Raw genomic sequence first — 56106 nt, 5'->3', positions numbered from 1 at the left:
CGGCCGGCTCGCAGGCACTGTTGCAGGCGTTGGCCCACGAGCGGCCGCTGGAGGTCCTGCGCAGCCTGGACGACCTGCGCGAGCGGATCGCCCTGCACCTCACGGCGGTGACGCCGGAGCGGGTGCTGCCGTTCGCCCCGGTGCTGCCCGACGTCCGTCCCGTCGTCGACGCCCTGCCCGGCGACCTGGCCGGGCGCAAGGTGCTGGTGGTGGACGACGACGCGCGCAACGTCTTCGCGCTGACCAACATCCTGGAGCTGCACGGGCTCGACGTGGTGTACGCGGAGAACGGCCGGCAGGGCATCGAGACGCTGATGCGCCACGACGACATCGACCTCGTGCTGATGGACGTGATGATGCCGGAGATGGACGGCTACGCCGCGACGGCGGCCATCCGCGCCATGCCCCGCTACGCCGACCTGCCGATCATCGCGGTGACCGCGAAGGCCATGCACGGCGACCGGGAGAAGAGCATCTCCTCCGGCGCCAGCGACTACGTCACGAAGCCGGTCGACGCCGCCGACCTGTTGCAGTGCATCCACCGCTGGCTGCACGGCTGAGGCGTCCCGCCGCACCCCGGGCAGCTCCGCCCCCGCCGCCGACCCCGGCGGCGGGGGCGAGTCGGATTTCGGCCCGTCGCCAATGCGACTTGCCGCATCCGTGCGGTCACGCCGGGTGCTCCCATGTGTCCCACTGGTCCGCACCGGGCGGGCCGACGGAAACGGAGAGTGCGAGTGGGACCCAACCTGCTGCGCCGCGTCGCCACGGCGACCGTGGCGCTCAGCTGCGCCGTCATCGGGACGGTGGTGGCGACGACGGGACCGGCGGCGGCCAGCCCGATCCGCAACAACACCCCCTGGTCGGTGCTGCTCTGCAAGTTCAGCGACAAGCCGGCCGAGCCGAAGACCCCGTCGTTCTTCGCCAACTTCCTCACCGACGCCGGTCTCGGCACCTCCGGGGTGGCGGACTACCTGGCCGACCAGTCCGGTGGCCGGGTCTCGCTGGCCGGCTCGGCGGTCCGGGGCTGGTACACGATGCCGTACACCCTGGCGCAGTTCCAGTCGATCGACCGCGGCACCCGCATCCAGCGCTGCGTCGACACCGCCGCGGCCAACGGCTACACGGTCCCCGCCGGGCACCGCACCGCCGTCATGCTCAACGACTGGGTCGACTCCGGGGCCGCCGGCGGGCGGGTGCTGCTCGACCCGGGCGCCTGGAACGTCGGCTTCGCCGCCCACGAGATGCTGCACGGCTACAACCTGGGGCACTCGTTCTCCAACGACACCACCTACCAGAACGCGCCGTGGTCCCAGCCGGGCGAGTACGACGACCCGTGGGACGAGATGAGCGCGATGCACATCTACGCCTTCGCCACGGCGAACTACGGCACGAGCGCGGTCGGGCTCAACGCGTTCCACCGCGACGAGCTGGGCTGGCTGCCGAAGAACCGGGTGTTCACCATGGCCGCCGACGGGGTGGGCTCGCGGAGCATCACGTTGGCGCCGCTGGAGGTGCCCTCGGCGAGCGGCCCGCAACTGGTCCGGATCCCGTTCGACCCCGCCGACACGTTCCACTACTACACGGTGGAGTTCCGCCGGAAGACCGGCTGGAGCGCCGGCATCCCGGCCGACACGGTCCTGCTGCACGAGGTCCGCAACGGCACGCCCACGCTGCTGCGTACCGGGCCCGGCGGCGGTCCGGCCCAGTCGCTCAACGCCAACGGGGTGCAGATCGGCGTGAACTGGATCTCGGGCAACTCCGCCTCGGTCACCGTCACCACGGACGTGGTGAACCGCTGCCTGCAGGGGTACGTCTGGCGGGAGGCCCGGCCGGGCGACATGGTCTGCGTGACCGGGGCCACCCGCAGCCAGGTGTGGGCGGACAACGCGGCGGCCCCGAGCCGCTGGACCAACGGCGCGTACGGCCCGCACACCTGCATCTCCGGCTACGTGTGGCGGGAGGCGTACTCCGGTGACGACGTCTGCGTGACCGGCGCCCAGCGCACCCAGGCGGCCTCGGACAACGCCGCCGCAGCGAGCCGCCGCAACCCGGCGCGCCTGGTCGCCGGGCCGAACACCTGCGTCAGCGGGTACGTCTGGCGCGACGCCGACCAGTCCGACTACGTCTGCGTCACCGGGACGACCCGCTCCCAGGTGCTCGCGGACAACGCCGTCGCCACGAGCCGCTGGGTCAACGGCCCGTACGGCCCGCACACCTGCGTCGCCGGCTACGTGTGGCGCGAGGCGTTCCTCGGTGACGACGTCTGCGTCACCGGCACCCAGCGCAGCCAGGCCGCGGCGGACAACGTCGCCGGCCCGGGCCGGGTGCTGCGACCGGGCGGCTGAGCCCCCGACGCTCCCCGGGCGGGCGACCGCCCGGGGAGCGTCACGCGTCTCAGGGCCGGCCGGCCTCGAACGTCTCCCGGTCGAGGAAGAGCAGCCGGGCCCGCTTGCCGTTGACGTCGACCAGCGGGCCGGCGACGAAGCCGGTGCGCAGGAGCCGCTCGACCGCCTTGTCGTTGCGCGCGTCCGGCTCCATCACGACGCGCAGGTGTCGCGGGTCGGCGAAGACGAAGTCGAGGAACACGCGCAACAGGGTGCCGGTGAAGCCCCGCTCGACCGCGCCGGGCGGGCCGATCAGCAGGTGGGCCCCATGGTCGCCGGGCTGGACCGGGTAGCACTCGCCGACCGGGTCGGCGGTCGGCTCGTAGGTCTGGAACAGCGCCACCGGTGTGCCGTCGCGGTGGGTCAGCCAGGCGTGGTGGGTGGGGAGCGAGTCCAGGTAGCGGTAGATTTCCTCGACCCGGTCCCGGCCGGCGTCGCGCATGCCCCAGAACCGGGCGCGTTCCTGGCTGACCCAGCCGTGGATCAGGTCGATGTCGGTGTCGGGGTCGACGGGTCGGATCGTCACCCGGCCGAAGCCGTCGACGTCCTGTCGGTAGGTGCTGGCGAGATCACGCATCGTGTGCCACCGTACGGTGATTCCGGTCGATGCGCGAGTAGGTCGATCCGCGGCGCGGCGCGGGCCGGCCGGCGGCCCGGGCCGCCGGCGCGAACGCCCGTCACCCGCCCACCTTCCCGCCGGCGGCGGTGACCGCCGGGGCGCTCGCGGCGGCCCGGCGGCGGGCGGCGGGGACCACCAGCGGGGTGCCGGTCTCCGGGTCGTCGATCACGCGGCAGGGCAGCCCGAAGACCTCCTCGACCAGTTCGGCGGTGACCACCTCCCGGGGCGCGCCGGCGGCGACCACCTCTCCCTCACGCATCGCGATCAGGTGCGTCGCGTAGCGGGCGGCGTGGTTGAGGTCGTGCAGCACCGCCACCAGCGTGCGGCCCTGCTCCTCGTGCAGCCGGGCGCAGAGGTCCAGGATCTCGATCTGGTGGGCGATGTCCAGGTAGGTGGTCGGCTCGTCGAGCAGCAGCAGGGGGGTCTGCTGGGCCAGCGCCATCGCGATCCACACCCGCTGCCGCTGCCCGCCGGAGAGCTCGTCGACGGCCCGGTCGGCCAGGTCGGCGACCCCGGTGGCGGCCATCGACTCGGTGACCACCCGCTCGTCCTCGCGCGACCACTGTCGCAGCAGCCCCTGGTGCGGGTACCGGCCGCGGGCGACGAGTTCGGCCACGCCGATGCCGTCCGGCGCGATGGACGTCTGCGGCAGCAGGCCGAGGGTGCGTGCCACGCTGCGGGCCGGCTGCCGGTGGATGTCCTCGCCGTCGAGCAGGACCGCCCCGGCGGCCGGCTTCAGCAGCCGGGACAGGGCCCGCAGCAGGGTGGACTTGCCGCAGGCGTTGGGACCGATGATGACCGTGAAGGACCGGTCGGGCACGGCGACGCTCAGGTCCTGCGCGATGGTCCGCCGCTCGTAGGCGAGGGTCATCGCGGTGCCGCTCAGCCGGGACTGCATGCTCGGTGCTCCGTTCTCGTCGTGGGTGGCCCGCCGGCCGCGCCCGGTCACAGTCGGCCGGCCCGGCGCTCGGTGGCCAGCAGCCAGACCAGGTAGGCGCCGCCGAGCACGCCGGTGACCACGCCGACCGGCAGCTGGTGCCCGGGGAAGGCCCGTAGCGCGACCTGGTCGGCGGCGACCAGGAGGACCGCGCCGACGGCCGCCGAGGGCAGCAGGTTCGGCCCGGGGGCCCGGGTCAGCCGCCGCGCGAGGTGTGGCGCGGTGAGGGCCACGAAGTTCACCGGCCCGGCGGCGGCCGCCGCGAGGGAGACCAGCAGCACCGCCGCCGCGAGCACGACGAGGCGCAGCCGCTCCACGCGTACGCCGAGGGCGGCGGCGGTGTCGTCGCCCATCTCGACCAGCCGCATCGCCGGCCCGTAGCCGGCCAGCATGAGGGGCACCAGCACGCCCAGCGCGATCAGCAGCGGCAGCGCGTTCGACCAGCCGCGACCGTCGAGGCTGCCGGTGAGCCAGAGCACGGCGCGGGCGGCGTCCATCAGCGGGGCCCGGGTGAGCAGCCAGCCGTTGACGCCGGTGAGGATCGCCATGGTGCCGATGCCGACCAGGATCAGCCGGTACCCGTGCACGCCGCGTCGCCAGGACAGCGCGTAGACCAGCGCGCCGGTGACCAGCCCGCCGACCACCGCCGACGAGGCCAGCGCCGCGCTGCTGCCGCCGAGCACCACCACGACGAGCGCCCCGGTGGCCGCGCCCTGGGTGAAGCCGAGCATGTCGGGGCTGCCGAGCGGGTTGCGTACCAGGGACTGGAAGACCGCGCCGGCCAACGCCAGCGCGGCGCCGACGCAGAGGGCGGTGACCACCCGGGGCAGCCGCAGCTCGGTGACGATGAACTCCTCGGCCGGGGTGCCCCGGCCGGTGAGGGCGCGCAGCACGTCGGCGGGGCTCATCGGGTAGTCGCCGCTGCCGATGGCGAGCACGCCCAGCGCCAGGGCCAGCAGCACGCAGGTGACGCCGACGGCGACGGCGCGGGGACGCAGCCGCAGGGACAGGCCGCGGGTACGCAGGGTGATCACGGGTGGGCCACCCGTCCGCGCTGCACCAGCCAGAGGAAGAGCGGCCCGCCCGCCACGGCGGTCACGAGCCCGACCTGGAGCTCGCCGGGGCGGCTCAGCACCCGCCCGAGCACGTCGGCGCCGAGCAGCAGCACCGGTGCCAGCACCGCGCAGTACGGCAGCAGCCAGCGTAGGTCCGGCCCGGTGAGCGCGCGCACCAGGTGCGGCACCAGCAGCCCGACGAAGACGATCGGCCCGCAGGCGGCGGTGGCGGCGCCGCAGAGCAGCGTGATCGCCAGGATGACCGCGCCCCGGACCAGGGCCGGGCGGGCGCCGAGCGCGCGCGCCGCGTCGTCGCCGAGGGCGAGGGCGTTGAGCGGGCGGGCGACGGCGAGGGCGACCAGCAGGCCCGCCGCCATGAAGGGCGCGACCGTGCGGACGGTCGACGGTTCGGCGCTGGCCAGCGAGCCGACCGTCCAGAACCGCAGCCGCTCCAGCGAGGCCGTGTCCACCAGCATCACCGCGCTGACGTACGAGTAGAGGGTGGCGTTGAGCGCCGCGCCGGCCAGCGCCAGCCGGGCGGGGGTGGCCCCGCGCCCGCCGCCGACGGCGTACACGGCGGCGGTGACGGCGGCCGCGCCGAGCAGCGCGAACCACACCTGCCCGCCGACGCCGCCGATGCCGAACAGCAGCGCCCCGGTGGCCACCGCCGCCGCCGCGCCGGCGTTGATGCCGAGCAGGCCGGGGTCGGCGAGCGGGTTGCGGGTCAGCGCCTGCATGACCGCGCCGGCGACGCCGAGCGCCGCCCCGGCGAGCAGACCGAGCAGCGTACGCGGCAGCCGCATGCGGTGCACGACGGCGTACTCGGCGGCGTCGCGGTCCAGCAGGCCCTGCCACACGTCGGTGAGGGGGAGCTGTTTGGCGCCCACGGCGATGCTGAGCACCGCGACGGCCGCGAGCAGCAGCACCGACGCCGCGAGCCCGGCGGCCCGCAGGGCGGACCGGCCGGGCCGGCGTACGGCCGGCGGTGCCGGCGGCGCGCCGACGCGGGGGGAGAGGGTGGCGGACAGTGTGGGCTCCGATTGGTGCGGAATTCCGAACGGGACTTGACAGCCGTTTAGGTTAGGTTAACCTAACCCCGCTGTCCATGGTCATTCGCCCGACCCTGATCGAAAGACACCGCCATGCCGCATCCCGTGTCCGCCCGCCGCCTCTCCCGCCGGGGCCTGCTCGCCGCCGGTGGCGCCGCCACCCTGGCAGCCCTGCTCGCCGGCTGTGGCGGGGACGAGGACTCCGCCACCCCCGCCGCCAAGGACTCCGGCGGGCCGTGGTCGTTCACGGACGACCGCAACGAGAAGGTCAGCGCCCCCGCCCGGCCGACCCGGGTGGTCGCCTTCACGGGGGTCGCCGCCGCGCTCGTCGACTTCGGGCTCGACAAGCAGATCGTCGGGGTGTTCGGCGAGACCAAGCGCTCCGACGGCAGCAAGGACCCGCAGGCCGGCGACCTCGACGTCGAGTCCGTGGAGATCCTCGGCAACGTCTGGGGCGAGTTCAACCTGGAGAAGTACGCCGCCCTGCGGCCCGAACTGCTCGTCACCCACATGTACGACCCGGGCGCCTTCTGGTACGTGCCGGACGAGAGCAAGAGCAAGATCCTCCCGCTCGCCCCCACCGTCACCGTGACCACCGCGCGGGTGCCGATGACCAAGCCGATCGAGCGGTACGCGCAGCTCGCCGAGTCCCTCGGCGCCGACCTGTCCGCCAAGAAGGTCACCGACGCCAAGGCCCGCTTCGAGGCCGCCGCCGAGTTGGTCCGCCAGGCGGTCAAGGACAACCCGGGCATCAAGGTGCTCGCCTGCTCCGGCAGTCCCGACCTGTTCTACGCCTCCAACCCCAAGGTCAGCACCGACCTGATGTACTTCGCCGAACTGGGCGTCGACATCGTCGTCCCCACCAAGCTGGAGGCCGGCGACTACTTCGAGGCGCTGAGCTGGGAGAACGCGGGCAAGTTCCCGGCCGACCTGCTCCTGCTCGACAACCGCAGCACCGCCCTGCAGCCCAAGGACCTGGCCGCGAAGCCGACCTGGCAGCAGCTGCCGGCGGTCAAGGCCAACCAGGTCGCCGCCTGGGACGCCGTGCCCCGCTTCTCGTACGCGGGCGCCGCGCCGCTGCTGGAGAACCTGGCCACCGCCATCAAGGGCGCGAAGAAGGTCACGTCGTGACCACCGCCGTCGCCGTGCAGTACCGCCTCTTCGCCGCGCAGGTCGTCGGCGCCCGCCGCGTCGGCGCCTCCCTGGTCCGGGTCACCTTCGGCGGGCCGGAGCTGGCCGACTTCGCCGGTGGCGGCAGGGACCAGAGCGTCTCGCTGTTCCTGCCGCACCCCGGTCAGCCCGAGCCGGTGCTCCCCGTCGGGGCGGGGGAGGACTGGTTCGGCGCCTACCGGGCCATGGACCCCGACGTGCGCGCCGTGATGCGCTCGTACACCATCCGGGAGCAGCGCCCCGAGGTGGCCGAGGTGGACATCGACTTCGTCAGCCACGGCGACACCGGCCCCGCCTCCCGCTGGGCCCGGCACGCCCTGCCCGGCGACCGGGTGGTGCTGCTCGGCCCGGCCGTGCACGACAACCGCAGTGTCTGCTTCCGGCCCCCGGTCGGCACGGACTCCGTCCTGCTGGTGGCCGACGAGACCGGGCTGCCGGCCGCCGCCGGGATCCTGGCCTGGCTGCCGCCGGGCACCCCGGTGCGGGCCTGGATCGAGGTCCCCGACGCGGGAGACATCCAGGAACTGCCCACCGAGGCGCGGGCCGAGGTGCGCTGGATCGTGCGCGGCAACACCGCCCCCGGCAGCACCCTGCTGGCGGACGCGGTGCGCGCCGCCCGGCTGCCGGCCGGCAGCCCGTACGCCTGGATCGCCGGCGAGTCCTCGATGGTGCGCTCGGTGCGCCGGCACCTCGTCGGCGAGCGCGGCCTGGACCGCCGCCACGTCACCTTCTCCGGCTACTGGCGCCGGGGCGCCTCCGAGGACAACCTGCGCGCCGAGGCCGTCGCCTCGGCCACCGCCTGACGATGCCCACCACGCGCCGCGTCCCGCCCCGATGGGACGCGGCGCGCGGCGTCCGGCCGGCTGCTCAGAACTCCCGGTACATCACGTGCAGGCCCACCCGTCCGAGGGTGGGATGCCGGAACGCCCCGGGCACCGTGCCCACCACGTCGAACCCCTCCCGCCGGTACAGCTCCACGGCGGTGACGTTGCTCGCCACCACGGCGTTGAACTGCATGCCGGCGTACCCCCGCCCGCGGGCCCAGTCGACCGCGTGCCGGCACAGCGCGGTGCCGACGCCCCGCCCGCGCGCCGCGCGGGCCACCATGAAGCTCGCGGTGGCGACGTGCGCGCCCGGCCCGGGGCGGTTGGTGCCCATCTTCGCGGTGCCCAGCACCGCGTCGCCGTCGACCGCGACCACCGTCCGGCCGGGCGCGGCCTCCACCCACATGTCGTACGCCTGCTCGGCGGTCAGCTCCGGGTCGTAGGGGAAGGTCTCCCACGCCCGGACCACCTCCTGGACGATCGGCCACACCTGGGCCCAGTCGGACTCGTGGAACTCGCGGATCCGCATCCGGCGGATGCTAGGGACGGCCCGGGCGCGGTGGCAAGGCGTTTACCGGCGGGGAGGGGGCGCCCGGCGGCCCGGGGACGGCGGGGCGGACGTCCGCGCACTACCCGTCGACGAGCTGCTCCCGGAGGATGTCGGCGTGCCCGCAGTGCTGGGCGAGCTCGCGCAGCACGTGCAGATACACCCACCGCAGCGGAAGCGGGCCGCGCCGGTTCCCGGGCAGGACGTCGTCCAGGCCCAGGGACGCCGTCGCGCGGCGTGACGCCTCGCAGGCCTCGCGGTGTGCGCGCCGGACGGTGGCGATCGTGTCGTCGTCAGTGAGGATGAACGACTCGTCCGGCGTCGCGGGGATCCCGATCTCCGCGCGCGACCGGCACGTGACGGCCTCGTCGAACCAGACCTTCTCGACGAAGGTCACGTGCTTCACGAGACCCAGCAGCGTGGTCCGGGAGGCCACCAGCGAGCGGCGCGCCTGTTGCTCCGTCAGCCCGTCCAGGCAGCCGTTGAGCGCGTCGCGGTGCTCGTCGAGGAACGCCTCGAACTGGTCCCGGGCCGGCTGGGCGACGACCTGGTCGGCGAAGGTGGGCGGGTAGGAAGGCATGGATGAAGCATCCCAGAGCGCCGCCAGCAACGGCTGACGGACCTCGGCGGAGTCGGTCCGGAGGCCGGGTCGTGGCCGGATCGTCGCCGGCCGGCGGCTGGCAGGCTAGTTTGCTCGGATGAGTTCCCTCGATGACGTCGCGAGGCGTGACGGCTGGCGGTGCTGGGTCTGCGACGAGCCGGTCGACGCCGACATGTCGGTGAACGACCCGCGCGGTCCCAGCGTCGACAGCCGCACCGCCGACAAGAAGGCCAAGGTCGCCGAGCGACTCGCGCACCGGGCCTGCAACACCCGCAAGGGCGCGGTCAAGGTGGTCATCGCCTGGCCGGACCACCTGCACGTGGTGGAGCCCGCGCCACTGATCACCGTCGCCGAGCGACTCGAACGCAAGGGCGGTCGCGAGCTGGTCGCCCGCTGTCCGAGCAGGAAGGACGCCCAGGAGGCGGCGGACTGGCTGGTCGACCGGTTCTCCCGGCTGGTGCCCGGACTGCCGGTGACCGCGAGCGTCGACGCGGGCGGCGGGCAGTACCTCGTCGCCCTGGCCGCCGGCCGCCGCTGACCGGTGGCCCGGGTCGGCGCGCCGCGGTCCCGGGCCCGCGCGATTTCCGGGATGGTGTCGTATCGGGGCGCAGCCGTTCGTGGAACCGGTGTGCGGCGGCCGGCCGGGCCGTCGGACACGAGGAGCCGGGCAGGGCCCTCGTCCGGGACCGGGAGGAGACGACCATGACGGAGTACCTGATCACCTTCAACGACGAGTGGGTGCCACCACACACGGCGGAGGAGATCCGCGAGAAGAGCAAGGCCAGCTGGGCCGTGATGGGGGAGATGCAGGCCGCGGGCGTCCTGCTCTTCAGCAACGGGGGGCTCGACCGGTCCACCGCGGTGTGCAGCGTCGAATCGGTCGACGGCAGGCCCGTCTTCACCGACGGCCCGTACGTCGAGACCAAGGAGCACCTCGGCGGCTTCGCCGTCGTGGACGTGCCCGACGACGAGGCGGCGCGATACTGGGCCGGCAGGCTCGCGACCGCGCTCGACTGGCCACAGGAGGTGCACCGGTTCCGAGGCCCCGGGGCGCGCCCGGCGTAACGGCTCCGGGGAGAAGTGAGCGTGGTGCCCGGATACCTGCTGTCCGTCCACGCGACGCGGCCCTGGCCCTCGCCGTCGAGGGATCGAGAGCGTGTCGCGGTACGGTCGAGGTGCGTCCCTTCCGAACCGGGGAATCCGTCCGAGCGCTGCCGGAGTCATGACCGTTCTCACCGTCCAGCAGGCGATCACCCGTGCCCACCACGAGGAGTGGGCGCGGGTGGTCGCCGGCCTCGCGCGCCGTTTCGGCGATCTCGACGTCGCCGAGGAGGCGACGGCCGAGGCGTTCGTGACGGCCGCGGAGCGGTGGCCGCGCGAGGGCGTACCGTCCAATCCCGGCGGTTGGCTCGCCACCACCGCGACCCGCAAGGCGATCGACCGGCTCCGTCGCGAGTCACAGCGCGACGCCAAGCACCAGGCGGCCCGGCTCATGTACGACGACACGCCCGCTGAGCCGACCGGCCCGGTCGAGGACGACCGGCTGAGACTGATCTTCACCTGCTGCCACCCCGCGCTCGCGTCGGAGGCCCGGGTGGCGCTCACCCTGCGCCTGCTCGGCGGCCTCACCGTGCCCGAGATCGCCCGCGCCTTCCTGGTGCGGGAGACCACCATGGCGCAACGGATCACCCGCGCCAAGGCGAAGATCAAGGCGGCGCGCATCCCCTACCGGGTGCCCTCGGCCGACGACATCCGCGAACGGCTCGCCGGCGTGCTCGCGGTCGTCTACCTCGTCTTCAACGAGGGCTATCTGGCCAGCGAGGGGAACGACCCGGTGCGCGTCGACCTCACCGAGGAGGCGATCCGTCTCGGCCGCCTGCTCCGGGCCCTCCTCCCGGACGACGGCGAGGTGACCGGCCTGCTCGCCCTGATGCTCCTCACCGACGCCCGGCGGCCGGCGCGCGTGTCCCGCACCGGGGAGCTGGTGACCCTCGCCGAGCAGGACCGCGGCGCCTGGGACCCCACCCTCATCGCCGAGGGCAACGCCCTCCTCCGCGAGCGCATCGAGGCGGTGGCGGCCGGCGGCGACCCACCCGGGCGCTACCAGCTGCAGGCCGCGATCAACGCGGTCCACACCGACGCCGCGTCCACCCGGGACACCGACTGGTCCACCATCGTCGCCCTCTACGGGCGCATGTCGCTGCTCGACCCCTCACCGATCGTGCGGCTCAACCGGGCGGTCGCGGTCGCCGAGGTCGACGGCCCCGGCGTCGGGCTCGCCGAGATCGACCGGCTCGCCGAGGCCCTCGACGGCTACCACGCCTTCCACGCCGCGCGCGCCGACCTGCTGCGGCGGCTCGGGCGCGGCGGCGAGTCGCGGACCGCGTACGACCGGGCCATCGGTCTCGCCGGCAACCCCGCGGAGCGGGCCTACCTCACCCGCCGCCGCGACCAGCTCGCCGGCTGACCGCCACGCGGAGCCTGCGTCACTTCGGCGGCTCAGCCGAGGCGCACGTGGGCCGGCCGGTCCAACCGGGCGGTGCCGCCGCCAGTACCGGCACCGGCACCGCCGCCGGCACCGTCGAGCGTCGTGCCGACCGGGACGGCGGGCCGGGCCGGTACGACGGGCGCGTCCCGGCCGGTGCCCCGGTGGCCGTCCCCGTCGTGGCTCGACTCCTCGTGGTAGTCCTGCTCCACGTTGACCGACCACACGTCGTGGCGGGTGCCGCAGGCGATGTTCTCGGCGGTGAGCATCGCCGTCAGCATCGAGTGGTCCTGGTTGTTGTAGCGGTGCATGCCGTTGCGGCCCACCGGGTGGACGTTGGGCACCTCGCGCGCCAGCCAGTCCCGGATCACGTCGACGTTGTGCTGGTAGCGCTCGTCGTAGACCGGGTACGCCTTCGGCATCCGCACCACGTACCCGGCCTCGACCACCCCCGGCCGGACCAGGCCGAGCCGCTCCAACTCGGCCGTCGCGGCGGCGACCAGTTCGGCGTCCGGCGTACGCCAGGTCTCGTCGTCCTCGAACACGAAGTACTCCAGCCCGAGGCAGGTGCGGCCGTCCTTGACCAGGTGCGGCGACCAGGAGCCGAAGTTCTGGATCCGGCCGACCCGCACCGCCGGGTCGTGCACGTAGATCCAGTTGTCCGGGAACGAGAACTCCTCCGGCACCACCAGCGCGACGGTCAGGAAGTCCCGGTACCGCAGGTCGGCCGCGGCGGCCAGCACCTCCGGCGGGGCCGCCGGGCGCAGCGCGGCGACCAGCTCGGAGATCGGCATCGAGGAGACGACGTGCTCCGCCGGCTCGGTACGCTGCCCGCCTGCCCCGTTGACGGTCACGGCGACGGCGCGGCGGCGCTCCGGGTCCCGGTGCACGGCGGTCACCCAGGTGCCGGTGTCCACCCGGCCCCCGCGCCGGCGCACCTCCTCGGCGCAGCGTTCCCACATCATGCCCGGGCCGAGCTTCGGGTACTGGAACTCCTCGATCAGGCTGGTCACGTCCTTGCGGTTGCGTCGGGGCAGCACCGCGTTGCGGACCGCCTTGGCCAGCGACAGGTTCTTGATCCGCTGGGCGGCCCAGTCGGCCTGCAACCGGTCGGCCGGCATCCCCCAGACCTTCTCGGTGTACGTCTTGAAGAACATCGAGTAGAGCCGCCAGCCGAACCGGGCCGAGACCCAGCCCTCGAAGTGCGACTGGTCCTTGGGCGGGCGCAGCCGGGCCCGCGCGTACGAACCCATGCACAGCGCGGCCTCCCGCACGCCGAGGTTACGAAGGGCGTTCGCCGCGCTCAGCGGGTAGTCGAACAGGGCGCCCCGGTAGTAGATCCGGCTCATCCGGGGCCGCAGCAGGAAGTCCTCGTCGGGCAGGATCTCGTGCCAGAACTCCTCGACCCGGGCCACCTTCGTGAAGAACCGGTGCCCGCCGATGTCGAAGCGCCACCCGTCCCGCTCGACGGTACGGCTGATCCCGCCCACCACCTCGTCGGCCTCGAACACCCGGACCGCGCTGTCGCGCCGGAGCAACTCGTACGCCGCCGTCAGGCCCGCCGGCCCAGCGCCGATGACCACCGTGCCGTGCTCTTCGCCCATGCCCGTCGCCCCCTGCTTCCGCCTCCCGGAGGCGGCCCGCTTACCCGGCGCCGGCCCGAACTCACCCCGGATTCCCGTCCGCTCCCGGCACAACCCGACGGGCGGAGCGCCCGGGACGCGCCGCGACGCGCCCGGCGCCCGGTTCCGGGCCGGGATCGCGCCGACGTGTCAACGGTCCCGGAACGGGGATGTGGCTCCGGTCGGGCCGCCGGACCGGGAGACGCGTGATGGACAGTGGGCGGGCCGTCTCGGACCGGCGGTGGCGCGCGCTGCCCGCCCGGCTGGCCGGGCGCGGGCACGACCTGCGGCGGGCGGCGTCGCGGGCCGCCGGCCGGATGCCGGCGCCGTGGCTGTTCGTCCTCGCGGTCTTCTTCGGTACGAAGATCGTGCTCAGCGCCCTCGGGGTGCTCGCGCTGAGCGCCTTCGACGACGTGCCCTGGGCCCCGCCGCCGGACGAGACGACGATGCGCGAGCAGCAGCGGGCGGTCTCCGGGCACCGCGCGCTCGCGCTCTGGTTCGCCTGGGACTCCTTCCTCTACGACCGCCTGGCGCAGCTCCCGCTCGACGAGCCGTGGCCCGACTTCGGTTTTCCCCTGCTCTATCCGTTCCTGGCCCGTCCGCTGGCCCCGCTGCTGGGCGGGGACACCGCGCTGGCGTTGCTGCTCGTCGCGAACGTCGCGTTCCTGCTGATGCTCTTCTACGCCCACCGGCTGGGCGAGCGGCTGCTCGGCGACGACGCCTCCGCCCGCCGGTTCGTCCGCTACCTCGTGCTGCTGCCGGCCGGGTTCCTGTTCCAGGCGGCGCTGACCGAGTCGCTGTTCCTCTGCCTCGCGCTCGCCGCCTTCCACTACGCCGAGCGGCGGCGCTGGCTGCTCGTGGGCGTCGTCGGCTTCTTCCTGGCGACGAGCCGCTCGGTCGGGTTCCTCGTCGTGCTCCCGCTGGCCCTGGTGCTGCTACGGCAGCACGGCTACCGGCTGGGCCCGCGCGCGTGGTGGGCGTACGTGCGCGTCGGCTGGCCGCTGGCGCTGGTGCCCGCCGGCTGGCTGGCGTTCATGGCGTTCTGCCGGTGGCAGAGCGGCGACTGGTTCGCCTACAAGCACGCCCAGGAGACGGGTTGGGGCATCCGGGTGCAGAACCCGTTGGCGGTGCTGTGGCACGGCCTGACCGGCAGCCCGCCGCGCGACGCCCTGCGGGTGTGGGTCGCCGTGCTGGTGCTGGCGGTGCTGCTCGCGGGCGCCCGCCGACTCGGGCTGCCCTATCTCGTGTACGGGCTGACCATGGTCCTGGTGCCGCTGTCGATGGGCCCGCCGGTGTACAAGAGCCTGCTGCGCTATCTGCTGGCCGTCTTCCCGGTCGCCCTCGTGCTGGCCCGCTGGGCCCGGCACGCGGGCGCCGACGCCTGGCTGACCGCCGCCCTGGCCCTGCTGCAGGGCGCGCTCTTCGTCACCTGGCTCGCCTACTGGACCCACTTCATCATCTGAGCCCGTGCACGCCGCGCCGCCGGGGGCGGCCGGCAGAATGTGGACCGTGCACGACGTCATCGACCGCCCCGACCGCCGTACCGGCAGGCGGCTCGCCCGCGCCGCCACCGAGGTCTTCGCCCCGGCGCTGCTGGCCGCGCTGATGCCCGTCGTCGTGGGCCTGCACGCCGCGTCGCCCGTCGAGGTGGGCCTCGCCTGGGCCCTGGTCGGCTCCCTGTTCTGCTCGATCATCCCCAACAGCCTGATCTGGTGGGGCGTCCGCCGGGGCCGGCTGACCGACCACCACATCAGGCGACGGGAACAGCGCCGGCGGCCACTGGCGTACGGGCTGCTGTCCGTGCTGGTGGGCCTCGCCGTGATGATCGGGTTCGGCGCCCCGCGCCCCGTCCTGGCGATGGTCGTCGTCATGTTCGCCCTCGGCCTCGCCGTGACCGTGGTCAACCTGGCGTGGAAGCTCAGCATCCACGCGGCCGTGGCGGCGGGCGCGGCGGCCGTGCTCGTGATCGAGTTCGGACCGGCGCTGCTCGCCTCGGCGCCCGTGGTGGCGCTGGTCGGCTGGTCGCGGGTGCGCCTGCGCGACCACACCGTCGGTCAGGTGGCCGCCGGCACCGTCGTGGGGACGCTCATCGCCGCCCCCACGTTCCTGCTGCTGCGGTGAACGGCGGCGGGAACACGCCCTACGTCCGGCCGCGCCCCGTGGTCCTGTCGCGTGCCTCCCCGCGCCGCGACCTGCTTCACGTCGGCGCGTAGGCCCGCCCTGGGCGCCTCCGGCGGCGGCCGGTCGGCGAAGACGTGGGTCGTCAGCCGGCTGACGCGCCGGATCCCCCCGCCCGTGGGCGGACCGGGGCCGACGGGGCCGGCCCGGTGCTGTCCCGGCGCACCACCTCGGCGGGCAGCACCTCGACGCGGGGCGCCGCGGCCCCCGGGTCGAGCGCCAGCGACATCGCGCGGGCCCCCATCTCGACCAGGGGCAGCCGGACGGTGGTCAGTGCCGGGGTGACGTCCCGGGCGATCGGCATGTCGTCGAAGCCGATGACCGACACCTGCCGGGGCACCGCCACCGACCGGGAGCGCAGCAGCGCCAGCGCGCCGATCGCCATCGAGTCGTTGAGGGCCACGACGGCGGTCAGCTCGGGGTCGGCGTCGAGCAGCGCGGCCGTGGCGGCGACGCCGCCGTCGCGGTCGAACTCGGCGTGCCGGACGCGGTGCTCGGGCAGGCTCAGCCCGTGTGCGGCGAGGGACTCCCGCAGGCCGGTGAGCCGGTCGGTGGTGGTGGTGAGCACCGCCGGCCCGGCCACCACCCCGATCGCCCGGTGACCGAGTTCGTACAGCTCCTCGCCGATCAACCGGCCGCCGGCGCGGTTGTCCGGCATCACCGCGTCGCCGGAGTGCTCGTGCCGGCCGATGACCGCGACCCGTCCGCCGGTCGCCTCGTACGCGGCGAGCTTCTCGTTGAGCAGCCGCGTGAAGGTGGCGTCGTGGTAGCCCGAGCCGGCCAGGATGATCGCGGCGACCTGCTGGCCGCGCAGCAGCTCGACGTACTCCAGCTCGCGGTCCGGGTCGCGGTAGCTGTTGCAGATCATCAGCAGCCGGCCCTGGTCGGTGGCGACCCGTTGCAGGCCCCGGGTGATCTCGGCGAAGTACGGGTCGGAGACGTCGTGCACGATGACGCCCACCGCCACGCGGTGCGAGCGGGCCAGCAGCTGGGCGTGCGCGTTCGGCACGTACTGGAGTTCGGCGACGGCGCGCAGCACGCGCTCGCGGAGCTCCTCGGTGACGGGCTTGCTGCTGCCGTTGATCACCCGGGAGGCGGTCGCGGGCGAGACCCCCGCCCGCCGGGCCACGTCGGACAGGGTCGCCACTGCCGCCCCCTCGGTCGTTTCTCGACGGCCGCGCCCCGGTGCCGGCCATCGTCACCGTACCGCAGCGAAAGCGCTTCCCCGCCCCGGCGCCCGCCCGCGTGGCCCGGCGGGCCGCACCGGCCGCGAGACGGGTCGGACAGCCCCTTGCCTGAGGAGGGAGGCGTTCCCTACGCTGCCCAGGAAAGCGCTTGCCTGAAAATCGTCGCCGGGGGCCTCCCGGCGGCGGCGCAGGCGTGGAACAGGTCGCCGCCCGCCGCCGTCCCGGTCGGAGGCGCCCGCGGAGGGAAGGAACACCATGACCCGCAGGTCGATAGGCATCATCGTCAACGGCGTCACCGGCCGGATGGGCTACCGGCAGCACCTGGTGCGCTCCCTGCTCGCCATCCGCGAGCAGGGCGGCGTGCCCCTGGCCGACGGCACGTCGATCTGGCCCGAGCCCGTCCTGGTCGGGCGCAGCGAGACCAAGCTCCGCGAGATCGCCGAGCGGCACGGGCTGACCGACTGGACCACCGACCTGAGCGCGGCGCTGGCCCGCGACGACGTCGAGATCTACTTCGACGCCCAGGTCACCCAGCAGCGGGAGAAGGCGATCCGCCGGGCGCTGGACGCCGGTAAGCACATCTACACCGAGAAGCCGCTGGCCGAGGACACCGAGGGCGCCCTCGACCTGGCCCGGGCGGCGCGCGCCGCCGGCGTGCGTACCGGGGTGGTGCAGGACAAGCTCTTCCTGCCCGGGCTGCGCAAGCTCAAGCGGCTCATCGACGGCGGCTTCTTCGGCCGGATCCTGTCGGTGCGCGGGGAGTTCGGCTACTGGGTGTTCGAGGGCGACTGGCAGCCGGCCCAGCGCCCGTCCTGGAACTACCGCAGCGAGGACGGCGGCGGCATCGTCGTGGACATGTTCCCGCACTGGCAGTACGTGCTGGAGGAGCTCTTCGGCCGGGTGCGTACGGTCTCCTGCCTCACCGCCACGCACGTGCCGCAGCGGGTCGACGAGGCGGGCCGCACCTACCCGGCGACCGCCGACGACGCCGCGTACGGCATCTTCGAGCTCGACGGTGGCGTGGTCGCGCAGCTCAACTCCTCGTGGTGCGTCCGGGTGCACCGCGACGAGCTGGTCGAGTTCCAGGTCGACGGCACCGAGGGCAGCGCCGTGGCCGGGCTGCGCAGCTGCCGGGTGCAGCACCGGGCGGTCACCCCGAAGCCGGTGTGGAACCCCGACCTGCCGGTCACCGAGCCCTTCCGGTCACAGTGGATGGAGGTGCCGGACAACGAGGAGTTCGACAACGGCTTCAAGGTGCAGTGGGAGGCGTTCCTGCGGCACGTCGTCGCCAACGAGCCGTTCCCGTGGGACTTCCTGGCCGGCGCGCGCGGCGTGCAGCTCGCCGAGCTGGGCCTGCGCTCGGCGCGCGAGGGCGCCCGCCTCGACATCCCGGAGCTGAACCTGTGAGCGCGAGGAGTGAGCCGGGTTTGCGAGCCCCGCAGTCGCGAACGGAGGTGGCGCTGTGAGCGCGAGCAATGAGGTGGTGCTGCCGGGTGGGCGGCGGTACCGGTTGGCCGGGGGCGTCGGCTTCCCACGCCCCGCCGGGCCGCCGAGCAGCCGGATCGCGTACGCCGCCGCGCACGTGGTGGCCGATCCGACGGCCGAGAACGTCCCCGGCGCCCCGGCGGTGCTGGACTGGGACCGGACCCTGGCCTTCCGGCACCACCTGTGGTCGTACGGCTTCGGGGTGGCCGAGGCGATGGACACCGCGCAGCGCGGCATGGGCCTGGACTACCCGGCCACCCGCGAGCTGATCCGGCGCAGCGCGGCCGAGGCCCGCGCGGTCGGCGGGCGGATCGTCGCCGGGGTCGGCACGGACCAGCTCCCGCCCGGCCCGGCCACCCTGGCCGAGGTCGCCCGCGCCTACCGCGAGCAGCTCGACGACGTGCGGGCCGCAGGGGCCCGCCCGGTGCTGATGTGCAGCCGCCACCTGGCCGCCGCCGCCCGCGACCCGGAGGACTACCTGCGGGTGTACGACGAGCTGCTGAGCGCCGCCGACGAGCCGGTGGTGCTGCACTGGCTCGGTCCGATGTTCGACCCGGCGCTGACGGGCTACTGGGGGTCGGCCGACCTCGACGAGGCCGCCGACGCCGTCGTCGAGCTGATCAAGGCCCACGACAGCCGGGTGGACGGCATCAAGGTCTCCCTGCTGGACGCCGGCCGCGAGGTGGCGTTGCGCCGCCGGCTGCCCGCCGGGGTGCGCCTCTACACCGGCGACGACTTCCACTACCCGGAGCTGATCCGGGGCGACGCGAGCGGCCACTCCGACGCGCTGCTCGGGGTGTTCGCCGCGATCGCGCCGGCCGCCGCCGCCGCGCTCGCCGCGCTGGACTCGGGGGACCTGGCGGCGTACGACCGGATCTTCGGCCCGACCGTGCCCCTGGCCCGGCACATCTTCGCGGCGCCCACCTGGCACTACAAGACGGGCATCGTCTTCCTGGCCTGGCTGACCGGGCACCAGGACCACTTCACGATGGTCGGGGGCGCGCAGTCCGGCCGCTCGCCGGCGCACCTGGCGACCCTGCTCACCCTCGCCGACGCCGCCGGGCTGCTGCCCGACGCGGACCTGGCCGCCGCCCGCGCGCGGGCGCTGTTCACGGTGGCGGGGGTCGACCAGTGAGCGCGAGGAGTGAGCCGGGTCTGCGAGCCCCGCAGTCGCGAACGGAAGGCGGACCAGTGAGTGGGCTGGAACGGTTCTCGTTCAACCAGGCCACGTCGCAGCACTGGCCGCTGCCCGAGGTGGTCGCCGGCTGCGTCGCCGCCGGCGTGCCGGGGATCGGGCTCTGGCGGGAGCCGGTGGCCGAGTACGGGCTGGCCCGCGCCGCGAAGCTGGTCCGCGACGCGGGCCTGGAGGTCACGTCGCTCTGCCGGGGCGGCTTCTTCACCGCCGACGGCTGGCGGGAGGAGAACCTGCGCGCCATCGAGGAGGCCGCCACCCTCGGCACCCCGGTCCTGGTGCTGGTCTCCGGCGGGCTGCCCTCGGGCAGCCGGGACATCGACGGCGCCCGCCGGCAGGTCGCCGACGCCGTCGCCGAGCTGGCCCCGCACGCGGCGGCGGCGGGGGTGACGCTGGCGATCGAGCCGCTGCACCCGATGTTCAGCGCCGACCGCTGCGTGGTGTCCACCCTCGGCCAGGCGCTCGACATCGCCGAGCGGTTCGACCCGGGCGTGGTCGGGGTCGTCGTCGACGCGTACCACGTGTGGTGGGACGACACGGTGTACGCGCAGATCGCCCGGGCGGGAGCGCGGATCGCCGCGTTCCAGGTGTGCGACTGGGTCACCCCGCTGCCCGAGGGGGTGCTGCTCGGCCGGGCCCTGCCCGGTGACGGCTGCATCGAGCTGCGCCGGCTGCGGGAGGCCGTCGACGCGGCCGGCTACGCCGGGCCGGTGGAGGTGGAGGTCTTCTCGGCCGAGGTGTGGGCCCGGCCCGGCCGCGAGGTCCTGGACGCGTCGGTCGCGGGCTACCTGCGCCACGTCGCCTGACGACGGGTCCCGGCCGGTCGGGCGGCCGGCCGGGATCCGGGCGAGGATGAGGGGGTGACCGACCGACGGGTGCACCTCGACGACCTCGGCGCGTGGCTGATCAAGGGCAACGCGGACCGGGTCGACCTGGCCGGCCGCTTCGCCCGTGACCCGCGGGTGACCGGCTGGTGCGTACGCCCCGGCTACCGGGCCCGGCTGATGCGCCCAGGTCAGCCGGTGGTCCTCTGGGCCAGTGGCAGCCGCGGCCGGCTCGCGTACGGCGTCTGGGGCGTGGGGCTGGTGGCCGCCGCCGCGGTGCCGGGGGAGCCGGGCGCGGCCTGGACGGTGCCGTTGGACCTGACGGTCCTCGACGAGGCGCACCGGGTGCCCCGGGAGTCCTTCCGGGGCGACGCGCGGCTGGCCGGCGCGGAGGTGCTCCGGCAGCCGCAGGGGGCCAATCCGTCCTTCCTCACGGTGGCCGAGTTCGCCGCGCTGCACGAGCACCTGCCGCCGCGCTGACGACCGACCCGATCCGGACCGTCGGCGCCGGGTCCGCAGCGGGCCGTGAGCGCGGTGACCCGGACGTGGGCCGGGCGGCCCGCCGTCTTCACCCAGCCCCGCCGGCTCTCTATGATCGGTGAAAACTGTCGCCAGGCAGCCGGTCGCGAGCCGGCAAAAAGCTACAGGGAAGGGTGGGCATGGCGCTGTCCGCGACCGTCCTCGCCGAGCTGCGCGGGATCGTCGGTCCGTCGCACGTGCACGACGCGGCCGGCGACCTCGTGGCGTACGCGCGCGACGCGACGCCGCTGTTCTCGCACCGCCCGGACGCGGTGGTCTTCCCGGCCGACACCGCCGAGGTCGCCGCGGTGCTGGCACTCGCCACCCGGCACCGGGTGCCCGTGGTGCCCCGCGGCGCGGGCTCCAACCTGTGCGCCGCCACGGTGCCGCTGCGCGGCGGGATCGTGCTGGTGCTGACCCGGCTCAACGCCATCCTCGAGGTCAGCGGGGACGAACTGCTCGCCCGGACGCAACCGGGCGTGACCAGCGCCGCCCTCGCCGACGCCGCCGCCGCGCAGGGCCTGCTCTGGGCGCCCGACCCCGGCAGCCGGACCGTCGCCACGGTCGGCGGCACCATCGCCACCTGCGCGGGCGGGCTGCGCGGCCTGAAGTACGGCGTGACCCGCAACTACGTGCTGGGCCTGGAGGCGGTGCTGCCCACCGGCGAGGTGATCCGCACCGGCGGCCGGCTGTGGAAGGACGTCGCCGGCTACGACCTGACCCGGCTGCTCACCGGCTCCGAGGGCACCCTCGCCGTGATCACCGAGGCGACCGTGGCCCTGCTGCCCGCTCCGGCGTCGGCGAACACCGGGGTCGCGTACTTCCCGACGCTGGCCGACGCGGGGGAGGCGGTCGCCCGGGTGATCCGGGCCGGGGTGGTGCCGGCGACACTGGAGTTCCTCGACCGGGCCTGCATCGACGCCGTGGAGGACTTCGCCCACCTGGGGCTGCGTACCGACGCCGGTGCCCTGCTGCTCTTCGGCGACGACGGCCCGCCCGACCTCGTCGCCGCCCACCTGGACCGGATCGGCGCGGCCTGCGTCGAGGCCGGCGCGGTGGAGGTCACCACGGCCCGCGAGGTCGCCCAGGCCGAGGCGCTGCTGGCCGCCCGGCGCTGCGCGCTGCCGGCGCTGTCCCGCCGGGGCGGGGTGACCATCCTGGAGGACGCGACCGTGCCCCGGCCGCGCATCGCCGAGATGGTCGACCGGATCGACGCCATCGCCGCCCGGCACGGCGTCGCCATCGCCACCTTCGGCCACGCCGGCGACGGCAACCTGCACCCCACCTGCGTGCTCGACTCGGCCGAGGACCACCACGCGGTACGCCGGGCCGAGGCGGCCTTCGCCGACGTCTTCGCCGCCGCCATCGACCTCGGCGGCACGATCACCGGCGAGCACGGGGTGGGGGCGGCGAAACTGCCGTTCCTCGCCACCCGCCTCGGCGAGGACCAGCTCGCCCTGCTGCGCCGGATCAAGAGCGCCTTCGACCCGGCGGGCATCCTCAACCCCGGAAAGCTGGGCTCATGACCGGCGACGTGTTCGACCCGGAGCAGCTGTCCCGCTGCATCTCCTGCGGGTTCTGCCTGCCGGCCTGCCCGACGTACGCGATGACCGGCGACGAGGCGTCCTCGCCGCGCGGCCGGATCACGCTGATGCGGGCGTTGCAGGACGGCACCCTGCCCCCGGACGACGGCACCCTCGCCGAGCAGGCCTCGTTCTGCCTGGGCTGCCGGGCCTGCGAGCCGGTCTGCCCGGCCGGGGTGGAGTACGGCAGCCTGCTGGAGCAGTGGCGGGTGCACCAGTGGCGGGGCTGGCGGCGACCGCTGGTGGCCCGGGCGCTGATGCTCTTCGTCGAGCAACGCTGGCTGCTGCGGCTGTCCGGCCTCGTCCGCCGCGCCGCCCGCGGCCGCGCCGCCACCCCGACCCCGACCGCGCCGGCCTCGGGTGCGGCACCCGCGCTGGTGGCAGCCCCCGGATCCGCCGCCGCAGGCGGGGCGGGTGCGCAGCTCATGCTGGGCTGCGTCGAGCGGGGGCTCTATCCGGCGGTCAGTAGGGCGGCGCACGCGCTCGCCCCCGAGTTGGCCGTCCCCACCGTCCAGGGCTGCTGCGGCGCGCTGCACGCGCACAACGGCGACCTGGCCGGGGGCGAGCGGCTGGCCGAGCGCCTCGGCGCGGACCTGCCGGGCCCCATCGTCACCACCTCCGGTGGCTGCGCCGCGCACCTCGCCTCCGTGCTCGGCCGGGACCGGGTGCGCGAGCTGTCCACCTGGCTCGCCGGCCGGCCCGCAGGAGCCGAGCTGCGGGTGGGCGGGCGGCGGGCCCGGGTCACTCTCCAGGACTCCTGCCACCTGCGCAACGGCCTCGGCGTCTTCGCGGAGCCCCGGGCGTTGCTGCGCCAGGTCGCCGACTACGTCGAGCTGCCCTCGGCGGCCACCTGCTGCGGCGCCGCCGGCACGTACTCGCTGCTGCGGCCGAAGGACTCGCGGCGGATCCTGGACGCGAAGCTCGACGAGATCGAGGCCGGCGGGGTGGACCTGGTGGTGGCGGTCAATCCGGGCTGCCTGCGGCAGTTGCGCACGGGGCTGCGCCGGCGCCGGTCGGCCGTGCGGGCCGTGCACCTCGCCGAGCTGCTCGCCCGCGTCGAGTCACCCTCGTGACACTCCGGTCAGGTAGGTTGCCGGCCAGCCGGTACGCCTTCACCCGCTCCCGGGCCCACCTCAGCGCCGCGCACCCCTCGTCCCGGCACTGCCGGGCACGGTCCGTCCGTCCAGTGCTGCGATAACCGCTGCAGCGGCACGAACCTCAGCAGTCAGCGTCCCAGCCGCTCGCGGGTTGCCCTGATCGCGGCAGAAGCGTGCATCTGACCATGGCCGAGGTGCGACTAATGGCGAAGCCGAAGCCGGGTACGGGTTGGCAGGGAATTCCCTGCAGTCGCTAATGTCGTCATCGTGAGCGATCATCACGGCGGCGCTTGGACGCTGCACTGGCGCGACGACGGCGGGGTACTTGCTGATCTCGTGGTGACCGGCGGCGACTTCCCGTGGCTGAACGCTCGTGTCGACCCGAGGGAGGGGCTCGCTGAGGTCCGGCCGCTCTTCGCCGAGGAACTGCGGCTGCTCGATGGTATCGATGAGGATGTCGAGTCCTGGGAGCGCGCGTACGAGGCAGTCCGAAACGCCGTGACGCTTCGGTACCCGGAGGGCCAGGAGGTTCCAGAGTTCCTTCTTCACATCGATGGCAACGAGGCGTGGTGGCGGTGGAGTGACGAGCCGTTTGACGAGGAGGACGCCTAGCCAGCGCGTTCGCTCGGCGGCGATAGCGGATGGGCGTCGATCACGGGGTGAGGAATGCGATCAGGGTCCTGAGGTACTCGTCTGAAACGGTCTCGTGCACCAGATGGCCGGCCGCGATCGTCGTCAGCCGGGCGTCGGCCAAACGATCGGATAGTTCGGCAACGTGCTCCTGGGGGACATGGCTCGCTGCTCCGCCGCCGATGAGCAGAGTGGGTGCCGTGATCCGGGCGACGATGTCGGCCCATCCTGGATCCGGATCGTCGATCTCGGGCCGGACCTGCTCCACCATGTGCCAGTCGAAGGGCAGATCCCCTGCGGGACGGTCGGGAAGCCCCGGCGGTCTAGGATGCGGGTAACCGATGTCCTCAAGCACGAGTTTGTGGACGTGTCCCTGCCATTCGGCGGCCACCCGGCAGGCCACCAGACCGCCGAGGGAATGGCCGACCAGGTCCACCGCGCCGATGTCCAGCTGGTCCAGGACGCCGATGACGTCTTGCGCGAACAGTTTCAGGCTGTACGTACCGGGCCAGTCACTGGCGCCGTGGCCGCGCAGGTCGACGGCGTACACGGTCCGCTCCGTACACAGGCCCGAGGCGATCACGTCCCAGTCGCTTGCGGTCTTTCCGGTGGCATGAAGCAGCACGGCGGGCGTCTTGTACTTGTCGACGGCTTGCCATACCCGCAACGAGAAGTGCAGGTCACCGACCGTGATGTCTATCAGCTCAGGCACGCCCTGAGCCTCTCCGACCGTCACCTCCAGATTCAAGACATTCCGCCGTGGGCAGAGCCACGCGCTGCATTCGGTAGGTCTGGGCACCGGCCGCCGCGCTCGCTGTTACTCGGCGCAACGAGCTGATCGCGGCAAAGTAGTGCGTGTGCATTCGTCTCGCCGAGCCTGCCGCCGGTCAGGGAAGCCCTTACGCGATCGGCTCAGGCTGGGTGGTCGGGTGGCCGGTCCAAGGTTCTCCGCGGCGGGCGCGTTGTGCGCTACTTCCCGGCGGCAGGTCGAGAACGTCGATCAAGGTCGGATCTTCGTCCACGACGTGGTGGAGGTGGCCGATCCTGCCGGTGCTGCTGTCCGCGTCCGTAGCGCCGATAAGTTGCCAGAGCCCGTCGTCAACCTCGTTGCTCACCAGCAGAACAGGTTCGCGACGCTCGAAGACCTCGATGGTCTGGATGCACGCGGTGCCCACCAGCCAGTGCCGCATCCACCATGCGCGTCGATCATGCCGCATGACGTGGTCCGCAACCCACCACACGAACGGCAGATCCTCATGGGATCGAGCCTGCTCTGCGGTCAAATCCGGGCCGCCCTGTGGTACCCGCTCGAACGGCTCATCGATGAGTGAGAACGCATGAGCGTCTTGGTGCTGGAACAGGACGGCGTGGAACGTCCCGCCACCTGGATTGCCGGCACCGATCCCGATCGACAGTCGGGCGACGTGGGGCTGCGACCGCGTGGTCCAGCCGAACGCGTACGAGGCCAACTCGCCGCGAGGCCCGACGAACTCGCCGAATGCGCGGCGGTCCATTCCCGCGCCCTCGCCCTCGGCAGTCGGCACCTCGACGAACGAACCTTCCAGTACCTGGACATCCACGTGGCCAACCTAGCCGAACTGCTAACCAGCTGCAGATGCGACAAGACGTCCAACGCGCCCTGGGCCTGGAACAGACTGCGGCACCGTCAGCGGCATGAGCGTGCGTCTACCGCTGGAGTGCGTACGAGGGCCACGATCGTCACGAGGCGGCGCCGTAGCCCGCATCACCCGTCGTTGGTGCATGATGGTGTCTCATGTTCGTGGACCAACGGCAGTTTCCCTTCCTGGCCGATCTTCGGGCACGGTGGGAGGCCATCCGGGATGAGTGCCTTGCTCTGCCGCGGGAGACCTATCAGCCGTGGGTGCAACGCGAGATGTACGGCCTGGGCTGGAGCGTGTACGGGCTTGTCGCCTTCGGGGAACGGATTGAGGAGGCGCTCGAAGCTTGTCCGACCACTGCCTCCGCGTTGACGAAGATTCCTTACCTGACGACCGCTGGGTTTTCTCGGATGGCTCCTGGCACCCAGATCAAGCCACATCAGGGGTGGGTGACGACCGTTTACCGTGCGCATCTCGGGCTGGTCGTGCCTGAGGACTGCGCACTGCGAGTGGGCGACGAGACCCGGCAGTGGCGCGAAGGCAAGACCTTTGTCTTCGACGACACCGTCACGCATGAGGCCTGGAACTACGGCTCCAGCGACCGCATCGTGCTTTTGTTTGACTTCGCCCGTCCTGGCTACGAGGACATGCCGCAGGACGAACTGCCGGCCTCGGTGGCAGGCTTCGTACGACGCGGTGGATGAGCAAGACACCCCCAGCGCATCTTCACGGCCCTGTCTTATCCCGCCGCTCCGAGACAAGAACCTGGCCGAACGCCGGGTGAGCACTGCAGCATCCGAGGGCATCACGCTCCGCGCAGCGCCGTACGCAGCATGAGCGGACGTCCGGCGCGGTCGCCACCTACTGTTCGACGGGCCCGGTCGTTCACCTCATAGGATCCCACTGTGACTTCTGTGTTCGGAGACCTCTCTTCGCAGCAGCGGGCACTGGTGGACCAGTGGCTTCCGGGCGCGACCGTCGAGCGGGACCACAGCTGGGGCTTGGTGGAGACCACTGTCCTCGAGATGACCCATGCCGGGTCACGATTCATCGTCAAAGCTGGCGGCGACGACGACCATCACATCGAGCGGGAGCTCCACGCCCATCTCAACTGGTTGCGTCCGTGGACCAGCAGGGGCCGCGCGCCGACTCTAGTGCATGGCAGCGCGGACGCGAAGCTCCTCGTCACCCGGTACCTGCCCGGCGAGTTGGTGCTCGGCAGCAAGCACGCCGACGATCCCTCCATCTATCGGCAGGCAGGCGAGCTGCTGGCCCTGTTGCACGCCCAGACTGTCGTCACGGACGACGATTACGAGAGGCGCGAGAACGAAAAGTCACTGGCGTGGCTCTGCAAGCCACACCGGATCGCGGCGACCACCGTGGAGCGACTACGAGCCGGGATCGCCGCCTGGCCGACGCCGCCCGCGATCCTCGTACCCACCCACGGGGACTGGCAGCCCCGGAACTGGCTAGTCCATGACGACGTGATGGGCGTCATCGACTTCGGTCGTGCGGCGATGCGTCCGGCATTCACGGACTTCGCCCGGCTGGCCGTCCAGGACTTCCGCCGCGCCCCGAACCTCGAGGCAGCCTTTCTCGACGGGTACGGGAGCGATCCCCGCGAGGCGGACGGGTGGCACCGCAACCGAGTCCGCGAGGCGATTGGCACCGCAGCCTGGGCTTACCAAGTAGGCGACGAGCCGTTCGAAGCCCAAGGCCACCGAATGATCGCCGAGGCGCTCTCGACCTCCCCGGTCTGACGGAGCGAGGGAGCGAGGCGGTGAGCCCGTCCGACACCCGCAACTCGGCACGACCGCGCACCGCCATCCGTGGACAAGGGCTCCGCTGGGTGACGCACGGTCGGCGGCAGATCAGTACACCGGCTTGGACCTGATGGCTTACTTCCCGGTACTGACCACGATTGCCTGCAGATTGGCAGCGAGCTCCTCAACCGATGCGGACTGCTGCAGTACATGAAATGCGTCAGAGGCGTGATAAAACGCCCTTACTGGAGCCGCGTGCAGCCGGTGGTCGGCGAGAATCTGCGGGAACTGTTCGCGTCTTGCGGCCAGCCGCCAGTGTTGGTCGATGCGGTCCTCGTCGAGCATCACCTGGATGACGATGTCTGGTGCATGGCCGTGTTCGGCCAGCAGTTCGGCGTGACGAATGGTCCGTGGGTAGCCGAACAGCACCCAGCAGCCTGGCGACCGTGCCAGCGTGTCCGCGACGAACTCGGCCAGCACCTCGTCTGGTACCAACTCGCCGGCCTGCATGTGACCCGCGAACCGCTGGCCCCATTCCGAGCCGCCCTGCACTGCCGCTCGGCAGAGGTTCCCGACGTTATACGCCTGCAGCCCCATGGCCTCGCCGAACAGCATTGCGGCGCCCCAGGCATCGAGCACGCCGGGCTCCGCGATGACAGCTATCTTCCGCCGCACGCTCTCACTCTCCAACACCCAGAGAGCTCAGCTTATCGACGACTCGCCTACGTGCTCCAGCGCAGACGCGCTGGTCCGATCCAGGCTAGAGGCAGAAGCCATCCCTGCATCCCATCGAGAAGACCGCACGTCCGTCGCTCACCACGACGCCCGATCGGCGGCATGAGCGGATGCACCATCGGTTCAGAATCCGATCGAGTTGAAAGGCTCGGGATCGGTGCGGAAGAGTCGTGAAAGGGTGGCCAGGGCATCCGCTTCTTGTGGGCGGATCTTGCCGGCGCGAGCCAGGGCGGCGGCGGACGTCCCCCCGAGGTAGAGCGATCCGAGTGCCTGTATGTCTAGGGTCAGGTCCGTGGCGCCATCAACGCGCCGACATTCGGCTTCACCTTTGCTGATCTCAAGTTCCCACGTACCGATGTTGTGGGGGCACTCTGGGTCTTTCTCGACGGTGATCCTGAGGTGGCCGTCGGTGTCGTAGCCGCGGCTGGTCAGGGCTTTGGGAAGGTCGAGGACTCGTACCCAGAGGTTGTCCGACTGCCGCGTGACGCGCATGGCTCGCGGGTTGCGTAGCATCCAGCGCAGAGGCTCGTCGGCTGGTCGTGTCGGGGCGACGACTTTGCGCGTGAGGTCGAAGTCAAGCAGCAGGGACCACATGGCTCGGTAGGCCTCATCGGTGAGCGCCTCCAGCGCTTCGACCACCAGCACGCCGACCCCATCGGGGTTTGTCGACCACGGCAGGCGGTAGTTCGCGATGCCATCCACCTGCCCTGCCGCGTCGCGGTGGATAAGGAATCGCAGCGGCCCGTCGGTGCCATTGGCCTCATCGGACAGGCCCGCCCAGCGGCCCTTGGGTGCCGTGATCTCGCCGACCCGTGCCCGTCGCACCCAGTCAAAGATCCCGGGCCACACCTCCCGCGCTGTCGCTGCATCGACCAACTCCAGGCTGCCCAGGTCAGGATCGGCGTCGACAAGCCGGGCGTCCGAGCGTTCGATCTCCCATCGGGTGCGCAGCGTCGCTGGGGAGAACCCGAACCGCCCATAGATGCTGCCCTCGCTCGCGCTGAGCTCGGCGATCGCCTCACCACGCTCAAGGGCATCGGTGAACATCGCCTGCATCATGCTCCGCAGCAGGCCCTGCCGCCGATGAGTGGCGATGACGCCGGTGCCGGTGACGCCACCCATGGGCACCACGCGCAGCCCTGGAGCGGTCACCTCGAGCGACAGCATCGCCGTGGCCCCCACCACCTTGCCGTCCACGATCGCCGCTTGTGGTCGGAAGGTGTCGTCCTCCATCAACTCATCGGCCCACGACTCCAGCTGCTCCCGAGTCGCTGGCGGCCGCGGGCACGGCCAAGCCTCCGCGCCGCCGTGCCACGCTGCGGGGTACGGCTCCCAGCTCGGTAGCCCGTTTGCGAACGGCAGCGCCCGCAAATACTCGACAACCTCGTGACGCTCGACAGGACGAATCTCAGTCACCACACGGCCCATCCCTCCATGGAGGGGGCCAAGCACGCAACCGAGTTACGGAAAAGCAACCTCACCAACGTCCCCTCATCGGCATGAGCGGACTTCTGATCATCTGATTCGAGCGAGGAGTTTGGTGAAGCGCTTTACCTGCTCACGCAGGCGGTCGGCGATGTCCAGCCCGTCGGCTTCGCGCAGGTAGCGAGACGAGCCGGAAGGCGCCACCACCGCACCATGGGTGGCAGCGCCTTCCGCCCGCCGGACGCGTGTGTCCCGTTGCGCCACTTCTTGCCAGTGCGGGAGTCGGATCTCAGAATCCATCGCATCCCTCTGACCTGGGATGCTGCGACGATCCCTGGAGCTGGAGTGAAAGAGCCCGGGCCGTTCGCTGCGTGAGGACTGTACCTCCGCGATCCGCGCCCGCCAGCCGTCGAACCACCGCACGTGGAGACCGCGCTACTCCGTGCGGATGCCGTCCGGGCGGGTGAGCCGCCACAGCACCGGCAGGCTGAGCCCGGTGACCAGCAGCACGACCGCCGCCCCGAGGCCGGTGGAGATGCCCAGCGCCGGCCAGGCGACCGTCACCGGCGTCTGCACCATGCGCAGCAGCACCGCGCCGAGGCCGAGGCCGAACACCACCGCCAGGGCGAGCCCGATCGTCACCGGCACGGCGCTCTGCCACAGCACCGACCAGCTCAGCGTGGAGCGCCGGGTGCCCACCGCGACCAGCATCGCCAGCAGCCGGCGGCGCTCCCGCAGCTGCTCCAGCACGCCGACCAGCATGCTGGCCCCGATCAGCAGCAGGGTGACCACCGCGCCGACGTAGAGGCCGCGCTGGACGTTGACGAACTGGCTGGCCTGGCGGTTCTCGGTCAGCGTGAGCACCGAGGCGTACGGGTCGACGCCGGCGGCGGCGTTGCGGACGTGCTCCACCGCGTCCGGCCGGTCGGGCGCGAGCCGCAGGTACGCCTCGGCGCGCAGCGGTCCCAGCCGGGCGGTGTCGACCGCGCCGGGGGTGGCCAGCACCCCGCCCTGCCGGTAGCCGGACGGGTCGCTGCGCCCCGGGACCTCCCGGGCGGTGTGGGGGACCCGCCAGGTCGCTCCCGGAGCCTCAAGAACCGAGACGGCGGTGCCCGGACCGATCCCGGCCGGCCGACCCTCCTCGTCCGGGACCAGGAACACGTCGCCGTCGGCGCACCGGTCGAGCCGGGCGAACTCGGCCAGCGCCGCGCAGTCGCCGATCCGCAGGCCGGCGAACGTGTCGGCTTCCGGGATTTCGAGCACGGTCCGCAGAGTGGCGTTGCTCGCGGTCACCCCGGGGGCACCGGCCAACCGGGCCAGCCCCGCCGCCGCGTCCGACCGCGGGGAGAACTGCACCTGCACCTGGGCCCGGGAGGTGTCCTGGCCGGTGTCGAAGGTGAACCGGCCGGCGACCCCGGCGAAGAGCATCTGCAACCCGATGGTGCCCGCCACGGCGACCGCGATGCCGTTGACCAGCCGCGCGGAGGCGGCGCTGTCGAGCTGGAGGCGGCGCACCGCGAGCTGCCACGCGACCGGGCCGCCGCGCAGCCGGCGTACGAGCAGATCGGTGAGCCAGGGGAGCAGGGTGACCACGCCGACCAGCAGGAGCACCGCGCCGGCCGCGGTCTGCCGCTCGCCGCCCAGCGGCGCGACCCCGGCCGCGCCGGCCAGCAGCAGCCCGAGCCCGGCGGCCGGCAGCAGCAGCCGCCACACCAGCCGCCGGCGCACCGGCGTCGCCCGCCGGGTCACCCCGAGCGGCTCGACCAGCACGGCGCGCATCGACACCAGCGTCACCACGACGGCGAGCGCCGGCACCGCCAGCGCGACGGCGGCCACCAGCGGCAGCGGCGGGCGCACGTCGGCGGCGTACACGCTGAGGTCCATGAGGGTGACCAGCGGCACCACCTGCCGGCCGAGCGCGAAGAGCACGCCGCCGGCCGCGACGCCGAGCAGGGCGCCGGCGGCGGCCTCCCCGGCGGCGATCCGGCGGACCATCGCGGCGTCGGCGCCGACCAGGCGCAGCGCGGCCAGCCGCCGGTCGCGCCGCTCGCCGCCGAAGCGCACGGCCGCGCCGAGGAACACGGCGATGGGCAGCAGCAGGACCACGAAGATGACGACCACCAGCACCACCAGCACCGGGTCGAAGGCCTCGCCGGGCAGCCCGCCGCCGAACGCGTCCAGCCGGGTCGCGTCGTCGGCGGCGAGGGTGTCGCTGCCCAGGTAGTAGGCCAGCTCGCGGGGGCCGGCCAGCCCTTCGTCGGCGATGACGCCGGTGACCGTGGCCCCGCCGAGGCGGGGGGCGAACAGCGCGCCGTCGGCGGAGCCGAGCAGGTCGCGCAGGGCGGGGGAGACCAGCACCTCGCCGGCGCGGGGCAGCGCGGCCACCCCGGGCGGCGCCGGCGCGGCCGGCCCCTCGGGCCGCAGCACCCGGCCGCGCACCGGCTGCCCCCGGAACTCGGTGTCGGTCTGGCGGATCAGCAGGGTGTTCGCGGCGGCCGGGATCTTCTCGCCCATCCGCAGGTCGTCGCGGGCGTCGCCGCGCGCCTGCCGGGCGTCCAGCGCGCCGGGCACCGCGGCGGCGAGCAGCAGCATCGCCACCCCCACCCCGACGCCGACCGCCGTGAGCACCGCCCGCAGCCAGCCGTCCCGGCCGCCCGTGAACGCCATCCGGGCGCCCATGACCAGGTCGGCCGCGCGGTCGCGCAGCCGCGTCACGCCGCGACCTCCAGGTCCCGGGTGCGGCCGTCGCGGACCACGACCTCCCGATCGGAGTACGCGGCGACGCGCGCCTCGTGGGTCACCAGCACCACGGCCGCCCCGGTGTCCCGGGCGGCGGCGGTGAGCAGCCGCATGACCCGCTCGCCGTTCAGCGAATCGAGCGCGCCGGTCGGCTCGTCGGCGAAGACCACCCGTGGCCGGGTGACCAGTGCCCGGGCGACCGCCACCCGCTGCCCCTGCCCGCCCGAGACCTCGCCGGGCCGCTTGCCGGCCACCTCGGCGACCTCCAGGCGGTCCAGCCACTCGGCGGCCCGCCGCTCCGCCTCGCGCCGACCGACCCGGCCCAGCCGCAGCGGCAGCGCGACGTTCTCCAGGCAGGTCAGCTCCGGTACGAGCTGGCCGAACTGGAAGACGAAGCCGAACTCCTCGCGGCGCAGCGCGCTGCGCTCGGCGTCGCTCAGGGCGGCGAGGTCACGGCCGGCGTAGCGGACCCGGCCGGAGTCGGGCCGGGTGATGCCGGCGAGGCAGTGCAGCAGCGTGGACTTGCCGGAGCCCGACGAGCCCATCACGGCCAGCACCTCGCCCGGGTGCACGCGCATGCTCGCCCCGGCGAGCGCCCGGGTCGGGCCGAACGAGCGGTGCAGGTCCTCGGCGAGGAGCAGCGGGGCGCTCACGACCGGACCGTCGCGGCCAGCTCGTCGAGGCGGGCGGCGGTCAGCTCCAGCCAGCGCAGGTCGGCCTCCAGGTGGAACAACGCGTGGTCGCAGACCAGCTGCTCGGCGAGGTCGCCGTCGCGCTTGCGGCGGGTCAGCTCGCGCATCATCCGCAGGTGCTCGGCGCGCTGCACGTCGAGCACGTCGGCGGCGGGGCGGCCGGTCAGCAGGGCCAGCACCACCTTCGTGTAGAGGGTGCTCTGCAGGTACGGCTCGGGTTTCTCGGCCCGGGCCAGCCACTGCGCCACGTCGGTGACGCCCGCCTCGGTGATCGCGTACCGCTTGCGTTCCGGGCCCTCGCCGGGCTCCACCGCCTCCACCTCGACCAGGCCGCCGCGCAGCAGCCGGGACAGGGTGGCGTAGACCTGCCCGTACGCGAGCGGTCGGGCGTGACCGAAGCGCTCGTCGTAGAGGCGTTTGATGTCGTAGCCGTGGCGGGGGGTGGCCTCGAGGAGGCCCAGGAAGGTCTGTCCGATCGACATGCCGGCGACTATACACACCGCGTATACCCGGAGCGTATAGCGGTACATTGCCCGCTCAACCGTCTGCATCGGAGGTCACCGTGTTCGCCCTGTCCCTGACCGAGGACGCGGAACTGCGTCCCCTGGAGCCCTGGCGGGCCGAGGAGTTCCTCGCCCACCTCGAGCGGGCCCGTACGCACATCGCGCCCTGGGTGTCGCCCTCGTTCCTGGTCGACGACCTGGCCGGTGCCCGGGCCGTCCTCCAGCGCTACGCGGACCTGTGGGCGCGTGACGCCGGCGGCATCTGGGGCATCTGGCGGCGGGACACCCTGGTCGGCGGGGTCATGCTGGTCTCGTTCGACGCCGCCAGGGGCGTCTGCGAGGCGGGCTGCTGGCTGGAGCCGGCCGGGGAGGGGCACGGGCTGGTCAGCCGGGCGGTCGGCCGGCTCGTCGACTGGGCGGTACGGGAACGCGGCATCCACCGCGTCGAGTGGCGCACCAAACCGGACAACACCCGCAGCATCGCCACCGCCCGACGGCTGGGCATGCGCCTCGACGGGACGCTGCGCCAGGTCTATCCCGGCCCGTCCGGACGGGTCGACATCGAGGTGTGGTCGGTGCTGGCGTCCGAGTGGCGCGGCGTGCGCTCAGACGCCGGCGAGCACCGCGTCGAGTGAGCGGGGCGCCCGGTCCGGCTCCAGCGCCGCCACGAGCAGCCGCGCGTACGCGCTCTTGCGGCCGGACCGGGTGCCGAGGAACCGGCGCAACTGCGCCTCGACGGCCCGGCCCCGCTGCGCCGGCTGCCGCTGGAACAGGTCGAACGAGCGCAGCTCACCCTCGGCGGCAAGCACCGCCCGCACCCCGGCGACGCCGACCGCCCGGATCAGCTCGTCCTCCAGGTCGACCACGCAGACGTGGAACCCGAGGGCCGCCATGCCGGCCCGGGACAGGTCGACGCCGAGGCCGCAGCGCTCCAGCCCGCGCCGGAAGTAGCCCTCCTCGGCCTCGTCGTAGAGGCCCGCCAGCCGCAGGCCGCGCCCCGCCGGGCCGAGCTGGTCGAGGAAGTGGCCGATGTTCGTCGCGCCGCCCATGGCCACCACCCGTACGCCCTCGGCGTCGAGGTTCCGGCCGCGGCGCGCGGCGAGGGTCTCCAGGGCGACCCGGTCGCTCGGCCCCTCGACGAGCACGACCGTCCGCGCGTCGATCCCGGCTGCCACCTCGCAGATGGTCCGCACGGTCGCCTCCCGCCCCGGACGTCGCGTCGTCCGATCACGCGGCCGGGCGTCTGTCCGGCGACGGCCCCGAGCCCGCCAGGGGATCGTGGGCCGGACCCGCTCGGTGGCGCAACCGGGTTCCGGCGTGGCCGGCCCCGGAGAGCCACCCGGGTCGGGCCCGTGCCGTCGTCCGGGCCGGGTGAGCGGCCCGGACGACGGCGCCGGGCTCAGGGCAGCGCCCGCAGGAACGGGCCGTGGCTCAGGCGGAACTCCCAGGCGTAGAACCGGTCCCAGTTGATCGACCAGGTCATCAGGCCCCGGAAGTTGGGGTTGGTGCCGCTGCGCGGGGTGTACGGGCCGCAGCCCTGCCCCTTCACCAGGCAGGTCACCGCGGCCTGCACCCCGGCCGGGGCGAGGTAGCCGTTGCCGGCGCTGGGGGAGGAGGGGGCGCCGAAGGCCACCTGGTCCTCACGCAGCGGCGGGAAGACCCGGTCGGCGTTGCCGGCGACGGGGAAGCCGGCGAGCAGCATGTCGGTCATCGCGACGTGGAAGTCCGCGCTGCCCATGGTGTGGTACTGGTTGTCGAGCCCCATGATCGGCCCCGAGTTGTAGTCCTGCACGTGCAGCACGGTGATGTCGTTGCGCAGCGCGTGGATCACCGGCAGGTACGACCCGGCGCGTGGGTCCTGCCCGCCCCACGGGCCCGAACCGTAGTACTGGTAGCCGAGCTGGACGAAGAACGTCTCCGGCGCCATGGTGAGCACGAAGCCCGCCCCGTACCGCTGCTTGAGGGTGCGGATCGCGGAGATCAGGTTGACGATCACCGGCGTGGTCGGGTTGCGGAAGTCGGTGTCCCCGGTGTTCAGGTAGAGCGAGTGGCCCTCGAAGTCGATGTCGAGCCCGTTGAGGCCGTACCGGTCGATGATGGCCGCCACCGACCGGACGAAGGTGTCCCGGGCGGCGGTCGTGGTGAGCTGGACCTGGCCGTTCTGCCCGCCGATGGAGAGCAGCACCTTCTTGCCCTGCGCCTGCTTGGCGCGGATCGCGGCGATGAACTCGGCCTCGTTCTCGACGCCCGGGCACTCGGCCGCCGGGCAGAGCTGGAACCGGATGTCGCCCGAGGTGACCGTGGTGGGTTCGCCGAAGGCGAGGTTGATGATGTCCCAGTCGGCGGGCACGTCGGCCATCCGCAGGTAGCCCGAGCCGTTGGCGAAGCTGGCGTGCAGGTAGCCGATCAGCGCGTGCCGGGGCAGCCCACCCGTCGGCGGCGGCGTGGTGGGCGGCGGCGTGGTCGGCGGCGGCGTGGTGGGCGGTGGGGTGCTCGGTGGCGGGGTGGTGGGCGGGGCGGTCGTCGGCGGTGCCGTGGTCGGCGGGGTGGTGGGCGTGCCGCCCGAGCAGGGCGCGCCGTTGAGCGTGCAGTTGGTGGGGGAACCGGAGCCGGTGGCCAGGAAGCCGAACGACACCGAGGCGCCGGGGGCCACGGTGCCGTTCCAGGAGCGGTTGGTGAAGGTGTGCCGCTGGCCGACGCTGCTGACCGTGGCGTCCCAGTAGGAGCCGAGCGTGGTGCCCGTGGGCAGGGTGAAGGCCACCTGCCAGCCGGTGATGGTGCTCGGGCCGCCGTTGGTGACGGTGTAGCGGCCCTCCCATCCGGTGCCCCAGTCGGCGGTCTTGACGAAGGTGGCGGTCGGGCCGGCGGCGCGGGCCGGCGCGGCGAGGGTCAGCGTGGTGGCGGTGACGGTGGCGAGGGCCGCGACGGCGGCCAGCAGCAGGTTTCGGGCAGGGCGACGCATCCGGACCTCCCGGGTACGAGGGCCGTCGATCGACGGATGCACAATTATTAGGATTGTTAACTGTAATTGTCCAGGCGTTCGGGCCGGACTTCCCACCGCGCCTCGACGGCCGCCCGGCGCGGATCCCGCTCCAGCACCCATTCGTCACCGACAGCGGCGACGAGCAGGTCGGTGCCGCCGAGCCGCAGCAGCAGACCCCCACATCCGCCGGTGACCACGTCGACCAGCACCGCTGCGCCTGTCAGCCGCTCACCCACCACGCTGGCGAGCAGATCGGGTGGGCGTGCCGGACCGACCCGGACGTCGCCGTGCTCGGCCATGTCGTACGGCCCGTACGGGTCTTCGGTGGAGAGCAGCAGTGCCTCACCCCGTCCGTGCAACAGGGCCGGTGGGCATGAGGTGAAGTGCAGCCAGGCGTGCAGCAGGCTCGCCGTGTCGCCGTCGCGCCGCCCGTCGTACCAGTGACGGGCTTCGGTGACCCCGTCCAGCCGGAGGCCGAGCCGGTCCCGTAGCCAGGCGGCCACCAGTCCGGGATCGGCGAGGCCGTCGTACCCCCGCCGGGCCGGTCCGCCACCCGCCGCCCGCCACACCGCGCGTGCGCTGGCCTCGTGAACGTCACCCACCCCGGTGTCCGTCTCCGTGGCCCGGATCTCCGTCACGGTCACCTGCCACCGGCGGCCCTCGTCGCCCAGCGCCCGCAGCGCGCTGTGCGCGCCCAGTTCCGCCTCCCGGCGTTCGACGCGCGTGCCGCCGGCGGTGCGTGCCACTTGCACCGCGGTGCTCGCCGCCGGCACCACCTCCACGGTCACCACCGCGAACCGGCACCACCGGGCCGTCTGCCGGGCCAGCCGGTACGTTGCCGTCGTCATTCGCCGCCTTCCGGACCGCCGTCGCCCCGCCCTGCTGTTCCCTGATCCCTCGAACGCCGGCCCCGCTCCGGGACCCTCGGCGGGCGCGCCTCCGAGGGCGCGCCCGCCGGCCGGGTCAGCGCCTGGCCTCGCGACGCTTCAGGGTGCGCTCGTAGTCCTGGAACCGTGCCTTGGCGATGGCCGAGCGGTCCGCCGCGCGGAGCACCAGCCCCTCGGACCGGCCGGCCGGCCCGTCCAGGGCCACCAGGGTCCGGGGCAGGTGACCGGTCAGGAACGCGTGCATGCCCTCGATGTCACGGGGCAGCTCCTCGGCGGGGACGGTGGCCAGCCGGGGCACCGCCGGCAGGCCCAGCGCGTCGGCCCGCCCGACGAGGTCCGCCTCGCCGAGGAAACGCTGGCCGCCGCCGTCGCGCCAGGCCGAGATCCGCTGCGCCGGCCAGTCGAGCATCGGCGCGGGGTCGTCCAGCACGGCCACGTCGAAGAGCCGGTGCCCGACCCGGCGCTCGGCCGTGTAGTGCCGGGAGGCGGCGGTGACCTTGCCGCCGTACACCTCCAGGTAGAAGACCGTGATCCGGTCGTCCGCCGCCGCGACCGTCAGCCGCTCGGCCACGTCGCGCAGGGCGTCGACGATGCCGAGCGCCGGGTTGCCGATCAGGTCGCCGCGCGCGTACAGCAGCTCCTCGCGGCTGCCGATCAGGTACGCGCCGCCGGGCAGCACGACGATCCGGGCGTTCGTCCCGTCGACCTTCTCGGTGAGGGTTACCGGCCCGGTGAACGCCACGCACTCCGCCAGCAGCCGGCCGTTGCCCGGGTCGAGGGCGTGGTAGGTGGGGATCGACGGGTACTTGGTCAGCGAGTTGATCCTCCGCAGGTCGACCGTCCGGACGTCGAGGCGGGACACGGCAGCTCCTTCATAGGTAGGGTGCGCCGCGCCGGTTCGCGGTGCGGCGCCGGGCCGGCAGCGTATCCGCCGCGAGGGCCCCGGCTCGCGCCAGTTTCCGGTCCGCGCGTCCACCCTGGACCGTCGGCGTGCGTAAATGTCGTACCCGGGGGCGACCATCCATCCATGGCTGTCCCCGCTCTCACCCCGCACACCGACCAGCCGCGCTCGGTGCCGCTTCGCGAGGCGCGCACCCGGCTCACCCAGCTCGTCGCGCTGGCCGAGTTGACCGACACCGTCACCGTCGTCACCCGCGACGGCGATCCCCGCCCGGTGGCCGCGATCGTCCCGGCGGCCGCCGCCCGCAGCGCCGCCCAGGCGCGTGCCGACACCGACCGCCTCGCCGCCGTCACCGCCGGCTGGGCCCGGCGCCTCGACGAGGCGCACCGGCGCAGCGCCCACCGGCACGCCGCCGAGCTGCGCGCGGTCACCGCCGCCCTCGCCGAGGTCTGGGCCGAGCTCGACCGTCGGGTCACCCCGGGCAGCGACCCCGGCCTCGCCCGACTCCGGGCCGCCCACGCGGACCTGCTGGCCGCCGACCCCGCCGCCTGACCTGCCCGGGGTCCGCGCCGCTCGCGCGTGCCGCCCGCCCCGGGGCCGCCGGGGTTCAGCCGGCGGGGTACGCGTGGGTCTGCGCCGCCTTCACCGCGGCCCAGACCGGCTGGCCGGGGGCCAGTCGCAGCTGCGCGGCGGCGGCCGGCGTGACGTCCGCCGACACCCCGATCGGCCCGTCGAGCTGCACCCGCAGGTCGTCGCCGTGCCGCTGGACGCCGGCCACCGTCGCCGCCCAGGTGTTGCGCGGGCTGCCCTCGGGGCGCGACGGGTGCAGGGCCACCGCCGAGGGCCGGAAGGCGACGAAGACCTCCCCGTCGAGCCGGTCGGCGACGGTGAGGGTCAGCCCGTCGGCGACCCGGACCCGGTGCCCGTCGGCGTGGCCCCGGTGCAGGTTCAGCCCGACGAGCCGGGCCACGTAGTCGGTGCGCGGCCGCGCCGTGACGGTAGCGGCGTCCCCCTCCTGCACCACCCGGCCCTCCTCGACGACCACGAGCCGGTCGGCCAGCACCAACGCGTCCAGCGGATCGTGGGTGACCAGCAGGGTGGCCCCCGGGTGCGCGGCGAGGTGCCGGTGCAGCTCGGCCCGGGTGTCCAGCCGGGTGCGGGCGTCGAGCGCGGCGAGCGGCTCGTCCAGCAGCAGCAGCGCCGGCTCGACGGCGAGCGCGCGGGCCAACGCGACCCGCTGCGCCTGCCCGCCGGAGAGGTGCCGGGGCCGCCGGTGGGCGTGCTCGGCCAGGCCGACCCGGTCCAGCCAGTCGTGGGCGGTCCGCCGGGCGGTACGCCGGTCGGCGCCGTGCCGCCGGGGCCCGAACGCCACGTTCTCCAGCGCGCTCAGGTGCGGGAAGAGCAGGTAGTCCTGGAAGACCACGCCGATCGGCCGGCGCTCGGTCGGCGTCCAGGCTCGGCGCCGCGGCCGGTCCAGGTCGACGCCGTCGAGGGTGAGGTGCCCGCCGGTCAGCGGCAGCAGGCCGGCGAGCGCGCGCAGCGCGGTGGTCTTGCCCGCCCCGTTGGGGCCGAGCAGCGCGACCACCTCGCCGGCGGCGACCCGCAGCGCGACGTCGAGGCGGAAGCCGTCCCGCTGCACCACGAGGTGCGCGTCGAGCAGGGGCGCGCTCACGGGCTGGTGATCCAGCGGTCGCGCAGCCCGGCGAGGATGGCCACCGAGACGGTGAGCAGCACGAGGCTGAGCACCACGGCGGCCTGCACGTCCGTCTCCAGCGCCAGGTAGACCGCCAGTGGCATGGTCTGCGTACGCCCCGGATAGTTGCCGGCGAAGGTGATGGTGGCGCCGAACTCGCCGAGCGCCCGGGCCCAGCACAGCACCGCACCGGCCGCCAGACCGGGCGCCACCAGGGGCAGGGTGACGTGGGTGAACGTCGTCCAACGGCCGGCGCCGAGGGTCGCCGCCGCCTCCTCGTACCGGCCGTCGGCCCCGCGCAGCGCCCCCTCCACGGCGATCACCAGGAACGGCATCGCCACGAACGCCTCCGCCAGCACCACACCGGCGGTGGTGAACGGCAGGGTGATCCCGAAGGTCGCGTCGAGCCAGCCGCCGAGCAGGCCGCGCCGGCCGAAGACCAGCAGCAGCGCCACCCCGCCGACGACGGGCGGCAGCACCAGTGGCACGGTGACGAGGGCACGTACCAGGCGTCGGCCGGGAAACTCGACGCGGGCCAGCAGCCAGGCCAGCGGCACCCCGAGCAGCAGGCAGAGCAGCGTGGCCAGCGTGGCGGACAGCAGGGACAGCCGCAGCGCGGTGAGCACGCCCGGCGCGGCGAGCCGCTGCGGCAGGTCGGCCCACGGCGTACGGGCCACCAGCCCGACCAGCGGCAGGACGAGGAAGACCAGGCCCAGCACGGCCGGCAGCAGCAGCGCGACGGGCACCCCGGGGCCCCGTCGGCGCAGGCGACCGCCGTGGGTACGCGTCACGGCGCCTGGAACCCGGCCGCGGTGAGCACCGCGCGCCCCCGCTCCGAGCGGACGTACGCGACGAAGGCCCGCGCGCCGTCGGGGTTGGGCGCGTCCCGCAGCGCGACGATCGGGTAGTCGTTGACGGCGCGGGCGGACTCGCCGAACTCGACGGCCGTCACGTCGGCCGCGGCGGCCAGGGCGTCCGTGCGGTAGACGAGGGCCGCGTCGACCTCGCCGAGCCGCACCTTGGACAGCGCGCCCCGCACGTCCTGCTCCAGGGTGACCGGGGTGAGCGCGACCGAGGCGGCGTCGAGCGCCGTCCGCGCCGCCGCCCCGCAGGGCACCTGCTCCGCGCAGAGCGCCACCTTCACGCCCGGCCGGGCCAGGTCGGCCAGCCCGGCGACGCCCCGCGGGTTGCCCTTCGGCACGGCGACGACGAGCTGGTTGCGGACGAAGATCACCGGGTCGCCGTCGGCGTTGCCGGCCTCGGTGACGGTGGCCATGTTGCGCGTCGCCGCCGAGGCGAACACGTCGGCCGGGGCACCCTGGTTGATCTGGGCGGCCAGCGCGGCGCTGCCGGCGAAGTTGAGGACCACGGTCGTGCCCCGGTGGGCCGCCTCGAAGTCTTGGCCGATCCGGGTGAACGACTCGGTCAGCGAGGCCGCGGCGAACACGGTCACCGTGCCGTCCGTGGGCCCGCCCCCGGCGGCGGTGCCCGCGCCGCACCCGGCCAGGGCCACCAGGGCGGTGATCGCCATCGCCGCGACCGTCCGCGCCCGCCCCGCCGCTCTCACGGCCCCTGCCTCCCCCGGGAGGCCCCGGACGGGGAGGCACGTTCCACCACCACCGTGGTCGACTTGATCACCGCGACGGCCAGCGAACCGACGCGCAGGTCCAGCTCGTCGACCGCCTCCCGGCTCATCAGCGAGACGATCCGGAACGGCCCGGCCTGGATGTCGACCTGCGCCATCACGGTGTCCTTGACGACGTTGACCACGATGCCGCGCAGCCGGTTGCGGGCCGAGGAGGCGTCCGACCGGTCGTCGGGCTCGACGGCCTGCCCCCGGGCGAACGCGGCCAGCTCGACCCCGTCGATGACCCGGTGCCCGTGCTGGTCGCGGCCGGCGGCGAGCCGCCCGGCGTCGACCCACCTGCGCACGGTGTCGGCGCTGACGCCGAGCAGCTCGGCGGCCTCCCCGATGCGGAACGTCGTCACCGGCCCAGCCTATCGCCCGGCAGATGCGAGGATAAGAGCGGGCCAGCCATCGCGGATGCGGTCCGGAAAAGCCCCTGCTCCTCGTGTTCGCCGCAAGCGCCGCCGCGACACGACCGGCCGTCCGGATGCTGTCGTGACCTGGCGGCATGGACCACAATGGAGGGCTCGGGCGGGGGACGGCGACCGGGAGGGCCGAGTTGGGTCAGGACGACGAGGGCAGCGGCAACCCACCGGCGCCGGAATCCGTGGCGGCCGCCACCGCCCGCCGGTCGAGGTCCCGGCAGGTGCGCCTGGCGGCCCTGCTGCTCCTGCTGGCGGTGATCGTGGCGGCCACGGTGCGGGTGATCGTGGCGACCGGCCCGCCCACCTGGGACGAGCTGCGTGAGCGCGCGGGGCTGACCAACCGGGACAGGCTGGTCATCGGGGTCAAGGACGACCAGCCGGGCGTGGCGCAGAAGCTGGAGAACGGCGCGTTCGAGGGCTTCGACATCGAGATCGCGTACATGATCGCCGAGGACCTGGGGTTCGACGCGCCGGAGGTGACGCTGCTGGCGATCGAGAGCGAGGACCGGGCCCGCCGGCAGGCGCGCGACGCCGGCGGCAGCTTCGTCACCGTCGACCTGGTGGTCGCCTCCTACAGCATCACCGAGCAGCGCCAGGAGCAGGGCGTGGTCTTCTCCTTCCCCTACCTGGAGACCGAGCAGTCGGTGGTGACGCGCGCGTCCGACAACCGCAAGGTCGCCAGCCTGCGCGACCTCGACCGGGCGAAGGTCTGCACGCTGGGCACGTCCACCTCGGAGCGGCGCCTGCGGGAAGCCGGCGCGAGCCCGATCGGCCGCAACCGGATCAGCGAGTGCATCCAGGCGCTCTACGACAGGCAGGTCGACGCGGTCACCACCGACGCGGCGATCCTGGCCGGCTTCGTGGGCCCCCGCCCGCCGGGCGAGCTGCCGCCGGCAGTGAAGCTGCGGGGGCGCCAGGAGTTGCAGCACTGGGACATCGGCGAGGAGGCGGCGGAGAAGTGGGGCGTGAACACCGGCCCCAATCCGGCGATGCGGGACCTGGTCAACCTCTCCCTGCAGCAGTCGGCGGAGGGGCCCGACGGCTACCGGTGGAAGGCGGCGTTCGACCGGTACCTGGCCTCGGAGCAGCAGTACAGCAACCTGCAGCAGGTGGCGGTCGGCCGGCAGCCGGAGCCCGAGGAGAAGGTGGAGGTGCGGCAGTGGCCGTGGGAGAGATGGGCCCTGCCGTCTCCGAGCCGGCCGCGCTCGGGCGCGCCGACCGTCGCCCGGGCACCAAGCAGGCGCAACAGGCGCAGCAGTGGCTGCTGACGCTGCTGCCCGCGTTCCCGGTGCTGCTGCTGGTGCTGCGGCTCTGGCGGCTCAGCCGGCAGGACATGCCGACGATGCTGCTGCTGGTGCAGTACGTCAGCCCGCTCGGGCTGCTCAGCGCCCTGCTGATCGCGCTGGTGTGGGCGTTGCCGCTGGTGGTGCTGGTGCTGACCGTCCTCGGCCGGCTGCTCCAGGTCAGCGCGCCTGACCGGTTCGACCCGGATCGCTCGCTGCTCGCCTACGGCACCGTGCGTACCCCCGGTTGGGTGCTGGTGGCGGCGATCGCGCTGGCGGCGCTCACCTGGCAGCTGCGGTTCCTGCCGCTGCTGATGATGCTCGCCCTCTGGCTGCTGGCGCTGCGGACCCGGCTCCGGTACCCGGACCGGCCCCGCCTGCTGCTGGTCACCACCCTGGTGCTGCCGGTCGTGGCGGCGACCGCGAGCTACGCCTGGCTGGCGCCCGCCGTGCCGGCCGCGATCGGCGACGGCGAACTGGCCACGGCCCTGCTGCTGGTCGTGCCCCCGCTGGGAGCCGTGGTGCTCACCGGCCCGGTGCCGCGCCCGGTCGCCCCGGCGCTGACCCACAGCCTCGCCTACGCGGTGGCGGCGGTGGTGCCGCTGGTGACGGGGGTGGTCTTCCTGCGGGTGCCGCTGCTGCCCGCGGTCGCCGTCGAGGTCGGCCCGGAGGCGGGCCCCGTGCGGGAGGTGGTACGGGGCCAGGCGGTCACGGTGACCGACCGGATGACGATCGTGCTCGACGGGCGGGGTGAGGTGCGCTTCCTGCCCAACGACAGGTACGCGGGCAGCTCCTCTGCCCCGACCCGGGACGGATCCCGGTCACCCGCGTGGACGTCTACGGCTGGCACGTGGAGGAGACGGCGCTGGACTGGATGATCCCCCGGCAACCGGTGGGGCGGGCGAACCCGCGCTGCCTCGGTCGGGTGCCCGCCGGGGACCCCGCCGCGCCGCCGTCGCCCGGGTCCGGCGGATCGTCCGCGCCGCCGTCGCCCGGGCCCGCCGGTTCGTCCGCGCCGCCGTCCGCCGGCCCCCGCTGACGGCCGGCCGGCGGGCGGGGGAGGCACCGGGTGCGGTCAGCCCCGGCGTGCGGGGCGCGGGGGAGCGGTCAGCCCCGCCGTGTCGTGCGGCCCTTGAGGTGGCGGCCCAGCTCCCGGGCGATCTCCCGCTCGGCGTCACGCTCGGCGAGCGCCTGCCGCTTGTCGTACGACTTCCTGCCCTTGGCCAGGGCCAGCTCGACCTTCGCCCAGCCGCCCGAGAAGTACATCGACAGGGGCACCAGCGTCAGGCCGCCCTCGCGGGTCCGCTCCAGGATCCGGGCGATCTCCACCCGACGCAGCAGCAGCTTGCGGGTGCGCCGGGGGGCGTGGTTGGTCCAGCTGCCGAAGCCGTACTCGGCGATGTGCAGCCCGTAGAGCATCAGCTCGCCGTCGCGCTCCTGGGCGAAGGCGTCGACCAGCGACGCCCGACCCTCGCGCAGCGACTTGACCTCGGTGCCGGCCAGCACGATGCCCGCCTCGTAGGTCTTCAGGACCGTGTAGTCGTGCCGCGCCTTCTTGTTGGAGGCGATCAGCCTGCGCTCGTTCTGTCGGGCCGCGTTCACCCGGCCGAGGATATCGGCTGCCGGCCGGGGCTGGCCGGCCCGGCGTCGATGCGGTGGCCGGGTCCGGCCGAATCCGATGGCGCCGCCGGCGCCCGGCGGGGGAGACTCCGCCAATGGATCACCGGGCGATGGTGCGGCTGAGCAAGCGGATGTCCCTGGCGTTGCGGCACGAGCCCGCCCGGTTCGGCCTCGCGCCCGACCGGGCCGGCTGGGTGTCGGTCGACGACCTGCTCGCCGCGCTCGGGATCGACCGCGCCGACCTGGACGCCGTGGTGGCCGGCAACGACAAGCAGCGCTTCGCCGTGGAACGCGGTGCCGGCGGCGTCGAGCGGATCCGGGCCAACCAGGGGCACTCGATCCCGGTCGACCTGGAGCTGACGCCCAGCCCGCCGCCGGCGCGGCTCTACCACGGCACCAGCCGCGTCGCGCTCGACTCGATCCGGGCCACCGGCCTGCACCGGGCCGGGCGGCACCACGTCCACCTGTCGCCGGACCCGGCGACCGCCCGACGGGTCGGTGCCCGCCGGCCGGGCGAGCTGGTGGTGCTGACCGTGGACGCGGCGGCGATGGCCCGCGACGGGCACGCCTTCTATCGCAGCGCCAACGGCGTCTGGCTCACCGACGCGGTGCCCGCCCGGTACCTGGCCGACTGAGCCGTCCGGCTCAGCCCGCGCGCCGGGCGAGGAATTCGGCGAGCACCCGGGTGTGGGTGGAGAAGGCCAGCTCCGTCGGCTCGGTGAGCACCAGCCACTCGGTGGCCTCCTCGGTCGGCGCCGACGGCGGCAGCGCCTCGGCCCGCCGCTCGGGCAGCTCGCCGAAGACCATGATCGTGCCGCCGGCCGGGGCGCCGTGCACCGCGAGGAGCCGGGCGTCGGCGGCGTCGGCGCGCAGGCCGGTCTCCTCCCACAGCTCCCGGACCAGCGCCTCCTGCCACTCCTCGCCGTACTCGATGAAGCCACCCGGCAGCGCGAGCTGGCCGCGGGCGGGCTCGATGTCGCGGCGGACGACCACCACCCCGAGGCCGCGGGCCGTGCGGACCGGCAGCACCGCCACCGCGACGGGCAGCGGGTTGCGCCAGACCGTCGCGCCGCAGGCCGCGCAGGCCCGCGGCCAACCGGCCCCCGCCGGATAGGCGGCGCCGCAGAAGGAGCAGTGGGAGTACGCCACGGCGGTCATGCCGCAGCACGTTACCCGGCGCGCCAGGGGCCGCCGCGAGCCGCCGCCCGGGGCGTGCGGCGGCGGCTCCCGGCGGTCAGGGTCGGCCCGCGCGAAGTGCGTCCCGGGCCGCCATGAGGGCGAAGCCGAGCAGGTTCGCACCCTGCCAGCGCGCCGGATCGTCCGCGCGCGGGTCGTCGGCGGCCAGGCCGATGCCCCAGACGCGGTCGAGCGGGCTGGCCTCCACGAGCACCCGTTCGCCGGTGCCGAGCAGGTACGCCCGCAGGTCGTCGTGCTGGTCGAACTTCGCGACGCTGCCCGCCACCACGATGTCGAAGCGCCGGGCCTCCCAGGTCGCCTGGTCGAACCCCCGCACCTCGCGGCCGAGCGACTTGGCGCGTTGGGGGTGCCCGGCCGCCAGGATCCGCTCGGCGACCGCCGCGTCGCCGAACAGCATCGCCTTGTGCCACATCATCCAGTGCTCGGCGGTGGCGTACGTCCGCTCGCCGTCGGTGAACGGGGCCGGCCACCACTGGCTCAGGCAGCCGGGCCCGACGCTGCCGTCACGCTGCGGTCGGTGACCCCAGAAATGCAGGTAGCGGATCTTCTCGCCGGCGTGGACGGCGGCGACGAGCTCGGTGACGGATCGCGGCGACATGGCGGCGAGTCTGCCCGAGGGGTCCGACGGAACGCGCGTGCTTTTCCGGCCGGCCGCCGGCGCGGGCGTCGGAGCCGCGCCGCGCGGTCGGGTGCGCGGGGCGGTCGGTGTCCGCCGCGCCGGCCGGGCGGGGCGGTCAGGCCGGCGGCGCCCCGGTGTAGAAGGCCGTGGTGCGCTCCGCGGCGCCCCGGGCGGCCTCGGCGTCGGTGCCGCCGGCGACGCTCGCCTCGCCCCACCGCTCGCTGCTCGCCGTCACGAACTGCCGGCCCTGCTCGGACACCGACCAGGCCTCGCCCTCCTCCGGCGTGACCCCGCTGCCGTCGGCGGCCAGGTACGACGCCAGGCCGAGCAGCGCCAGGTCCCAGCCGACCCCGACCGCGCCCGGGCCGAACTGGTCCCAGCGCTCCTGGTCGACGTGCGCGACGTGCTCCAGCTCGAACCGGGTCCGGTCGTCCCCGACCGGCGTCAGCCGCACCTCGATCCAGCTCACCTCGCCGCCGAACTCCCAGGTGGCGGTGAAGCCCTTCGGCGGGTCGCAGCGCTCGATCGTGCCGCCGGCGTTGCCCTCCAGTTGGTAGCGGCCGTCCAGCCGCAGGTCACCGGAGATCGGCATGAACCAGCGGGGGATCCGTTCCGCGTTGGTGCAGGCGTCCCAGAGGTCCTCCAGCGACGCGTCGTACGTCTGGCTGATGGTCATCACCCGGGCCTCGCCGGCCTCCAGCACCCGCCGGCCGAGCTGGCGGCGTACGGCGTTGATCTGCTCGGTCGCGTCGATCATCGGTCTCTCCCGTGGTCGGTCGTGTCGTCTGTCGCGGGCGGCTGCTCGCGCAGCCGCCGTTCGCGCTTGCCTCGGGCCAGCTCGGTGGCGAGGGCGTGCAGGGGCGGCGTCCAGAACCGGCGGAAGTTGTCGAGCCAGCGGTCGACCTCCCGCAGCGGCCGGGGATCGACGGCGTAGAGACGTCGGGTCCCCTCCGCCCGCACGGTGGCGAAGCCGTTGTCCCGCAGCACCTTGAGGTGCTGGGAGACGGCCGGTTGGGAGATCCCGAACTCCCGCCGGATCACGTCGCACAGCCCGCCGGCGGTCGTCTCGCCGTCGGTGAGCAGTTCGAGGATGCGGCGCCGCACCGGGTCACCGAGTACGTCGAAGGCGTGCACGGAACCCTTTATATCAGTCACCCCTTATTTAAGTGACCCATGATGGGTCGGTGTGTCGCCGACGCATGCGCGCAAGCGTCGGGGATGCGACTCTCCACGGGTCGGTGCGAAGATCCGCACGACGCTACCCTGGCATCGACGGACATATACTTTCCGTACGATCGTGGAACCCGTGAGCGGAGGCGGGCGTGCCACTCTTCATCCTGAGCTACGCCCATGAGGACAACCGCAACGGCCAGGTGCAGGAGTTCTTCGGCGATCTCAGCGAGGCGGTGGCCCGGCTGGCCGGTGTGGGCTGGGACCAGGCGGGATTCGTCGACGGACAGCTGCCGCTCGGCGCGACCTGGTCGCAGGAGCTGGCCGACGCCCTCGCCACCAGCTCCTGCCTGGTGGCCCTGACCTCCCCCCGCTACGTGGTCAGTGACTACTGCGGGCGCGAGTTCCGGGTCTTCGCCGACCGGGTCGACGCGCACGAGCGGGAGTTCCGTCGCCGTCCCCCCGCCGTGCTGCCGATCCGCTGGATCCCCTGCGACCGCGTGCCCGAGGCGCTGACCGGCTTCCAGCACAAGAACTTCCCGGCCGGCGCCGTGTACGCCCAGGACGGGCTGCTCACCCTCAAGCAGCGCCGCCGGCACCACGACGAGTACCAGGACTTCGTCGACGCGCTGGCCAAGCACATCGTGCAGACCGACCGCGAGCACCGCCTGCTCCGGCCCGCCCGACGGCCGGTGCTCGCCCAGGTCACCAGCGCCTTCGAGACCACCCGCCGGCGGCCGGCACCCGGCTCGTCCGCCGCCCGGTCGCCCCGCTCGACAAGCGCCCGGCACGTCTGGTTCGTCCTGGCCGCCGGCAGCGCGGCGGAGCTGGCCGGCACCCGGAGCGGGGCGGAGGAGCGCTACGGCGCGCTGGCCCGGGACTGGCGGCCGTACCGCCCCGAGCTGGAGGCGCCGATCGGCAGCTACGCCGGGGCGGTCGCCACCACCAAGAGCTACGGCTGGACGGTCGAGGACGCCGTCGACCTCGCCGAGGTGCGGGAGTGGGCCCGGGCGCACAACCAGATCGTCGTGCTCGTCGTGGACGTCTGGTCGGCCGGCCTGCCGCGCTACGAGCTGAGCCTCGTCGGCTACGACCGCGACCCCGACACCACCACCCCCGTGTTGGTGCCCTGGACTGCCGCCGACGACGCGGCGGCCGACGGCAACCAGCGGCTGTGGGAGACCCTGGCGCGCGTGCTGTCGCACCACGTGGTGCGCAACGATCCCGCGATGTGGCGACCGGAGATCGCCACCGCCGGCCGCTTCCACGCCGAGCTGGAGGACGCGCTGGTCGTGGCCCAGAGCCGCATCTACCGTACGGGCACGGTCTACCAGGAGCCGCCGTCGGACGGCCCGGTGCACCGCCCGATCCTCGAAGGTCCCTGATGGAGGCGGTCAGCCGATGGCGGTGAACGACGCGGCACGCGGGCAGATCGTCACGTTCTACTCGTACAAGGGCGGCACGGGACGCACGATGGCGCTGGCCAACGTGGCCTGGATCCTGGCCAGCCAGGGCCTCCAGGTGCTCGTGGTGGACTGGGACCTGGAGTCGCCCGGCCTGCACCGCTACTTCCATCCGTTCCTGCGCGACTCCGAGCTGCGCGCCACCCCCGGGGTCATCGAGATGATCTGGGATTACTCGATGGCCACGATGCAGCGCAACCCCGGCGACGACCCGCAGGAGCTGCTTGCCGGGCACGCCAAGATCCAGCGGCGGGCGGTCTCGCTGAACTGGGAGTTCCCGCACGGCGGCGTGATCGACTTCGTGGCGGCCGGCCAGCAGGACTCGGCGTACTCGCGGCTGGTGAGCACCTTCGACTGGTCGAACTTCTACGAACGCCAGGGCGGGGCGGCCTTCTTCGACGCGGTCCGCGCGCAGATGCGCGCCGAGTACGACATCGTGCTCATCGACAGCCGTACGGGCCTGAGCGACGTCGCCGGCATCTGCACCGTGCAACTGCCCGACACCGTCGTCAACTGCTTCACCATGTCGACGCAGAGCATCCGCGGCGCGTCGGCCGTGGCCCGCTCGATCCGCGCCCAGCGCCCGGACGACCCGCCGCTGCTGGTGCCCGTGCCGACCCGGGTGGAGGACGCCGAGCTGCGCAAGCTGGAGACCGGCCGGGACCTCGTCCGGGCCGAGTTCGCGTCGTTCCTCGACCACCTCTCCGACGCCGCGCGGGCCCGCTACTGGAACACCATCGAGGTGCCCTACCGCGCGTTCTACGCCTACGAGGAGATCCTCGCCGCGTTCGGCGACCGTCCGGAGCAGGCGGGCACCCTGCTGGCGGCGTACGAGCAGCTCGCGTCGGTGGTGACCGGTGGCCGGGTCACCCGGCTGGAGCCGATGCCGGAGGAGGAACGGCGCCGCTCGCTGACCGCGTTCGAGCGGTCCCGGCTCACCGCCGAGCAGACCGTGCTGGTCGGCTACGCCTCGATGGACCGGCTCTGGGCGGAGTGGATCAGCGACCAGCTCGAGGAGGCCGGGCTGCGGGTGGACCGCCGCGCGGTCGACGTGCCGGTGCGCGCGGGTGGCCGCACCGAGTTCGACCGGGCACTCGCCGCCGCCAGCCGGGTGCTGGTCGTGCTGACCCGGCACTTCGCGGCCACGCCGCTGGCGGGGGAGGCGTGGAGGGCCGCCGCCAGCCGGGACCAGGTCGCCGGCACCGGCGTGCTGGTGCCGCTGCGGGTCGACGAGTCCCGGCTCGCCCTGCCCTACACCGACCGCACCCCGGTCGATCTCAGCGACGTCGACGCCGGCACCGCCCGGACCCTGCTGCTCGAGGAGGTGGGCGCACCCGCGCACGCGGTGACCGGGCGGGCGGTCGGCCGGTTCCCCGGATCGTTCCCGGCGGTGTGGAACGTGCGCCAGCACGGCACCACCTTCGTCGGCCGGGCGGCGCAGCTGGAGGCGCTGCGCGACCGGTTGACCGCCTCGCCCGCCTCCGGCGTGCAGGTGGTCCACGGTCTCGGCGGGGTCGGCAAGACCCAGCTCGCCGCCGAGTACGCGCTCCGCTTCGCCCGCGACTACGACGTGGTCTGGTGGATCCCCGCCGACAGCGAGGAACGGATCCGGGGCGGCCTGGCCGACCTCGCCGAGGCGATGGGGCTCGGCGCCGGCGGCGGGGGCGAGGCGGTCCGGCGGGTGCTCGACGCGCTGCGCCGGGGCGGCCCCGGCCGGCGCTGGCTGATCATCATGGACAATGCCGACGAGCCGTCGCGGGCCACCCGGGCGCTGCTGCCGCAGGGCCCCGGGCACGTCCTGCTCACCACGCGCGACCAGACCTGGAGCGAGTACGCGGGCGCCACCGAGCTGACCGTCTTCGACCGGATGGAGAGCGTCCAGCTGCTGCGCGACCGCGTCCGCGGCCTCACCGAGGAGGAGGCGACCCAGGTCGCGGAGAAGCTCGGCGACCTGCCGCTGGCGGTGGAACAGGGCGCCGCCTACCTGCGGGCCACGGCGCTGCCGGTGCAGCAGTACCTCGCCTCGCTGGACACCCCCGGCCTGCTGCGCATCCTGGAGGGCCGGCAGTCGGCCGGCTACTCCAAGACGCTCGCCGCGACCTGGCTGGTGACCCTGCGCCAGCTGCGGCAGGAGAAGCCCGCCGCCGCGCGCCTGCTGGAGCTGTGCTCGTACTACGCGCCGGAGCCGATCCCGGTCGCGATGCTCACCGGCGAGCGGTTCGCCGTCTTCATGGCCCCGTTCGACCCCACCCTCACCGACCCGATCCTGCAGGGGCTGGTCACCGCCGAGCTGGGCCGCTACGGCCTCGCCCAGGTCGACGCGGAGAACAACACCGTGCGCATCCACCGGCTGGTGCAGCTCGTCATCAAGGACCAGCTCGACGACCCCGCCGAGACCCGCCGCCAGGCCCAGTCGCTGCTCGCCGCCGCCAGCCCCCGCGATCCGGACAAGCCGGCCAACTGGCCGCGCTACGCCGAGCTGTGGCCGCACGTACGTCCCTCGGCGCTGCACGAGTCGACGGCCGAGGAGGCCCGCCAGCTCGTCGCCGACACGGTGCGCTACCTCTACCGGCGCGGGGACTACGAGTCCGCGCGCTCGCTGGCCGAGGACGCGTTGGAACGCTGGCACGACACCGACGACGACGACCCCACCACGCTGCGGATGCGGTTCCACCTGGCCAACGTGCTGCGCGCGCAGAGCCTCTTCGACCGGGCCTTCGAGATCGACCAGGACGTCTACGACCGGCAGCGGCGGATCTTCGGCGAGCACCACCTCTACACCCTGATGACCGCCCGTAGCCTCGGTGCCGACCTGCGCGCCCAGGGCCGCTACCACGACGCCGAGCAGCGCGACCGGCGCACCCTGGAGCTGAGCGTCCGCAGCTTCGGCGAGGACAGCGGCCGCACGCTGACCGCCGAGAACAACCTCGCCGTCTCGCTGCGGCTCGTCGGCCACTTCCGCGAGGCGGCCCAGCTCGACCAGCACATCTACGAGCGGCGCCGGGAACGCTTCGGCGACGAGGACCCGTCCACCCTCGCCTCCGCCAGCAACTACGGCCGGGGGCTGCGCGACACCGGGGAGCTGTGGCGCTCGCACAGCGTCCTGCAACGCACCTCCGCCAACCAGCAGAAGATCATCGGCCCCGACCACCCGGAGACCCTGCGTACCGCCAAGGAGCTGGCGCTGACCCTGCGCCAGCTCGGCCGCTTCGCCGACGCGCACCGGGTGCTGGAACGCACGGTGGTGCGCTACCAGCGCACCCTCGGCGGCGAGCACGCCGACACCCTCTCCTGCGAGATGGCGCTGGCGACCACCTGGTCGGCGGTGGGCGACAACCCGACCGCGCTGCGGATGGCGCGGCGGCTGCGCGACGCGTACACCGACGTCCTCGGCGCCGACCACGCCATCACCCTGGCCTGCCTCAACAACCTCGGGGTGTTCCTGCGCAAGGGCGGCGACCACCCCCAGGCGCTCGACCTCGCCCAGCGGGTCCGCGACCAGCTTCTCGCCAGCCTCGGCGAGCGGCACCCGCACACCCTGCTCGCCACGCTCAACCTCGCCAACGACCTGTTCGCGCTCGGCGAGCGCGACGCCGCCCTGCTGCTGGACACCACCGCCTACGTCGAGCTGATCCGGGCCCTCGGCGCCGAGCACCCGGACAGCGTCTCGGCGGCGCTCAACCTCGCGGTCAGCAGGATCGCCACCGAGAGCGAGGCCGACGCCGGCCGCGCCCTCTACGACGACGCGTTCGGCCAGCTCGTGCAGCTGTTCGGCGGCGACAACCCGCGGGTGGTCCAGGCCCGCCAGCGCGACCGGTTCAACGGCTACATCGAGCCCGCCCTGCTCTGAGCGCCCGCCCTGCGCCGAGCGCCGGTCTGGCCCGAGCGCCCGCCCTGCGCCGAGCGCCGGTCTGGCCCGAGCGCCCGCCCTGCGCTGGGCCCGCCCTGCGCTGGGCCCGCCCTGCGCCGGGAGCGGCCGGGGGGTGCGTCTAGTCGGGGCCGCCGGCCAGCCAGGTCGCGACCGCCAGCGGGTCGGCGCCGGGCAGCCGCCGGCACAGCGCCCGGACCAGGTCGGGACGGGTGGTCAGCACCCGTGCGGCGGCGGTACGCCCCAGCCGACCGGCGGCCAGCGCGACGCCGACCAGCGCGTCGGCGTCCCCGGGGTCGTCAGCGAGCCGGCGGCGGTATCCGGCCAGGGCGCCGCCGACGTCCCCCGCCGCGTACGCCCGGTCGGCGCGGTCCACCCGCCCCGTCACGTCCGCCTCGCCGCTGCCCGTACCGCCGCGCTCCGTCGTCGCCAGCAGCCGCCGCCGCACCGCCGCCTCCGCGCCGGTGTCGCCGGCCGACGCGGGCCGGGCCGGGCCGGGCACGACGGCGGGTGCGGCGATCGGCGGCGGCGGCCGACCCCGCCGCCACGCGTGCGCCACCTCCGCCACGCCGTCGTCGTCGGGGACCAGGTTGGCCAGCGCCCAGCGCACCGCCCCGCCGTCCGCGACGTCGCGTGCCGCCGCCTCGACCCGCGCGTCGCCGGTGGGCTGCCAGCCGCGCAGGGTGCCGGCCATGCCCGCCACGAAGACCCGCCCGTCGTCGGTCAGCTCCGCGCTGCCGGCGAGCTGCGCGACGGCCCGCGCGGTCTGCACCCGCCAGTACGCGTACTCGAACGCGCAGCGGACGTCCTCGTGCCGTCGGCAGCGCCACACCTCGGCCACCCCGAGGTGGGCGTACGCGCCCTGCAACAGCGCGCCGACGGGGCGGGGGTCCGACCGCCACGGCGCCCGGTGGCGGGCCGGGCCGCCCGGCTCGTGCAGCGGCAGCAGGTCCAGCAGCGCGCCCAGCTTGGTGTGCTGCAACTCGTGTACCAGCAGCAGCGCGAGCGTCTGCGGGTCGGCCGGCACGGAGAGCGCGATGGCACCCAGTGCGGCCCGGCTGGTGGCGCTGACCGGGTGCCCGGACGGCGGCGGCGTGAGCGGCACCAGCGTACGCAGCAGCGTGGCCAGCCCCCGGGCGTGCGCCGGCAGCCGGTCGGTCAGCCAGTGCCACGCCTGCCCGGTCAGCCGGTCGAGCCGCTCCGCCGTGGCGTCGTCCAGGCGGCTCGCCGGCGGCCGGTGGTAGCGGCTCCGATGCGGATCCTGGTCGTCGACGAGCACCCCGGTCGGGGGCGCGTCGGAGCCCGGGGTGAGCCGGCGGCTCGGCAGCCACCCGCCTGCCGGGGCGTGCCCGTCGCCCGACCCGTCGGTGGCGTGGACGGCGGCGGCCGGCCCGTGCACCGACAACCCCGGCGGCGGTCGCCCGTCGCCGGCCGACCGGGGGTCGTAGCGCAGTCCGGTGCCACGAACGAGCGCGGTGCCGGCACCGAGCCCGACCGCGCCGCCCACCGTGGGCAGCAGCAGCGCACCCCGTGGGCAGGGCACCTCGAGCGTGAAGGCAAGGCCCGCGCGCAGGGCGGCGGCCCCCGCCAGCCCGGCCAGGTAGGCCGCGTCGGGGCGGCCGTGCAGGGCGTCCGTGGCCCAGCCGGTGACCGGCGGGTGGGCCAGGACGTGGGCGACGGCCGCCGGATCCGCCCGCTCGGCGAGAGTGAGCAGGGCGAGGCACTGCGCGGCCGGCGAACCGGTCCCGCCCGCGCGGGCGGCGGCGACGGTCAGCAGCCGCCGTCGTCCGAGCTGACCGGTGCGCAGCACCTCGAGCGTGGCGTCGTCGCCGTGGCCCGCGGCGAGGCTGGCGAGCTGTGCGGGGGAGAGCACCACGACTCACCGCCGCCGGGCCGGGGCGGCGCCGGGCGCAGCGGCCAGGGCGCGGCGGCGCAGGGCGTCGACGTCCGCGGCCACCACCCGCCGTACGTGGTCGATCAGCCGGTAGAGGTCGGGGCAGTAGACCGACGGGTGCGCGAATCCGGCGCCGGCGCGGAAGCGGTGCGCATAAAGGCCGCCACCGCAGGCGCTGAGCACGGGGCAGGCCCGGCAGGCGGCGGCCAGGGCGGCCGGACCCGTCGGCCGGCCCGCCAGCGACGGGTGCCGCAGCGCCTCGTCGAAGGAGTGGCGGAAGACGTCGAGGCCGGTACGCATCGACGCGTCGTCTGTCGTCTTCAGGGTGTCGGTGCCCTCGATGGTGCCGTCGGTCTCGATCGTCATGACGTCCGGCTCGGCGAAGCCCACCGCCCGGGTGCCGCTGCGGCCGCCGAGCACCAGCGCGATCAGCGACTCGAACAACCGGATCCCGGTGCGGCGGGGCGTCGTGGCGTACCAGCGGTCGAAGACGGCCACCAGCCAGTCGCCGTACGGGGTGTCGGTGCCGCCCGGCCGGCGCCCGGGCGGGGGAGTGCTCCAGTTGCCGTGCGGCAGCAGCAGGTCCAGGCGGGGCGGGTCGAACGCGAGCAGCGACTCGTAGACGTCCACCGGGTCGTTGGCCAGGTCGACCGTGCAGAGCAGTCCCGCCCAGCGGGACCGGTGCCGTGGGCGGCCGAGCAGCCGCAGCGCGGCGGCCACGTCGGCGAAACTGCCCCGTCCGTCGGGGTAGCGGCGGTGCAGGTCGTTGGCGGCCCGGCCGCCGTCGAGGCTCACCCCGACGTCGATGTCGTGGCGGTGGCACAGCGCCAGGAACTCCTCGTCCAGCAGCACGCCGTTGGTCTGCACGCCGACGTCGAGCGCCGTGCCGGGGGGCAGTGCCGCCCGCAGGTTGCGTACGGTCCGGTCGAGGGTCGCCGGACCGGCCAGCAGCGGCTCGCCGCCGTGCAGCACGACGCGTACCCGGTCGGGGCCGTGCCGTGCCAGGTGCTCG

56 protein-coding genes (2 of these 56 only partly in view) are annotated in these 56106 nt (G+C 74.1%); 25 read left to right on the top strand and 31 right to left on the bottom strand.

Annotated features, from left to right (window positions below; genetic code table 11):
- Window positions 1-560: the end of a HAMP domain-containing protein gene (locus ACN27A_RS06595; protein WP_421458388.1), read on the top strand. Its footprint begins 3970 nt before the window's first position; 560 of the gene's 4530 nt are visible here — the last part of the coding sequence; its start codon lies beyond the left edge, outside the window; it ends in the stop codon at window positions 558-560.
- Between the two features lie 174 nt (window positions 561-734).
- Window positions 735-2345, top strand: a complete 1611-nt coding sequence (locus ACN27A_RS06590; RefSeq protein WP_421450397.1) for a hypothetical protein — start codon at window positions 735-737, stop codon at window positions 2343-2345.
- Between the two features lie 49 nt (window positions 2346-2394).
- On the opposite strand, the gene ACN27A_RS06585 is transcribed toward ACN27A_RS06590, so the two are convergent.
- The 4 genes from ACN27A_RS06585 to ACN27A_RS06570 all read right to left on the bottom strand — a co-directional run bounded on the left by ACN27A_RS06585 (window position 2395) and on the right by ACN27A_RS06570 (window position 6047).
- The gene (locus ACN27A_RS06585; RefSeq protein WP_421450395.1) at window positions 2395-2961 is read right to left on the bottom strand and encodes a GNAT family N-acetyltransferase; all 567 of its coding nucleotides are present in this window, start codon (window positions 2959-2961) and stop codon (window positions 2395-2397) included.
- A gap of 100 nt (window positions 2962-3061) precedes the next feature.
- Window positions 3062-3901 carry an ABC transporter ATP-binding protein gene (locus ACN27A_RS06580; protein WP_132234969.1) on the bottom strand — a complete coding sequence of 280 codons (840 nt, stop codon included), beginning with the start codon at window positions 3899-3901 and terminating at the stop codon, window positions 3062-3064.
- 47 nt (window positions 3902-3948) lie between these two features.
- Complete coding sequence (locus ACN27A_RS06575) at window positions 3949-4974, bottom strand: FecCD family ABC transporter permease (protein ID WP_421450393.1); 1026 nt, start codon at window positions 4972-4974, stop codon at window positions 3949-3951.
- The gene (locus ACN27A_RS06570) at window positions 4971-6047 is read right to left on the bottom strand and encodes a FecCD family ABC transporter permease (protein ID WP_421458387.1); all 1077 of its coding nucleotides are present in this window, start codon (window positions 6045-6047) and stop codon (window positions 4971-4973) included. Before ACN27A_RS06570 ends, ACN27A_RS06575 begins: the two co-directional genes overlap by 4 nt.
- 90 nt (window positions 6048-6137) lie before the next feature.
- Here ACN27A_RS06570 and ACN27A_RS06565 point away from each other — a divergent pair, with 90 nt between their 5' ends.
- Together ACN27A_RS06565 and ACN27A_RS06560 are read left to right on the top strand one after the other, a co-directional pair.
- Window positions 6138-7175, top strand: a complete 1038-nt coding sequence (locus ACN27A_RS06565) for an ABC transporter substrate-binding protein (RefSeq protein ID WP_421450391.1) — start codon at window positions 6138-6140, stop codon at window positions 7173-7175.
- The gene (locus tag ACN27A_RS06560; protein WP_421450389.1) at window positions 7172-8017 is read left to right on the top strand and encodes a siderophore-interacting protein; all 846 of its coding nucleotides are present in this window, start codon (window positions 7172-7174) and stop codon (window positions 8015-8017) included. The genes ACN27A_RS06565 and ACN27A_RS06560 overlap by 4 nt, the downstream gene beginning before the upstream one ends.
- A gap of 64 nt (window positions 8018-8081) precedes the next feature.
- Here ACN27A_RS06560 and ACN27A_RS06555 read toward each other — a convergent pair whose 3' ends face one another.
- Window positions 8082-8567, bottom strand: a complete 486-nt coding sequence (locus ACN27A_RS06555; RefSeq protein WP_421450388.1) for a GNAT family N-acetyltransferase — start codon at window positions 8565-8567, stop codon at window positions 8082-8084.
- 100 nt (window positions 8568-8667) lie between these two features.
- Window positions 8668-9165 (bottom strand): DinB family protein, encoded by a 498-nt coding sequence (locus ACN27A_RS06550; RefSeq protein WP_421450386.1) that lies wholly within the window; start codon window positions 9163-9165, stop codon window positions 8668-8670.
- Window positions 9166-9283: 118 nt separating this feature from the next.
- On the opposite strand from ACN27A_RS06550, the gene ACN27A_RS06545 reads away from it, so the two are divergent.
- The 3 genes from ACN27A_RS06545 to ACN27A_RS06535 all read left to right on the top strand — a co-directional run bounded on the left by ACN27A_RS06545 (window position 9284) and on the right by ACN27A_RS06535 (window position 11653).
- A complete protein-coding gene (locus ACN27A_RS06545) occupies window positions 9284-9724 on the top strand; it encodes a hypothetical protein (protein ID WP_421450385.1) in 441 nt (146 codons plus the stop codon).
- Between the two features lie 164 nt (window positions 9725-9888).
- The gene (locus tag ACN27A_RS06540) at window positions 9889-10251 is read left to right on the top strand and encodes a YciI family protein (protein WP_421450384.1); all 363 of its coding nucleotides are present in this window, start codon (window positions 9889-9891) and stop codon (window positions 10249-10251) included.
- A 157-nt stretch (window positions 10252-10408) separates the two neighbouring features.
- A complete protein-coding gene (locus ACN27A_RS06535) occupies window positions 10409-11653 on the top strand; it encodes an RNA polymerase sigma factor (RefSeq protein WP_421450382.1) in 1245 nt (414 codons plus the stop codon).
- A gap of 32 nt (window positions 11654-11685) precedes the next feature.
- Here the strand turns inward: ACN27A_RS06535 and ACN27A_RS06530 are convergent, their stop codons facing one another.
- Window positions 11686-13275 (bottom strand): NAD(P)/FAD-dependent oxidoreductase, encoded by a 1590-nt coding sequence (locus ACN27A_RS06530; RefSeq protein ID WP_421450381.1) that lies wholly within the window; start codon window positions 13273-13275, stop codon window positions 11686-11688.
- Between the two features lie 227 nt (window positions 13276-13502).
- Between ACN27A_RS06530 and ACN27A_RS06525 the strand changes: the two genes are divergently transcribed.
- On the top strand, window positions 13503-14756 hold the full coding sequence (locus ACN27A_RS06525; RefSeq protein ID WP_421450379.1) for a hypothetical protein: 1254 nt from the start codon (window positions 13503-13505) through the stop codon (window positions 14754-14756).
- Between the two features lie 46 nt (window positions 14757-14802).
- Window positions 14803-15414, top strand: a complete 612-nt coding sequence (locus tag ACN27A_RS06520) for a phosphoesterase PA-phosphatase (protein WP_421450377.1) — start codon at window positions 14803-14805, stop codon at window positions 15412-15414.
- Window positions 15415-15556: 142 nt separating this feature from the next.
- Here ACN27A_RS06520 and ACN27A_RS06515 read toward each other — a convergent pair whose 3' ends face one another.
- Window positions 15557-16618 (bottom strand): LacI family DNA-binding transcriptional regulator, encoded by a 1062-nt coding sequence (locus ACN27A_RS06515; RefSeq protein WP_421450376.1) that lies wholly within the window; start codon window positions 16616-16618, stop codon window positions 15557-15559.
- Between the two features lie 295 nt (window positions 16619-16913).
- Here ACN27A_RS06515 and ACN27A_RS06510 point away from each other — a divergent pair, with 295 nt between their 5' ends.
- The 7 genes from ACN27A_RS06510 (at window position 16914) to ACN27A_RS06480 (ending at window position 23970) form a co-directional block, all read left to right on the top strand.
- The gene (locus ACN27A_RS06510) at window positions 16914-18065 is read left to right on the top strand and encodes a Gfo/Idh/MocA family protein (RefSeq protein ID WP_421450374.1); all 1152 of its coding nucleotides are present in this window, start codon (window positions 16914-16916) and stop codon (window positions 18063-18065) included.
- 55 nt (window positions 18066-18120) lie between these two features.
- Window positions 18121-19278: a dihydrodipicolinate synthase family protein gene (locus tag ACN27A_RS06505; RefSeq protein WP_421450373.1), complete on the top strand. Its 1158-nt coding sequence runs from the start codon at window positions 18121-18123 to the stop codon at window positions 19276-19278.
- 65 nt (window positions 19279-19343) lie between these two features.
- A complete protein-coding gene (locus ACN27A_RS06500) occupies window positions 19344-20141 on the top strand; it encodes a sugar phosphate isomerase/epimerase family protein (RefSeq protein WP_421458386.1) in 798 nt (265 codons plus the stop codon).
- Between the two features lie 54 nt (window positions 20142-20195).
- Window positions 20196-20639 carry a hypothetical protein gene (locus ACN27A_RS06495; protein WP_421450372.1) on the top strand — a complete coding sequence of 148 codons (444 nt, stop codon included), beginning with the start codon at window positions 20196-20198 and terminating at the stop codon, window positions 20637-20639.
- Between the two features lie 179 nt (window positions 20640-20818).
- The gene (locus tag ACN27A_RS06490) at window positions 20819-22204 is read left to right on the top strand and encodes an FAD-binding oxidoreductase (protein ID WP_421450371.1); all 1386 of its coding nucleotides are present in this window, start codon (window positions 20819-20821) and stop codon (window positions 22202-22204) included.
- On the top strand, window positions 22201-23334 hold the full coding sequence (locus ACN27A_RS06485; protein ID WP_421450370.1) for a (Fe-S)-binding protein: 1134 nt from the start codon (window positions 22201-22203) through the stop codon (window positions 23332-23334). The genes ACN27A_RS06490 and ACN27A_RS06485 overlap by 4 nt, the downstream gene beginning before the upstream one ends.
- A gap of 291 nt (window positions 23335-23625) precedes the next feature.
- Window positions 23626-23970 carry a hypothetical protein gene (locus ACN27A_RS06480; protein ID WP_421450368.1) on the top strand — a complete coding sequence of 115 codons (345 nt, stop codon included), beginning with the start codon at window positions 23626-23628 and terminating at the stop codon, window positions 23968-23970.
- Between the two features lie 40 nt (window positions 23971-24010).
- Here the strand turns inward: ACN27A_RS06480 and ACN27A_RS06475 are convergent, their stop codons facing one another.
- Both ACN27A_RS06475 and ACN27A_RS06470 read right to left on the bottom strand, forming a co-directional pair.
- Window positions 24011-24736 carry an alpha/beta fold hydrolase gene (locus tag ACN27A_RS06475; protein ID WP_421450367.1) on the bottom strand — a complete coding sequence of 242 codons (726 nt, stop codon included), beginning with the start codon at window positions 24734-24736 and terminating at the stop codon, window positions 24011-24013.
- Window positions 24737-24887: 151 nt separating this feature from the next.
- Window positions 24888-25568 (bottom strand): hypothetical protein, encoded by a 681-nt coding sequence (locus ACN27A_RS06470; protein ID WP_421450366.1) that lies wholly within the window; start codon window positions 25566-25568, stop codon window positions 24888-24890.
- Window positions 25569-25762: 194 nt separating this feature from the next.
- On the opposite strand from ACN27A_RS06470, the gene ACN27A_RS06465 reads away from it, so the two are divergent.
- Window positions 25763-26311 carry an aspartyl/asparaginyl beta-hydroxylase domain-containing protein gene (locus ACN27A_RS06465; protein ID WP_421450365.1) on the top strand — a complete coding sequence of 183 codons (549 nt, stop codon included), beginning with the start codon at window positions 25763-25765 and terminating at the stop codon, window positions 26309-26311.
- 201 nt (window positions 26312-26512) lie between these two features.
- Entirely contained in the window at window positions 26513-27367 is an 855-nt protein-coding gene (locus ACN27A_RS06460; protein WP_421450363.1) for a phosphotransferase, read from the top strand.
- Between the two features lie 138 nt (window positions 27368-27505).
- Here the strand turns inward: ACN27A_RS06460 and ACN27A_RS06455 are convergent, their stop codons facing one another.
- The 6 genes from ACN27A_RS06455 to ACN27A_RS06430 form a co-directional block, all read right to left on the bottom strand.
- Entirely contained in the window at window positions 27506-28009 is a 504-nt protein-coding gene (locus ACN27A_RS06455) for a nucleoside monophosphate kinase (protein WP_421450361.1), read from the bottom strand.
- A 219-nt stretch (window positions 28010-28228) separates the two neighbouring features.
- On the bottom strand, window positions 28229-29533 hold the full coding sequence (locus ACN27A_RS06450) for a GNAT family N-acetyltransferase (RefSeq protein ID WP_421450359.1): 1305 nt from the start codon (window positions 29531-29533) through the stop codon (window positions 28229-28231).
- Between the two features lie 87 nt (window positions 29534-29620).
- Window positions 29621-29830, bottom strand: a complete 210-nt coding sequence (locus tag ACN27A_RS06445; protein WP_421450357.1) for a hypothetical protein — start codon at window positions 29828-29830, stop codon at window positions 29621-29623.
- Window positions 29831-29965: 135 nt separating this feature from the next.
- A complete protein-coding gene (locus tag ACN27A_RS06440) occupies window positions 29966-32245 on the bottom strand; it encodes an FtsX-like permease family protein (RefSeq protein ID WP_421450356.1) in 2280 nt (759 codons plus the stop codon).
- Window positions 32242-32922: an ABC transporter ATP-binding protein gene (locus tag ACN27A_RS06435; RefSeq protein ID WP_357576367.1), complete on the bottom strand. Its 681-nt coding sequence runs from the start codon at window positions 32920-32922 to the stop codon at window positions 32242-32244. The genes ACN27A_RS06440 and ACN27A_RS06435 overlap by 4 nt, the downstream gene beginning before the upstream one ends.
- Window positions 32919-33443, bottom strand: coding sequence for a PadR family transcriptional regulator (locus ACN27A_RS06430; protein WP_151453153.1), 525 nt, complete (start codon window positions 33441-33443; stop codon window positions 32919-32921). The genes ACN27A_RS06435 and ACN27A_RS06430 overlap by 4 nt, the downstream gene beginning before the upstream one ends.
- Before the next feature lie 80 nt (window positions 33444-33523).
- On the opposite strand from ACN27A_RS06430, the gene ACN27A_RS06425 reads away from it, so the two are divergent.
- On the top strand, window positions 33524-34099 hold the full coding sequence (locus tag ACN27A_RS06425) for a GNAT family N-acetyltransferase (RefSeq protein WP_421450353.1): 576 nt from the start codon (window positions 33524-33526) through the stop codon (window positions 34097-34099).
- On the opposite strand, the gene ACN27A_RS06420 is transcribed toward ACN27A_RS06425, so the two are convergent.
- The 4 genes from ACN27A_RS06420 to ACN27A_RS06405 all read right to left on the bottom strand — a co-directional run bounded on the left by ACN27A_RS06420 (window position 34070) and on the right by ACN27A_RS06405 (window position 38196).
- A complete protein-coding gene (locus ACN27A_RS06420; RefSeq protein WP_421450351.1) occupies window positions 34070-34657 on the bottom strand; it encodes a TOPRIM nucleotidyl transferase/hydrolase domain-containing protein in 588 nt (195 codons plus the stop codon). The two genes, ACN27A_RS06425 and ACN27A_RS06420, sit on opposite strands and share 30 nt — an antisense overlap.
- Window positions 34658-34863: 206 nt before the next feature.
- Entirely contained in the window at window positions 34864-36405 is a 1542-nt protein-coding gene (locus ACN27A_RS06415; protein ID WP_421458385.1) for a chitinase, read from the bottom strand.
- Between the two features lie 77 nt (window positions 36406-36482).
- Window positions 36483-37295 carry a hypothetical protein gene (locus ACN27A_RS06410; protein WP_421450349.1) on the bottom strand — a complete coding sequence of 271 codons (813 nt, stop codon included), beginning with the start codon at window positions 37293-37295 and terminating at the stop codon, window positions 36483-36485.
- 115 nt (window positions 37296-37410) lie between these two features.
- Complete coding sequence (locus ACN27A_RS06405; protein WP_421450347.1) at window positions 37411-38196, bottom strand: RNA ligase family protein; 786 nt, start codon at window positions 38194-38196, stop codon at window positions 37411-37413.
- Window positions 38197-38361: 165 nt separating this feature from the next.
- Here ACN27A_RS06405 and ACN27A_RS06400 point away from each other — a divergent pair, with 165 nt between their 5' ends.
- Window positions 38362-38787, top strand: a complete 426-nt coding sequence (locus ACN27A_RS06400; protein ID WP_421450345.1) for a type II toxin-antitoxin system Phd/YefM family antitoxin — start codon at window positions 38362-38364, stop codon at window positions 38785-38787.
- A gap of 55 nt (window positions 38788-38842) precedes the next feature.
- Here the strand turns inward: ACN27A_RS06400 and ACN27A_RS06395 are convergent, their stop codons facing one another.
- From ACN27A_RS06395 to ACN27A_RS06380, 4 genes are read right to left on the bottom strand one after another with little or no spacing between them, the layout of a single operon-like run.
- On the bottom strand, window positions 38843-39907 hold the full coding sequence (locus ACN27A_RS06395) for an ABC transporter ATP-binding protein (RefSeq protein WP_421450343.1): 1065 nt from the start codon (window positions 39905-39907) through the stop codon (window positions 38843-38845).
- On the bottom strand, window positions 39904-40719 hold the full coding sequence (locus ACN27A_RS06390; RefSeq protein WP_151452947.1) for an ABC transporter permease: 816 nt from the start codon (window positions 40717-40719) through the stop codon (window positions 39904-39906). The genes ACN27A_RS06395 and ACN27A_RS06390 overlap by 4 nt, the downstream gene beginning before the upstream one ends.
- The gene (gene modA / locus ACN27A_RS06385; protein WP_421450341.1) at window positions 40716-41459 is read right to left on the bottom strand and encodes a molybdate ABC transporter substrate-binding protein; all 744 of its coding nucleotides are present in this window, start codon (window positions 41457-41459) and stop codon (window positions 40716-40718) included. Before modA ends, ACN27A_RS06390 begins: the two co-directional genes overlap by 4 nt.
- A gap of 32 nt (window positions 41460-41491) precedes the next feature.
- A complete protein-coding gene (locus ACN27A_RS06380; protein WP_421450339.1) occupies window positions 41492-41917 on the bottom strand; it encodes a TOBE domain-containing protein in 426 nt (141 codons plus the stop codon).
- Window positions 41918-42063: 146 nt separating this feature from the next.
- Here ACN27A_RS06380 and ACN27A_RS06375 point away from each other — a divergent pair, with 146 nt between their 5' ends.
- Window positions 42064-43248, top strand: a complete 1185-nt coding sequence (locus ACN27A_RS06375) for a transporter substrate-binding domain-containing protein (protein WP_421450338.1) — start codon at window positions 42064-42066, stop codon at window positions 43246-43248.
- Window positions 43140-44141, top strand: a complete 1002-nt coding sequence (locus ACN27A_RS06370; RefSeq protein ID WP_421450336.1) for a hypothetical protein — start codon at window positions 43140-43142, stop codon at window positions 44139-44141. Before ACN27A_RS06375 ends, ACN27A_RS06370 begins: the two co-directional genes overlap by 109 nt.
- Before the next feature lie 229 nt (window positions 44142-44370).
- On the opposite strand, the gene smpB is transcribed toward ACN27A_RS06370, so the two are convergent.
- A complete protein-coding gene (smpB, locus tag ACN27A_RS06365; protein ID WP_421450335.1) occupies window positions 44371-44865 on the bottom strand; it encodes an SsrA-binding protein SmpB in 495 nt (164 codons plus the stop codon).
- Between the two features lie 113 nt (window positions 44866-44978).
- On the opposite strand from smpB, the gene ACN27A_RS06360 reads away from it, so the two are divergent.
- Complete coding sequence (locus ACN27A_RS06360; protein ID WP_421450334.1) at window positions 44979-45518, top strand: RNA 2'-phosphotransferase; 540 nt, start codon at window positions 44979-44981, stop codon at window positions 45516-45518.
- Window positions 45519-45528: 10 nt separating this feature from the next.
- On the opposite strand, the gene ACN27A_RS06355 is transcribed toward ACN27A_RS06360, so the two are convergent.
- The 4 genes from ACN27A_RS06355 to ACN27A_RS06340 form a co-directional block, all read right to left on the bottom strand.
- The gene (locus ACN27A_RS06355; protein ID WP_357576353.1) at window positions 45529-46041 is read right to left on the bottom strand and encodes an NUDIX domain-containing protein; all 513 of its coding nucleotides are present in this window, start codon (window positions 46039-46041) and stop codon (window positions 45529-45531) included.
- A gap of 76 nt (window positions 46042-46117) precedes the next feature.
- Entirely contained in the window at window positions 46118-46678 is a 561-nt protein-coding gene (locus ACN27A_RS06350; RefSeq protein ID WP_421450333.1) for an NADAR family protein, read from the bottom strand.
- A 136-nt stretch (window positions 46679-46814) separates the two neighbouring features.
- The gene (locus tag ACN27A_RS06345) at window positions 46815-47456 is read right to left on the bottom strand and encodes an SRPBCC family protein (RefSeq protein WP_421450331.1); all 642 of its coding nucleotides are present in this window, start codon (window positions 47454-47456) and stop codon (window positions 46815-46817) included.
- Window positions 47453-47833: an ArsR/SmtB family transcription factor gene (locus tag ACN27A_RS06340; protein WP_421450329.1), complete on the bottom strand. Its 381-nt coding sequence runs from the start codon at window positions 47831-47833 to the stop codon at window positions 47453-47455. The genes ACN27A_RS06345 and ACN27A_RS06340 overlap by 4 nt, the downstream gene beginning before the upstream one ends.
- Window positions 47834-48021: 188 nt before the next feature.
- Here ACN27A_RS06340 and ACN27A_RS06335 point away from each other — a divergent pair, with 188 nt between their 5' ends.
- Window positions 48022-49254 carry a TIR-like protein FxsC gene (locus ACN27A_RS06335; protein ID WP_421450328.1) on the top strand — a complete coding sequence of 411 codons (1233 nt, stop codon included), beginning with the start codon at window positions 48022-48024 and terminating at the stop codon, window positions 49252-49254.
- 16 nt (window positions 49255-49270) lie between these two features.
- The gene (fxsT, locus tag ACN27A_RS06330; protein ID WP_421450326.1) at window positions 49271-53182 is read left to right on the top strand and encodes an FxSxx-COOH system tetratricopeptide repeat protein; all 3912 of its coding nucleotides are present in this window, start codon (window positions 49271-49273) and stop codon (window positions 53180-53182) included.
- A gap of 139 nt (window positions 53183-53321) precedes the next feature.
- Here fxsT and ACN27A_RS06325 read toward each other — a convergent pair whose 3' ends face one another.
- Window positions 53322-55073 (bottom strand): aKG-HExxH-type peptide beta-hydroxylase, encoded by a 1752-nt coding sequence (locus ACN27A_RS06325; protein ID WP_421450324.1) that lies wholly within the window; start codon window positions 55071-55073, stop codon window positions 53322-53324.
- 6 nt (window positions 55074-55079) lie between these two features.
- Window positions 55080-56106, bottom strand: the 3' portion of a protein-coding gene (locus tag ACN27A_RS06320) for an FxsB family cyclophane-forming radical SAM/SPASM peptide maturase (RefSeq protein ID WP_421450323.1). 272 nt of this gene lie beyond the right edge of the window; the window shows 1027 of its 1299 coding nt (coding positions 273-1299); its start codon lies off the right edge, out of view; its stop codon occupies window positions 55080-55082.

Origin of the sequence: Micromonospora sp. WMMD737 (assembly GCF_049179055.1) — a bacterium.
Lineage (GTDB): Bacteria > Actinomycetota > Actinomycetes > Mycobacteriales > Micromonosporaceae > Micromonospora > Micromonospora reichwaldensis.
The sequence above is the reverse complement of the archived record's forward strand: the minus strand, read 5'-3'. Positions and strand labels throughout refer to the sequence as shown.

What these genes read in the sequence shown, in the direction of transcription:
- ACN27A_RS06585 (WP_421450395.1), bottom strand. Translation starts at nt 2,961, where the DNA reads ATGCGTGATCTCGCCAGCACCTACCGACAGGACGTCGACGGCTTCGGC.
- ACN27A_RS06580 (WP_132234969.1), bottom strand. Translation starts at nt 3,901, where the DNA reads ATGCAGTCCCGGCTGAGCGGCACCGCGATGACCCTCGCCTACGAGCGG.
- ACN27A_RS06565 (WP_421450391.1), top strand. Translation starts at nt 6,138, where the DNA reads ATGCCGCATCCCGTGTCCGCCCGCCGCCTCTCCCGCCGGGGCCTGCTC.
- ACN27A_RS06555 (WP_421450388.1), bottom strand. Translation starts at nt 8,567, where the DNA reads ATGCGGATCCGCGAGTTCCACGAGTCCGACTGGGCCCAGGTGTGGCCG.
- ACN27A_RS06550 (WP_421450386.1), bottom strand. Translation starts at nt 9,165, where the DNA reads ATGCCTTCCTACCCGCCCACCTTCGCCGACCAGGTCGTCGCCCAGCCG.
- ACN27A_RS06545 (WP_421450385.1), top strand. Translation starts at nt 9,284, where the DNA reads ATGAGTTCCCTCGATGACGTCGCGAGGCGTGACGGCTGGCGGTGCTGG.
- ACN27A_RS06540 (WP_421450384.1), top strand. Translation starts at nt 9,889, where the DNA reads ATGACGGAGTACCTGATCACCTTCAACGACGAGTGGGTGCCACCACAC.
- ACN27A_RS06535 (WP_421450382.1), top strand. Translation starts at nt 10,409, where the DNA reads ATGACCGTTCTCACCGTCCAGCAGGCGATCACCCGTGCCCACCACGAG.
- ACN27A_RS06530 (WP_421450381.1), bottom strand. Translation starts at nt 13,275, where the DNA reads ATGGGCGAAGAGCACGGCACGGTGGTCATCGGCGCTGGGCCGGCGGGC.
- ACN27A_RS06525 (WP_421450379.1), top strand. Translation starts at nt 13,503, where the DNA reads ATGGACAGTGGGCGGGCCGTCTCGGACCGGCGGTGGCGCGCGCTGCCC.
- ACN27A_RS06510 (WP_421450374.1), top strand. Translation starts at nt 16,914, where the DNA reads ATGACCCGCAGGTCGATAGGCATCATCGTCAACGGCGTCACCGGCCGG.
- ACN27A_RS06490 (WP_421450371.1), top strand. Translation starts at nt 20,819, where the DNA reads ATGGCGCTGTCCGCGACCGTCCTCGCCGAGCTGCGCGGGATCGTCGGT.
- ACN27A_RS06485 (WP_421450370.1), top strand. Translation starts at nt 22,201, where the DNA reads ATGACCGGCGACGTGTTCGACCCGGAGCAGCTGTCCCGCTGCATCTCC.
- ACN27A_RS06465 (WP_421450365.1), top strand. Translation starts at nt 25,763, where the DNA reads ATGTTCGTGGACCAACGGCAGTTTCCCTTCCTGGCCGATCTTCGGGCA.
- ACN27A_RS06450 (WP_421450359.1), bottom strand. Translation starts at nt 29,533, where the DNA reads ATGGGCCGTGTGGTGACTGAGATTCGTCCTGTCGAGCGTCACGAGGTT.
- ACN27A_RS06445 (WP_421450357.1), bottom strand. Translation starts at nt 29,830, where the DNA reads ATGGATTCTGAGATCCGACTCCCGCACTGGCAAGAAGTGGCGCAACGG.
- ACN27A_RS06430 (WP_151453153.1), bottom strand. Translation starts at nt 33,443, where the DNA reads ATGTCGATCGGACAGACCTTCCTGGGCCTCCTCGAGGCCACCCCCCGC.
- ACN27A_RS06410 (WP_421450349.1), bottom strand. Translation starts at nt 37,295, where the DNA reads ATGACGACGGCAACGTACCGGCTGGCCCGGCAGACGGCCCGGTGGTGC.
- ACN27A_RS06400 (WP_421450345.1), top strand. Translation starts at nt 38,362, where the DNA reads ATGGCTGTCCCCGCTCTCACCCCGCACACCGACCAGCCGCGCTCGGTG.
- modA (WP_421450341.1), bottom strand. Translation starts at nt 41,459, where the DNA reads ATGGCGATCACCGCCCTGGTGGCCCTGGCCGGGTGCGGCGCGGGCACC.
- ACN27A_RS06375 (WP_421450338.1), top strand. Translation starts at nt 42,064, where the DNA reads ATGGACCACAATGGAGGGCTCGGGCGGGGGACGGCGACCGGGAGGGCC.
- ACN27A_RS06360 (WP_421450334.1), top strand. Translation starts at nt 44,979, where the DNA reads ATGGATCACCGGGCGATGGTGCGGCTGAGCAAGCGGATGTCCCTGGCG.
- ACN27A_RS06355 (WP_357576353.1), bottom strand. Translation starts at nt 46,041, where the DNA reads ATGACCGCCGTGGCGTACTCCCACTGCTCCTTCTGCGGCGCCGCCTAT.
- ACN27A_RS06350 (WP_421450333.1), bottom strand. Translation starts at nt 46,678, where the DNA reads ATGTCGCCGCGATCCGTCACCGAGCTCGTCGCCGCCGTCCACGCCGGC.
- ACN27A_RS06345 (WP_421450331.1), bottom strand. Translation starts at nt 47,456, where the DNA reads ATGATCGACGCGACCGAGCAGATCAACGCCGTACGCCGCCAGCTCGGC.
- fxsT (WP_421450326.1), top strand. Translation starts at nt 49,271, where the DNA reads ATGGCGGTGAACGACGCGGCACGCGGGCAGATCGTCACGTTCTACTCG.